The sequence below is a fragment of the bacterium genome (assembly GCA_028821235.1).
Classification (GTDB): domain Bacteria; phylum Actinomycetota; class Acidimicrobiia; order Spongiisociales; family Spongiisociaceae; genus Spongiisocius.
This window is the reverse complement of the sequence record JAPPGV010000017.1, coordinates 1-56,428: the sequence shown is the minus strand read 5'-3', so window position 1 is coordinate 56,428 and position 56,428 is coordinate 1. Positions and strand designations below refer to the sequence as shown.

The 56,428-nt window shown below is 66.6% G+C and carries 61 protein-coding genes and 2 tRNA genes (1 of these 63 cut by a window edge); 18 read left to right on the top strand and 45 right to left on the bottom strand.

Annotation, left to right across the window (positions count from 1 at the left end):
• Both OXK16_01825 and OXK16_01820 read right to left on the bottom strand, forming a co-directional pair.
• Positions 1-199, bottom strand: the 5' portion of a protein-coding gene (locus OXK16_01825; protein ID MDE0374685.1) for a hypothetical protein. It extends 1,118 nt beyond the left edge of the window; the window shows 199 of its 1,317 coding nt (coding positions 1-199); it begins with the start codon at positions 197-199; its stop codon lies off the left edge, out of view.
• Positions 200-233: 34 nt separating this feature from the next.
• Positions 234-491, bottom strand: coding sequence for a WhiB family transcriptional regulator (locus OXK16_01820; GenBank protein ID MDE0374684.1), 258 nt, complete (start codon positions 489-491; stop codon positions 234-236).
• A gap of 172 nt (positions 492-663) precedes the next feature.
• Between OXK16_01820 and OXK16_01815 the strand changes: the two genes are divergently transcribed.
• From OXK16_01815 to OXK16_01800, 4 genes are read left to right on the top strand one after another with little or no spacing between them, the layout of a single operon-like run.
• On the top strand, positions 664-1,407 hold the full coding sequence (locus OXK16_01815) for a succinate dehydrogenase cytochrome b subunit (protein ID MDE0374683.1): 744 nt from the start codon (positions 664-666) through the stop codon (positions 1,405-1,407).
• A gap of 20 nt (positions 1,408-1,427) precedes the next feature.
• Positions 1,428-3,338 (top strand): fumarate reductase/succinate dehydrogenase flavoprotein subunit, encoded by a 1,911-nt coding sequence (locus tag OXK16_01810; protein MDE0374682.1) that lies wholly within the window; start codon positions 1,428-1,430, stop codon positions 3,336-3,338.
• Between the two features lie 10 nt (positions 3,339-3,348).
• Positions 3,349-4,110: a succinate dehydrogenase/fumarate reductase iron-sulfur subunit gene (locus OXK16_01805; GenBank protein MDE0374681.1), complete on the top strand. Its 762-nt coding sequence runs from the start codon at positions 3,349-3,351 to the stop codon at positions 4,108-4,110.
• A gap of 24 nt (positions 4,111-4,134) precedes the next feature.
• Positions 4,135-4,524: an SCP2 sterol-binding domain-containing protein gene (locus OXK16_01800; GenBank protein MDE0374680.1), complete on the top strand. Its 390-nt coding sequence runs from the start codon at positions 4,135-4,137 to the stop codon at positions 4,522-4,524.
• A 44-nt stretch (positions 4,525-4,568) separates the two neighbouring features.
• On the opposite strand, the gene OXK16_01795 is transcribed toward OXK16_01800, so the two are convergent.
• The 3 genes from OXK16_01795 to icd all read right to left on the bottom strand — a co-directional run bounded on the left by OXK16_01795 (position 4,569) and on the right by icd (position 7,210).
• Complete coding sequence (locus OXK16_01795) at positions 4,569-4,844, bottom strand: HU family DNA-binding protein (GenBank protein ID MDE0374679.1); 276 nt, start codon at positions 4,842-4,844, stop codon at positions 4,569-4,571.
• A 123-nt stretch (positions 4,845-4,967) separates the two neighbouring features.
• Positions 4,968-5,915, bottom strand: a complete 948-nt coding sequence (mdh, locus tag OXK16_01790) for a malate dehydrogenase (GenBank protein MDE0374678.1) — start codon at positions 5,913-5,915, stop codon at positions 4,968-4,970.
• Positions 5,916-5,938: 23 nt separating this feature from the next.
• Positions 5,939-7,210: an NADP-dependent isocitrate dehydrogenase gene (icd, locus tag OXK16_01785; protein ID MDE0374677.1), complete on the bottom strand. Its 1,272-nt coding sequence runs from the start codon at positions 7,208-7,210 to the stop codon at positions 5,939-5,941.
• A gap of 87 nt (positions 7,211-7,297) precedes the next feature.
• Here icd and OXK16_01780 point away from each other — a divergent pair, with 87 nt between their 5' ends.
• The gene (locus OXK16_01780) at positions 7,298-8,347 is read left to right on the top strand and encodes a hypothetical protein (GenBank protein MDE0374676.1); all 1,050 of its coding nucleotides are present in this window, start codon (positions 7,298-7,300) and stop codon (positions 8,345-8,347) included.
• Here OXK16_01780 and folD read toward each other — a convergent pair.
• The 8 genes from folD to pcrA form a co-directional block, all read right to left on the bottom strand.
• On the bottom strand, positions 8,344-9,204 hold the full coding sequence (folD, locus tag OXK16_01775; protein ID MDE0374675.1) for a bifunctional methylenetetrahydrofolate dehydrogenase/methenyltetrahydrofolate cyclohydrolase FolD: 861 nt from the start codon (positions 9,202-9,204) through the stop codon (positions 8,344-8,346). The two genes, OXK16_01780 and folD, sit on opposite strands and share 4 nt — an antisense overlap.
• 13 nt (positions 9,205-9,217) lie before the next feature.
• On the bottom strand, positions 9,218-10,747 hold the full coding sequence (purH, locus tag OXK16_01770; GenBank protein MDE0374674.1) for a bifunctional phosphoribosylaminoimidazolecarboxamide formyltransferase/IMP cyclohydrolase: 1,530 nt from the start codon (positions 10,745-10,747) through the stop codon (positions 9,218-9,220).
• 66 nt (positions 10,748-10,813) lie between these two features.
• Positions 10,814-11,698: a succinate--CoA ligase subunit alpha gene (gene sucD, locus OXK16_01765; protein ID MDE0374673.1), complete on the bottom strand. Its 885-nt coding sequence runs from the start codon at positions 11,696-11,698 to the stop codon at positions 10,814-10,816.
• Positions 11,695-12,840 carry an ADP-forming succinate--CoA ligase subunit beta gene (gene sucC / locus OXK16_01760; GenBank protein ID MDE0374672.1) on the bottom strand — a complete coding sequence of 382 codons (1,146 nt, stop codon included), beginning with the start codon at positions 12,838-12,840 and terminating at the stop codon, positions 11,695-11,697. The genes sucD and sucC overlap by 4 nt, the downstream gene beginning before the upstream one ends.
• Positions 12,841-12,851: 11 nt before the next feature.
• Positions 12,852-13,160: a type II toxin-antitoxin system prevent-host-death family antitoxin gene (locus OXK16_01755; GenBank protein ID MDE0374671.1), complete on the bottom strand. Its 309-nt coding sequence runs from the start codon at positions 13,158-13,160 to the stop codon at positions 12,852-12,854.
• A gap of 20 nt (positions 13,161-13,180) precedes the next feature.
• On the bottom strand, positions 13,181-13,573 hold the full coding sequence (locus tag OXK16_01750) for a cobalamin B12-binding domain-containing protein (protein ID MDE0374670.1): 393 nt from the start codon (positions 13,571-13,573) through the stop codon (positions 13,181-13,183).
• Between the two features lie 17 nt (positions 13,574-13,590).
• Entirely contained in the window at positions 13,591-14,751 is a 1,161-nt protein-coding gene (gene tal / locus OXK16_01745) for a transaldolase (protein ID MDE0374669.1), read from the bottom strand.
• Positions 14,752-14,885: 134 nt separating this feature from the next.
• A complete protein-coding gene (gene pcrA, locus OXK16_01740; GenBank protein ID MDE0374668.1) occupies positions 14,886-17,108 on the bottom strand; it encodes a DNA helicase PcrA in 2,223 nt (740 codons plus the stop codon).
• 123 nt (positions 17,109-17,231) lie between these two features.
• On the opposite strand from pcrA, the gene OXK16_01735 reads away from it, so the two are divergent.
• Complete coding sequence (locus OXK16_01735; GenBank protein MDE0374667.1) at positions 17,232-18,434, top strand: NADH:flavin oxidoreductase; 1,203 nt, start codon at positions 17,232-17,234, stop codon at positions 18,432-18,434.
• Between the two features lie 394 nt (positions 18,435-18,828).
• Positions 18,829-19,116: a DUF2283 domain-containing protein gene (locus OXK16_01730; GenBank protein MDE0374666.1), complete on the top strand. Its 288-nt coding sequence runs from the start codon at positions 18,829-18,831 to the stop codon at positions 19,114-19,116.
• Between the two features lie 72 nt (positions 19,117-19,188).
• Here the strand turns inward: OXK16_01730 and guaA are convergent, their stop codons facing one another.
• From guaA to OXK16_01710, 4 genes are all read right to left on the bottom strand, one after another.
• The gene (gene guaA / locus OXK16_01725; protein ID MDE0374665.1) at positions 19,189-20,751 is read right to left on the bottom strand and encodes a glutamine-hydrolyzing GMP synthase; all 1,563 of its coding nucleotides are present in this window, start codon (positions 20,749-20,751) and stop codon (positions 19,189-19,191) included.
• Positions 20,748-21,908, bottom strand: a complete 1,161-nt coding sequence (locus OXK16_01720) for a GuaB3 family IMP dehydrogenase-related protein (GenBank protein MDE0374664.1) — start codon at positions 21,906-21,908, stop codon at positions 20,748-20,750. The genes guaA and OXK16_01720 overlap by 4 nt, the downstream gene beginning before the upstream one ends.
• Before the next feature lie 106 nt (positions 21,909-22,014).
• Positions 22,015-22,689, bottom strand: a complete 675-nt coding sequence (locus tag OXK16_01715) for a hypothetical protein (protein ID MDE0374663.1) — start codon at positions 22,687-22,689, stop codon at positions 22,015-22,017.
• A gap of 23 nt (positions 22,690-22,712) precedes the next feature.
• On the bottom strand, positions 22,713-23,168 hold the full coding sequence (locus OXK16_01710) for a hypothetical protein (GenBank protein ID MDE0374662.1): 456 nt from the start codon (positions 23,166-23,168) through the stop codon (positions 22,713-22,715).
• Positions 23,169-23,283: 115 nt separating this feature from the next.
• Here OXK16_01710 and OXK16_01705 point away from each other — a divergent pair, with 115 nt between their 5' ends.
• Positions 23,284-24,012, top strand: coding sequence for a CPBP family intramembrane metalloprotease (locus OXK16_01705; GenBank protein MDE0374661.1), 729 nt, complete (start codon positions 23,284-23,286; stop codon positions 24,010-24,012).
• Positions 24,013-24,031: 19 nt separating this feature from the next.
• Here OXK16_01705 and trpS read toward each other — a convergent pair whose 3' ends face one another.
• On the bottom strand, positions 24,032-25,012 hold the full coding sequence (trpS, locus tag OXK16_01700) for a tryptophan--tRNA ligase (GenBank protein ID MDE0374660.1): 981 nt from the start codon (positions 25,010-25,012) through the stop codon (positions 24,032-24,034).
• A gap of 281 nt (positions 25,013-25,293) precedes the next feature.
• Here trpS and cimA point away from each other — a divergent pair, with 281 nt between their 5' ends.
• The gene (gene cimA / locus OXK16_01695) at positions 25,294-26,895 is read left to right on the top strand and encodes a citramalate synthase (GenBank protein MDE0374659.1); all 1,602 of its coding nucleotides are present in this window, start codon (positions 25,294-25,296) and stop codon (positions 26,893-26,895) included.
• Positions 26,892-27,686, top strand: a complete 795-nt coding sequence (locus tag OXK16_01690; protein ID MDE0374658.1) for a hypothetical protein — start codon at positions 26,892-26,894, stop codon at positions 27,684-27,686. Before cimA ends, OXK16_01690 begins: the two co-directional genes overlap by 4 nt.
• A gap of 13 nt (positions 27,687-27,699) precedes the next feature.
• Here the strand turns inward: OXK16_01690 and OXK16_01685 are convergent, their stop codons facing one another.
• Entirely contained in the window at positions 27,700-28,239 is a 540-nt protein-coding gene (locus OXK16_01685) for a CoA pyrophosphatase (GenBank protein ID MDE0374657.1), read from the bottom strand.
• Between the two features lie 90 nt (positions 28,240-28,329).
• Between OXK16_01685 and OXK16_01680 the strand changes: the two genes are divergently transcribed.
• A complete protein-coding gene (locus tag OXK16_01680; GenBank protein MDE0374656.1) occupies positions 28,330-28,965 on the top strand; it encodes a GNAT family protein in 636 nt (211 codons plus the stop codon).
• A 44-nt stretch (positions 28,966-29,009) separates the two neighbouring features.
• Here the strand turns inward: OXK16_01680 and OXK16_01675 are convergent, their stop codons facing one another.
• The gene (locus OXK16_01675; protein MDE0374655.1) at positions 29,010-29,207 is read right to left on the bottom strand and encodes a helix-turn-helix domain-containing protein; all 198 of its coding nucleotides are present in this window, start codon (positions 29,205-29,207) and stop codon (positions 29,010-29,012) included.
• Between the two features lie 186 nt (positions 29,208-29,393).
• Between OXK16_01675 and OXK16_01670 the strand changes: the two genes are divergently transcribed.
• Positions 29,394-30,824 (top strand): MFS transporter, encoded by a 1,431-nt coding sequence (locus OXK16_01670; protein ID MDE0374654.1) that lies wholly within the window; start codon positions 29,394-29,396, stop codon positions 30,822-30,824.
• A gap of 117 nt (positions 30,825-30,941) precedes the next feature.
• Entirely contained in the window at positions 30,942-31,163 is a 222-nt protein-coding gene (gene infA / locus OXK16_01665; GenBank protein MDE0374653.1) for a translation initiation factor IF-1, read from the top strand.
• Positions 31,164-31,196: 33 nt separating this feature from the next.
• Here infA and OXK16_01660 read toward each other — a convergent pair whose 3' ends face one another.
• The 3 genes from OXK16_01660 to OXK16_01650 all read right to left on the bottom strand — a co-directional run bounded on the left by OXK16_01660 (position 31,197) and on the right by OXK16_01650 (position 33,107).
• Complete coding sequence (locus tag OXK16_01660; protein MDE0374652.1) at positions 31,197-31,931, bottom strand: sulfite exporter TauE/SafE family protein; 735 nt, start codon at positions 31,929-31,931, stop codon at positions 31,197-31,199.
• A gap of 6 nt (positions 31,932-31,937) precedes the next feature.
• Positions 31,938-32,417 (bottom strand): DUF2587 domain-containing protein, encoded by a 480-nt coding sequence (locus OXK16_01655; protein ID MDE0374651.1) that lies wholly within the window; start codon positions 32,415-32,417, stop codon positions 31,938-31,940.
• Positions 32,418-32,525: 108 nt separating this feature from the next.
• Positions 32,526-33,107, bottom strand: coding sequence for a CDP-alcohol phosphatidyltransferase family protein (locus OXK16_01650; protein MDE0374650.1), 582 nt, complete (start codon positions 33,105-33,107; stop codon positions 32,526-32,528).
• 146 nt (positions 33,108-33,253) lie between these two features.
• On the opposite strand from OXK16_01650, the gene OXK16_01645 reads away from it, so the two are divergent.
• From OXK16_01645 to OXK16_01635, 3 genes are all read left to right on the top strand, one after another.
• A tRNA-Arg gene (locus tag OXK16_01645) sits at positions 33,254-33,326 on the top strand.
• Positions 33,327-33,410: 84 nt separating this feature from the next.
• A complete protein-coding gene (locus OXK16_01640; protein MDE0374649.1) occupies positions 33,411-34,208 on the top strand; it encodes a methyltransferase domain-containing protein in 798 nt (265 codons plus the stop codon).
• 278 nt (positions 34,209-34,486) lie between these two features.
• Positions 34,487-35,077: a class I SAM-dependent methyltransferase gene (locus OXK16_01635; GenBank protein ID MDE0374648.1), complete on the top strand. Its 591-nt coding sequence runs from the start codon at positions 34,487-34,489 to the stop codon at positions 35,075-35,077.
• A gap of 9 nt (positions 35,078-35,086) precedes the next feature.
• On the opposite strand, the gene OXK16_01630 is transcribed toward OXK16_01635, so the two are convergent.
• The 22 genes from OXK16_01630 to OXK16_01525 form a co-directional block, all read right to left on the bottom strand.
• Positions 35,087-36,316: a DUF222 domain-containing protein gene (locus OXK16_01630; GenBank protein MDE0374647.1), complete on the bottom strand. Its 1,230-nt coding sequence runs from the start codon at positions 36,314-36,316 to the stop codon at positions 35,087-35,089.
• Positions 36,317-36,488: 172 nt separating this feature from the next.
• Positions 36,489-36,911, bottom strand: a complete 423-nt coding sequence (locus tag OXK16_01625) for a hypothetical protein (protein MDE0374646.1) — start codon at positions 36,909-36,911, stop codon at positions 36,489-36,491.
• A complete protein-coding gene (locus OXK16_01620; GenBank protein MDE0374645.1) occupies positions 36,908-37,972 on the bottom strand; it encodes a CvpA family protein in 1,065 nt (354 codons plus the stop codon). The genes OXK16_01625 and OXK16_01620 overlap by 4 nt, the downstream gene beginning before the upstream one ends.
• A gap of 4 nt (positions 37,973-37,976) precedes the next feature.
• Positions 37,977-39,266: an AI-2E family transporter gene (locus tag OXK16_01615; GenBank protein ID MDE0374644.1), complete on the bottom strand. Its 1,290-nt coding sequence runs from the start codon at positions 39,264-39,266 to the stop codon at positions 37,977-37,979.
• Between the two features lie 61 nt (positions 39,267-39,327).
• Complete coding sequence (locus OXK16_01610; protein MDE0374643.1) at positions 39,328-40,254, bottom strand: hypothetical protein; 927 nt, start codon at positions 40,252-40,254, stop codon at positions 39,328-39,330.
• On the bottom strand, positions 40,251-40,829 hold the full coding sequence (locus OXK16_01605) for a LytR C-terminal domain-containing protein (protein ID MDE0374642.1): 579 nt from the start codon (positions 40,827-40,829) through the stop codon (positions 40,251-40,253). The genes OXK16_01610 and OXK16_01605 overlap by 4 nt, the downstream gene beginning before the upstream one ends.
• A 63-nt stretch (positions 40,830-40,892) precedes the next feature.
• Positions 40,893-41,135: a DUF3263 domain-containing protein gene (locus tag OXK16_01600; GenBank protein MDE0374641.1), complete on the bottom strand. Its 243-nt coding sequence runs from the start codon at positions 41,133-41,135 to the stop codon at positions 40,893-40,895.
• A 68-nt stretch (positions 41,136-41,203) separates the two neighbouring features.
• Positions 41,204-41,276: transfer RNA gene (locus tag OXK16_01595), tRNA-Thr, on the bottom strand.
• A gap of 19 nt (positions 41,277-41,295) precedes the next feature.
• On the bottom strand, positions 41,296-42,018 hold the full coding sequence (locus OXK16_01590; protein ID MDE0374640.1) for an ABC transporter ATP-binding protein: 723 nt from the start codon (positions 42,016-42,018) through the stop codon (positions 41,296-41,298).
• Complete coding sequence (locus OXK16_01585; GenBank protein MDE0374639.1) at positions 42,018-42,821, bottom strand: ABC transporter ATP-binding protein; 804 nt, start codon at positions 42,819-42,821, stop codon at positions 42,018-42,020. Before OXK16_01585 ends, OXK16_01590 begins: the two co-directional genes overlap by 1 nt.
• A complete protein-coding gene (locus OXK16_01580) occupies positions 42,799-44,556 on the bottom strand; it encodes a leucine/isoleucine/valine transporter permease subunit (protein ID MDE0374638.1) in 1,758 nt (585 codons plus the stop codon). The genes OXK16_01585 and OXK16_01580 overlap by 23 nt, the downstream gene beginning before the upstream one ends.
• A complete protein-coding gene (locus tag OXK16_01575) occupies positions 44,553-45,599 on the bottom strand; it encodes a branched-chain amino acid ABC transporter permease (GenBank protein MDE0374637.1) in 1,047 nt (348 codons plus the stop codon). The genes OXK16_01580 and OXK16_01575 overlap by 4 nt, the downstream gene beginning before the upstream one ends.
• A gap of 108 nt (positions 45,600-45,707) precedes the next feature.
• Positions 45,708-47,036 (bottom strand): branched-chain amino acid ABC transporter substrate-binding protein, encoded by a 1,329-nt coding sequence (locus OXK16_01570; GenBank protein ID MDE0374636.1) that lies wholly within the window; start codon positions 47,034-47,036, stop codon positions 45,708-45,710.
• A 52-nt stretch (positions 47,037-47,088) separates the two neighbouring features.
• A complete protein-coding gene (locus OXK16_01565; GenBank protein ID MDE0374635.1) occupies positions 47,089-48,375 on the bottom strand; it encodes a branched-chain amino acid ABC transporter substrate-binding protein in 1,287 nt (428 codons plus the stop codon).
• A gap of 36 nt (positions 48,376-48,411) precedes the next feature.
• A complete protein-coding gene (locus OXK16_01560) occupies positions 48,412-49,656 on the bottom strand; it encodes a branched-chain amino acid ABC transporter substrate-binding protein (protein ID MDE0374634.1) in 1,245 nt (414 codons plus the stop codon).
• Positions 49,657-49,746: 90 nt separating this feature from the next.
• Entirely contained in the window at positions 49,747-50,496 is a 750-nt protein-coding gene (locus OXK16_01555; GenBank protein MDE0374633.1) for an RNA methyltransferase, read from the bottom strand.
• A complete protein-coding gene (gene cysS / locus OXK16_01550) occupies positions 50,471-51,871 on the bottom strand; it encodes a cysteine--tRNA ligase (protein ID MDE0374632.1) in 1,401 nt (466 codons plus the stop codon). Before cysS ends, OXK16_01555 begins: the two co-directional genes overlap by 26 nt.
• A gap of 67 nt (positions 51,872-51,938) precedes the next feature.
• Entirely contained in the window at positions 51,939-52,448 is a 510-nt protein-coding gene (ispF, locus tag OXK16_01545; protein MDE0374631.1) for a 2-C-methyl-D-erythritol 2,4-cyclodiphosphate synthase, read from the bottom strand.
• Positions 52,445-53,104 carry a 2-C-methyl-D-erythritol 4-phosphate cytidylyltransferase gene (locus OXK16_01540; protein ID MDE0374630.1) on the bottom strand — a complete coding sequence of 220 codons (660 nt, stop codon included), beginning with the start codon at positions 53,102-53,104 and terminating at the stop codon, positions 52,445-52,447. Before OXK16_01540 ends, ispF begins: the two co-directional genes overlap by 4 nt.
• A gap of 65 nt (positions 53,105-53,169) precedes the next feature.
• Complete coding sequence (locus OXK16_01535; GenBank protein MDE0374629.1) at positions 53,170-54,030, bottom strand: hypothetical protein; 861 nt, start codon at positions 54,028-54,030, stop codon at positions 53,170-53,172.
• An 8-nt stretch (positions 54,031-54,038) separates the two neighbouring features.
• Positions 54,039-54,938 carry a DNA integrity scanning diadenylate cyclase DisA gene (gene disA, locus OXK16_01530; GenBank protein MDE0374628.1) on the bottom strand — a complete coding sequence of 300 codons (900 nt, stop codon included), beginning with the start codon at positions 54,936-54,938 and terminating at the stop codon, positions 54,039-54,041.
• A gap of 69 nt (positions 54,939-55,007) precedes the next feature.
• Positions 55,008-55,157, bottom strand: coding sequence for a hypothetical protein (locus OXK16_01525; GenBank protein ID MDE0374627.1), 150 nt, complete (start codon positions 55,155-55,157; stop codon positions 55,008-55,010).
• A gap of 38 nt (positions 55,158-55,195) precedes the next feature.
• Between OXK16_01525 and OXK16_01520 the strand changes: the two genes are divergently transcribed.
• Both OXK16_01520 and OXK16_01515 read left to right on the top strand, forming a co-directional pair.
• Complete coding sequence (locus tag OXK16_01520) at positions 55,196-56,107, top strand: zinc ribbon domain-containing protein (GenBank protein ID MDE0374626.1); 912 nt, start codon at positions 55,196-55,198, stop codon at positions 56,105-56,107.
• Positions 56,107-56,428: cytochrome P450 (locus OXK16_01515; GenBank protein MDE0374625.1), on the top strand; the 322-nt coding region annotated here is incomplete at its 3' end. The genes OXK16_01520 and OXK16_01515, both read left to right, overlap by 1 nt.

Sequence of the window (56,428 nt, the reverse complement as noted above, 5' to 3'; positions counted from 1 at the left end):
CGGTGGTATCCACCTGCGGTGCCGCGGCGGTCGTGGTCGTATCCAGGATTACCGCAGTCGTCGTATCCGGCGCCGTGGTGTCGGGAGCGACTTCCTCGGGATCGTCGGAACAGGCGGCCAGGGCGAGCGCGAAGGCACAGAGGAGCCAGAGCGCGCGGTTGCGGGCAAGGGAGGCAATCGGGGAAGGTGTCATCCTCATACTGTAACTGCGAGCCCGAGGAATTGGGAAATATTCACGAAACGGCGCGCTGCAGTGCCTCGGCTGCTCGCTGCTTGCGGATCTTCCTCCGCTCCCGCTCTGACAGACCACCCCAGATGCCGAACTTCTCCCCCCTGGTCACGGCATACTCGAGGCAGTCGACCCGGACCTGGCATTCGGCACAGATCTGCTTGGCAGCCCGAGTGGACGCGCCGCGGTCCGGGAAGAAGAGGTCGTGATGAGCCCCGAGACAGTTGGCGTATTCCTTCCATCCAACCTGCTCGACGGCCAGAGCGTCAATGAGTTCGCGCCGCAACCTCTACCTCGACTTACACACGCGCAATTACGACATTGTAATATAACCGGTGCCCGCGCCGGACGTCAAGCCCGGCCGCGGCTCACGAAGCTCGCGACGGCACGCCGAGCGCACATTGGAGGAGGCGGGGAGCCGGTAAGGTAGCGCCATGCTCAACCTGAGGCGAGCCGGACGCGAGCGGGCCCGGCGGGCACCCTGGATCGTGTCCATCTACCGCACCGACACCGGCAAGAAGTACGCCATGGCGATCAGCGGCGTGGTCCTCCTGTTGTTCGTGCTGGGCCACATGATCGGCAACCTCCACGTCTTCGAGGGCGCTCATGGAGGCACCTTCCGCATCGATGAGTACGGCGAGGGCCTGCGCGATCTGGGCGAACCCCTCTTCCCCCGCACCATGGTGCTGTGGGCGTTCCTGCGGATCCCCCTGGCAGCCGCCTTCCTGATCCACATCCACGCCGCCTTGGCGCTGACCCGTAGCAACCGGGACGCCAGGGAGACCAAGTACCAGTCACCGCGGGACTACCTGGCCGCCCGCTACGCCAGCCGGACGATGCGCTGGAGTGGAGTAATCGTGCTCCTCTTCCTGGCGTGGCATCTGGCGGACCTGACCCTGGGGGTCGAAGCTGTCAACCCGGAGTTCGTCCGCGGGTCCGTCTACCACAACCTGGTCGCGAGCCTGAGCCGCTGGCCGGTGTGGATCCTGTACGTGGCGGCTCAGGTGGCTCTGGCCTTCCACGTCTGGCACGGGGCGTGGAGCCTGTTCCAGAGCCTGGGCATCAGCAATCCCCGATTCAACCGTTTCCGCCGGACCTTCGCCCACGCCTTCGCCACGGTGGTGGTGGCCGGTTTCCTGGCCGTGCCGGTCGGCGTCGCCCTGGACATCGTCTCGTAGGACGGTCGGAGAGCTACCGCATGCTGGATGCCAGGATCCCGTCGGGGGCGATCAACGAGCACTGGGACAACCACCGGCACTCGATAAGCCTGGTCAGCCCGGCCAACAAGCGGCGCTTTACCATCATCGTGGTCGGCACCGGGCTGGCAGGAGCCTCAGCGGCCGCCACGCTGGGCGAACTCGGCTACCGGGTCAAGGCGTATACCTTCCACGACTCGGCCCGCCGGGCGCATTCCATCGCCGCCCAGGGAGGCATCAACGCCGCCAAGAACTACCCCAACGACGGCGATTCCATCCACCGCCTGTTCTATGACACCGTGAAGGGCGGCGACTACCGGTCGCGCGAGTCGAACGTCTACCGCCTCGCCCAGCTCTCGGTGGAGATCATCGACCAATGCACCGCACAGGGCGTTCCATTCGCCAGGGAGTACGGCGGACTCCTGGCTAACCGTTCCTTCGGCGGGGCTCAGGTCTCACGCACCTTCTACGCCCGCGGCCAGACCGGCCAGCAACTCCTGCTGGGGGCGTACCAGGCGATGATGCGCCAGGTCGACCGCGGCACGGTGGAGCTGCACACCCAGACCGAGATGCTGGACGTGGTGGTGAAGGACGGCCGAGCCGTTGGCATCGTCACCCGCGACCTGGTCAGCGGGGAGATCGCTTCCCATCCGGGGCATGCCGTGCTCCTGGCCACGGGCGGCTACAGCAACGTCTTCTACCTCTCCACCAACGCGATGAAGTCCAACGTGACCGCGGTGTGGCGCGCCCATCGCCAGGGCGCCCTGTTCGCCAACCCCTGCTACACGCAGATCCATCCCACGTGTATCCCCGCCTCGGACGAGTTCCAGTCCAAACTCACCCTGATGTCCGAGTCGTTGCGGAACGACGGACGGATCTGGGTTCCGGGCCGGGCGGGCGACACCCGGCCGCCCGGTGACATCGGGGAGTCGGACCGGGACTATTACCTCGAGCGGCGCTACCCGGCCTTCGGCAACCTGGTACCCCGCGATGTGGCCTCCCGGGCCGCCAAGGTCGAGGTGGACCGGGGGAAGGGGGTCGGGCCTCTCGCCAACGGGGTATACCTGGACTTCGAGGAAGCCCTGGGGCGGCTGGGACAGGACACCGTGCGGGAACGGTACGGCAACCTCTTCGACATGTACCACCGCATCACCGGCGAGAGCCCCTACGAGACGCCCATGCGCATCTATCCCGCCATGCACTACACGATGGGCGGGCTCTGGGTGGACTACAACCTCATGACGACCATCCCGGGGCTGTACGCGCTCGGAGAGGCCAACTTCTCCGACCACGGCGCCAACCGTCTGGGCGCGTCCGCGCTGATGCAGGGCTTGGCGGACGGCTACTTCGTCGTCCCTTACACGGTTGGCGACTACCTGGCGCCGCAGCTGGGAGAAGGCCTGGTCCCGAGCAACGATGCGTCGTTCGTCGAGACGGAGAGGCAGGTGGCCACCCGGACCGAGCGCTACCTGTCCATCGGGGGATCACGGTCGGTTGACTGGTTCCACCGGGAACTGGGGAAGGTGCTGTGGGAGTACTGCGGCATGGAGCGGACCGGGGACGGGCTGCGCCGGGCTATCTCCGACATCGACTCCCTCAAGGAGGACTTCGACCGGGACCTGCGGGTTCTGGGCACGAGCAGCACCCTCAACCAGTCCCTCGAGAAGGCAGGGCGGGTGGACGATTTCCTGCAGCTGGCTCGCCTGATGTGCGTGGACGCCCTGCACCGCGAGGAGTCCTGCGGCGGCCATTTCCGGGTAGAGCATCAGACAGATGACGGGGAGGCGAGGCGCGACGATGCCAACTTCTCCTACGTGGCGGCGTGGGGCTGGGCCAACGGCCACGAACCCATCCTGCACCGGGAGCCCCTGACCTTCGACCACGTCAAGCCGGCCCAGCGCAGCTACAGGTAGGAGGGACCGGATGCATCTGACGTTGCGGGTATGGCGGCAGGACGGTCCGGGAGTAGAGGGCCGGTTCGAGACGTACGAGGCCGCCGGCATCCACCAGGACATGTCGTTCCTGGAGATGCTCGACCTTGTCAACGAGCGGCTGGTAACCGCAGGTCATGAACCGATCGCCTTCGACCACGACTGCCGGGAGGGCATCTGCGGATCGTGCGGTCTGATGATCGACGGCCGGGCGCACGGACCGCAGGGGAGCACCGCCACCTGCCAGCTCCACATGCGGGAGTTCTCGGATGGTGACACCATCGTCATCGAGCCCTGGCGGGCCACCTCCTTCCCTATCGTCCGCGACCTGGTGGTGGACCGGGGGGCATTCGACCGGATCATCGAGGCCGGCGGCTATATCGGCGCCCCGACCGGATCAGCGCCCGAGGCGAACCTGACGCCGGTGCCGAAGGAGACATCCGACGCCGCCATGGACGCGGCGGCATGTATCGGATGCGGGGCCTGCGTGGCGGCCTGCCCCAACGGAGCGGGCCAACTTTTCACCGCCGCCAAGGTCGCCCACCTCAACCTGCTGCCGCAGGGCCAACCGGAGCGCTGGATGCGAGTCGAGCGTATGGTGGAGACCATGGAGGAGTACTTCGGCTCCTGTTCCAACCACGGCGAATGCGAGCCTGCCTGTCCCAAGGGGATCTCGCTGGATAACATCGCCCTGATGAACCGTGACTACCTGCTGTCCAAGATACGCAACCGAAAGCTGGGAGGGCAGCGGTGATGGCGAATCCCGGAGGTAGCCCCCGTGGCAGTTAGGTTCCTGAGCGCCGAGTGGGCCGAGCAAGTGACGGAGGCCGTGCGCGGCCATCCCGGCTTCGGTGGCGCCGTTGAGGACATCGAGTTCTCGGTCCAGTTCGAGATCGACCAGGTCCCCGATGGGGCTGCCGGCCGTTACTACCTCGACGTGGCCGACGATGACGCCTCCCTGGCGATCGGAACCCTGGGGCAGGCGGATCTCACCGTTAGGACGGACTACGCCACGGCTGCTGCCATATCCCAAGGTACGCTGAAGATCCAGAGCGCCTTCTTCAGCGGGAAGCTGGCCATCTCGGGCAACGTGGCCAAGCTGCTACTGAACCAGCGAGCGCTGGATCATCTCGCGGATGCCGTCTCCGGACTCGAAGTGGAGTATTAGTTTCCAGTTCGTACCCACTAGTAACTAGGGACTACCAACTATAACTAGTTATTGATACGGTCCTTGAGGGCTTTCGAAGGCTTGAAGGCGGGGGATCTGGTGGCTGGGATCTCGACTGCCTCACCGGTCCGAGGATTGCGACCGGTCCGAGCCTTGCGCTGCCGCACCGCGAAGGTGCCGAACCCCGTGATCCGGACGTCCGCTCCCTCCCGGAGCGCCCCGGCGATCGTCTCGAACACCACGTTGACGCTCGCCATAGCCCGGCTCCGGGACGTTCCGGTCTCGTAGGCAACCACATCTGCCAGATCGCGTTTGTTCATCTTGCTTCCCTCATCGCCGGACAGTACGGGTCGGACACCAAGGCCGACCGTGACTATAGGAGGATGCTGAGGACGGAGTCGGCATGGGCGGCCACGGCTCGATCCGGGAGTTCCGTCGCACCCTCAGGCGCCCAGGATCGCTTCCATCTCCTCGATCTTGTCGCGCACCGCCTCAGCTGCGGCGTGGAGACCGGCTCGTTCGGTAGCGGTCAGGTTGAGTTCGACCACTTCTTCCACACCCGCGGCGCCCAGACGGGCCGGTACGCCCAGGTAGATGTCCGACAGCCCGTATTCCCCCGTGAGCCAGGCACACACCGGCGTCACCCTGCCCTCGTCGTTGAGGATCGCCCGGGCCATGAGCGCCGCCGCAGACGAAGGGGCATAGAACGCGCTTCCGGTCTTCAGGTAGCCGACGATCTCCGCGCCGCCACCCCGGGTTCGCTCCACCAGTGCATCGATCTCCTCCTGGGCAAGTATCTCCGGGAGGGGCTGGCCGTCCACGAAGCACCGGGACGGCACGGGGACCATGGTGGCGCCGTGGCTACCGAGGGTCAGGGCCTCGACCGAGAGGATGTCCACCTCGAGGCGCTCGGCGATGAAATGGGCGAAGCGGGACGAGTCCAGCACGCCGGCCTGTCCCATCACCCGGTGGCGAGGGAGGCCGCTCACGTCGGCGGCCAGGACGGTCATCTGATCCAGCGGGTTGGTCACCACGATGATGGTCACATCCGGGGACCGATCGACCAGCTCCCTGGTGACCTGCCGGACGATCTTGGCGTTGACCGCCAGCAGGTCCATGCGGGACATTCCCGGCTTGCGAGCCAGCCCGGCCGTGATGATCCCGACATCGCTCCCCGCCGTCTCTTCGTATCCGTTGGAGCCGATCACCCGGGTGCGGTACCCCTCGACCGGACGCGACTGGTTCATGTCCAGCGCCAGACCCTGGGGCAGCCCCTCGACGATGTCGGTCATCACCACCTCGTGGGCGATGTCCATGGCCGCCAGCCGTTGCGCAGTGGTGGAGCCGTACTTCCCAGCGCCTACGACTGTGATCTTCTTCGATCGGGTCACGTCCGGTTCTCCCTCATCGGATCCTACATGTAGGCCCGGATATGGCTGGGCGCCCGGCGGGTACCGCTCATGGCGGCGTAGCGTTCGATGATCGGCATCCGCTCCACCAGGGCGGCAGCGAACTCGGAGGTCCGCACCTCGGTGGAGTACTTCATCAGCCGGGCCAGGTCGTAGGTGACGACCCGATCCCCTATCACCGCCTCCAGGCTGGCCTCGATCAGATCGGCTGCACCCCTCCACCCCATGTAGCGGAGCATGTTGGCGCCTGACAGGATCACCGAGCCCGGATTGACCTTGTCCAGACCGGCGTACTTGGGGGCGGTGCCGTGGGTGGCCTCGAACACGGCATGGCCGGTGGCGTAGTTGATGTTCCCGCCCGGCGCCAGGCCGATGCCCCCCACCTGGGCGGCCAGCGCGTCCGACAGGTAGTCGCCGTTCAGGTTGGTGGTGGCGATGACGTCGTAGTTGGCGGGACGGGTCAGCACCTGCTGCAGCATGGCGTCGGCGATCACGTCCTGGACCAGGATCTTGTCACCCGGCTCTCCCCCGCACTCGTCCCAGGTGATGGTCTCCGCGGGGAACTCCTCCCTGGCCACCTCGTATCCCCAGTTACGGAAGGCGCCCTCGGTGAACTTCATGATGTTGCCCTTGTGGACGAGGGTGACGGACCGCCGCCCGAACGTCACGGCGTACTGGATCGCGGCGCGCACCAGGCGTTTCGAGCCACCGTCCGAGATGGGCTTGATGCCAACGCCGGAATCGGGCTTGATCTTCCAGCCGAACTCATCGGCCAGGAACCCGATCAGCCTTCCGGCCTCGGCGCTGGCCTCCTCCACCTCCATACCGGCGTACACGTCCTCCGTGTTCTCGCGGAAGATGACCATGTCCACGAGGTGCGGGGTACGGATCGGAGAGGGAATACCCCGGTACCAGCGAACCGGTCGGAGGCAGGCATACAGGTCGAGGGTCTGGCGGATCGTGACGTTCAAGGACCGGATACCGCCTCCGACCGGGGTGGTGAGGGGGCCCTTGATACCCACGAGGTATTCCTGGAAGGTCTCGATCGTCTCGTCCGGGAGCCACTCGCCGCTCCTCTTGAAAGATGTCTCTCCGGCGTAGACCTCGTGCCAGGCTATCCGGCGGCCTCCACCGTAGACATGCTCGACCGCGGCATCGAACACCTGCCTGGCGGCTCGCCAGATGTCCGGTCCGATCCCGTCGCCCTCGATGAAGGGAACGATCGGCTCATCTGGAACCTCCAGCCCCGCTTCTCCCATAGTGATGCGGTCCGGCATGGCAACTCCTGTCTGTGCTCAGTCCCCTATTCCCAACCGCCGCGAGCCTAGTGACTCGGGAGGGAAGGTCGCCGGTATCCTGCCCGCATGTCCCGCCTACTGCATCTGGTCGAGTTGGGCATCCCCCTCCACCACCGGTTCTCCAACTCCCAGGCGGCCATCTCGGAACGCCGGGTCGTCCTGGTGGGGATCACAGAGGACGGGATCACCGGCTGGGGGGAGGCGGCGCCTTATCCCGGCTACACGCCCGAGACCGTAGAGGATGTCTGGGAAGCGCTGACCGCCACGGGCGGAGGCGTGTTCGACGGTGACCGCACCGAGATCCCCGCTACCGCCTCCGCCGCTCTCGGGCAGGCTCGGACAGACCTGGCCGCCCGGCGGGATGGTATCCCGCTGTGGTCCTATCTCGGTGGGTCGGGCCGGCCCTCGATGGCTTGCGCAGCGATCGGTGTCCAGGAGTCACCCCACCTGCTGGTGGCCCGGGTCGAAAGGATGGTCGAAGCAGGCGCGAGGCAGGTGAAGATCAAGATCGAGCCCGGGAGGGATGTAGATCACCTGCGGGCGGTTCGCGAACGGTTCTCCGGCTTGACGGTCGCCGCGGACGCCAACGGCAGTTACCGGCCGAACGACCCGTCACTGGCAGAGCTCGACGATCTGGGACTGGCCTACCTGGAGCAACCGCTGCCGGCGTGCGACCTGGACGGCCATGCCGGGTTGCGCCGGCGCATGGGGACGCCGATCTGCCTGGACGAGCCGGCCACGACCGCGGAGGCCGTGGAGCGGATCATCGGGCACGACGCGGCCGACCTGGTGAGCCTCAAGCCGGGCATCCTGGGCCCGGTACCCACGCTGAGGGCCATCGAGGTGCTCTCCTCGGCCGGTGTGGGCGTCAAGATCGGTGGCCTGGTGGAGACCTCGGTGGGACGGGCCCACGCCCTGGCCCTGGCCTCCCGTCCTTCGGTCTCCTACACCGACATGGTCCCCCCGCTATGGCTGCTCGCAGCGGACCCGTCCCCTCACGAATGGGGGGTCGTGAATGGGCTCCTGTTCCCGCTCGACGAACCTGGCCTGGAGGTGCGTACCGGCGAGGCGCCGGTGTCCGCTTGTGTCAGCCGAACGGCCGACTTCGCCCTCTAACTACGCGCGCGCATCCCGGAGGCTACGGCGGTGTTATGCATCAGCATGGCCACGGTCATGGGACCGACCCCGCCCGGTACCGGGGTGATGGCAGCCGCCACCTCCGCCACCTCGTCGAACTTGACGTCACCCACCAGAGTGCCCGACTCGGTGCGGTTGATGCCGACGTCGATGACCACGGCTCCCTCGCGCACGTGGGCGCCGGTAACCATCTCCGGCCTGCCCACCGCCACCACCAGGATGTCGGCCCGGCGGGTAACACCGGCCAGGTCCTTCGTGCGGGAGTGGGCGATCGTCACCGTGGCGTCAGCGCCGCGCGCCGCCATGAGCAGGGCCAGGGGCCGGCCCACCAGGAAGGACCGTCCCACCACCACCACGTTCGCTCCCCGGAGCGGGATGTCGTAGTGCTCGAGGATGCGAAGGCATCCGCTCGGCGTGCAGGGGGCGAACACGGGACGGTCCAGAACGATCATCCCCAGGTTGGTCGGATGGAGGCCGTCCACATCCTTGGCCGGATCGATCTCGATCGTGGCGCTCTGGTCGTCCAACCCCGCCGGGAGCGGGAGCTGGAGCAGGATGCCGTCTACGGACGGGTCCTCGTTCAGGCCCCGGAGGAGGGTGACCACCCGGTCCTGGGACACATCATCGGAAAGCTCGTGGTGGACGGAGCGGATGCCGACCTCCGCTGCGCGCCTGCGCTTGGAACGAACGTAGGCGGCAGAGGCCGGGTCGTCCCCCACCAGGACAGTCGCCAGGGTGGTCTCCTTGCCCCCGTTGCCCAGGGCGCCCACCCGTTCGGCGGTCTCGTCCAGCACCGCTCGCGCCACTGCTTTGCCATCGAGGATCTGTGCGCTCATCTCGTTCCCCTCATCAGTGCCGGAATCGTCGCTTGCCGGTGAAGATCATCGACAACCCGAGGCGGTCGGCCGCCTCCACGACCGCCCGGTCGTTGACCGAGCCGCCGGGCTGGATGACCAACTCTACGCCCCCGGCCGCGGCCGCCTCTATCCCGTCGGGGAACGGGAAGAACCCGTCCGAGGCGCACACTCCGCCCGCGGCGCGTCCGCCCGCCCTGGCGACTGCCATCTCGACCGCTCCCACCCGGTCCTGCTGGCCTCCGCCGATCCCCCAGGCGGTGCCGTTGCTTGCCAGGACGGCGGCGTTGGAGGCGACGTGGGCGGCCACCTGCCACGCGAATGCGGCATCCTCCACCAGATGGCCCGGATCGCGGCGGCTCACCACCCGCCATGCCGACCTGTCCGATGAATCGGGCGATGCAGCCTGCACCAGCCAGCCCCCTTCGATCTGCCGCAGCGTCCGGCCGGCACGCCGCGGAGTCGGAGCTGCGAGGACCCGCGTGCCGGCTCGCCGGGCCCGGATGCGCTCGACCACCCCCTCGGCGTAAGCGGGGGCGATGATGACATCCGCTTGCGGCGCCCCGTCCATCAGCGCCGCCGTCTCGAGATCCACCGGCCGGTTCAGAGCCACCACTCCGCCGAAAGCAGCCCGCTCATCGCATGCCAGCGCCCTCCGGTAGGCGCCCGCCGGATCCTCCCCGACGGCGGCGCCGCACGGCCCGGCGTGCTTGATGACCGCGGCCGCCGGCCGATCGCCGAGGTCGTGGACCAGGGCCCAGGCCGCTCCGGCATCCAGCAGGTTGAGGTAGCTCAGCGCCACGCCACCGTGCTGGACCACGGCGTTCCACCAATCCTCGGCATCATCCGGTGAGGCGTGTCTTCCGATGCGCCGGTAGCTCGCGGCCGGTTGATCGGGGTTCTCTCCGTAGCGGAGCACCCCGGCCCGCTCCAACGAGAGGTGAAGCGTCGGCGGGAGGAGAGCTTCGTCGTCGAGTTCGTCTAACCAGCTCACGATCGTTCCGTCATAGGCGGCGGTGCGGGCGAAGGCCTTCCTGGCAAGCGTCTCGCGCGTCGGTCCAGACAGCCACTCCCCGGAGCGGATCTCGTCGAGAACGGCCGGGTAGTCCGACGGATCGCACACCACCCCGACATGGCGATGGTTCTTGGCCGCCGCCCGGATCAGGGCCGGACCGCCGATGTCGATGTTCTCCACGCCCGGCTCGGCCTCGAACGGGTAGAGGTTGACCACCACCAGGTCGATCGGCTCGATCCCGTACCGTTCCATATCGGCCCTGTGGTCCGGGTCCGATCGGTCGGCCAGGATGCCTCCGTGAACCTTCGGGTGGAGCGTGACCACCCGGTGGCCCAGCATGACCGGCGAGCCGGTGTGGTCGGCCAGGTCGATGACATCGAGACCCTCCCCGGCCAGGACAGCAGCGGTGCCGCCGCTCGCCAGCAACTCCCATCCCGCATCGACCAGGCCGGTAGCGAATTCGGCCAGGCCGGACTTGTCGAACACCGACAGGAGCGCTCGGCGTTTCAAGCTCGCCACCCGCCGGGCCGGAAGGGTGGTCGGGAGATCGGCCTCAGCAAGCCGGCGTCCGGACCATCAGAGACCGGCGACCACTTCCACCATGAGGCGACCGGCCTCCGAAGGGCTCTCCCCCACCCGCACACCGGCTCCGCTCAGGGTCTCGATCTTGGCGGCGGCGGTCCCCTTCCCGCCCGAGACGATGGCGCCGGCATGGCCCATCTTCTTGCCGGGAGGAGCAGTGATCCCGGCGATGTAGGCAACCACCGGCTTGGCCATGTGCTCGGCGATGAAGGCGGCCGCCTCCTCCTCCGCCGAGCCGCCGATCTCCCCGATCATCATCACCGCCCCAGTCTCGGGATCGTCCTCGAAGGCGGCCAGGCAGTCGGTGAAGGAGGTTCCGGGTACCGGATCACCGCCGATCCCCACGCAGGTGGTAACCCCGATCCCGGCCTGCTTCAGCTCGTAGAGGGCCTGGTAGGTGAGGGTGCCGGAGCGGCTGACCAGCCCTACCGGGCCGCCGGGCAGGGCGATGTCGCCGGCGGTGATTCCGACGTTGGCCTTGCCGGGGCTGATCAGACCGGGGCAGTTGGGACCGATCATCCGGACCTCGGGGTGGTCGCGTCGGAGCTTGCCGTAGAGCCAGGCCTCGTCCTTGGCGGGCACACCCTCGGTTATCACCACCACGAGGGTCACCCCTCCCTCGGCTGCCTCCACCACGGCGCCCCTCACATGCGGGGCGGGAACGAACACGCAGGAAACATCGGCGCCCGTGGCCTCGACGGCGGCGCCGACCGTGGCGAACACCGGGATGCCCTCCACCGAAGTCCCTGCCTTGGACGGGTTCGTGCCGGCCACCACCCGGGTGCCGTAGGCGCGGTTCCGGAGGGCATGGAAGCGGCCGGCCCGGCCGGTCAGCCCCTGGTAGACCACCCGGCTGCGCTCGTTCAGCCAGATGCTCATGCGCTCCCCGCTATCTCCACTGCCCGGGCGGCGCCGCCGGACATCGATCCGGCCATCATCAGCATCTCCGAGAGGCGCGGAGCCACCATCGCCCGGCCCTGGTCGGCGTTGGTGCCGTCCAGCCGCAGAACAATGGGCGCTCGCAACTCGACCCGATCCAGCGCGTCGAGGATGCCCTGGGCCACCACCTCTCCCTGCACGATCCCGCCGAAGATGTTGATGAATATCGCCTTGACCGCCGGGTCGTTGTTGATGACCCGGAGTGCGGCGGCCATGGTCTCGACATCGGCTCCGCCGCCTATGTCGAGGAAGTTGGCGGCCGCGCCGCCGGCCTGGGCCACCACGTCCACCGTGCTCATCGCCAGCCCGGCGCCGTTGGCGATCACGCCCACCGTTCCGTCGAGCCCCACGTATTGGAGACCCCGGGCATGGGCAGCCGCCTCGCGCTCATCCCTGGGTTGGGTGGCGTCGTAAGCGCGGTACTCGGGATGACGGAACACCGAGTTGTCGTCCAGGGTCACCTTCGCATCAAGGACCCTTACGTGTCCCTCCGGCGTCAGGATCAGGGGATTGATCTCGACCAGGTCGGCGTCTCCCTCCACGAAGGCCTCGTAGAGCCTGAGCAGCACCTCCACCAGCTCGTCGGCGGCGGACTCGTCAAGCCGGGCGTCTCGGACCCACGTCCGGGCGGCTGCTTCCCCGAGACCATCGAGAGGATCCACCCATATCCTGGCGATGCTGCCGGGATCCGATTCGGCCACCGCCTCGATGTCCACGCCACCCCGCGATGACAGCATGCCCAGATAGCTGCGGGCGGAACGGTCCAGGGTGAAGCTGGCGTAGTACTCGGCGGCGATCCGGGCAGCCTCCTCGACGAGCACACAGCCCACCGTATGGCCCCCGATGTCCATGCCGAGGATGGAGTCGGCGGCGCTGGCCACTTCCTCCCCGTCCCCGGCGAACTTGATCCCGCCGGCCTTGCCCCGACCTCCGATATGTACCTGGGCCTTCACCACGACCGGAAATCCGAGCCGGTCCACGATCTCACGCGCCTCAGGCGCTCGTCGAGCTACGAGACCAGGCGATATCGGAAGCCCGTAGCGACCGAAGAATTCTTTTCCCTGGTACTCGAGGAGATCCACGAAGCGTGATTCTAGGTTGGTGCCACACGGCCTCCATCAGTGGAGACGGTCGCCGTCACGCCTACCCAACCTGCTCCCGGTCTCTGTGGCTTCTCGCTCGTCAGGAGCCGGATATCCTCAGCCAGGCAGGGATCGGCTTGGTAAGGCAAGACTTCGCGGAGGAACCGATCACGCGACATCCATGCCGGTCGACTGGCAACCGGTACCAACTCGGCGACCGGACGTCCCCGAACGGTGACCGTGATTCGTTTGCCCTCGGCCACGCTCTCCAAAAGCGCTCCAGTGCGATTGCGTAACTCCCTGGAGGCAACTTCTCTCATGCGTGTCCCGGCTTCCAGTCCTAACGGGAACGGACGTTGGACTCCACCCATCCGGTCACATCGGCAAGCGGGGTTCCTGGTGTGAAGATCGCCGCGATCCCCTGTTCCTTGAGCAGTTCGGCATCGCGTTCGGGAACTATTCCACCGCCGAATACCACGATGTCGCCCGCATCCCGCTCCCGGAGCAACTCCACGACCGCCGGGAAGAGCGTCATGTGAGCGCCGGAGAGGGCGGAAAGGCCGATTGCGTTCACATCCTCCTGGATGGCGGCCTCCACTATCTGGGCCGGGGTCTGGTGGAGTCCCGAATAGATGACCTCGTTCCCCGCGTCTCGAAGCGCCCTGGCCACCACCTTGGCGCCCCGGTCATGGCCGTCCAGGCCGGGCTTGGCAACCAGGATGCGTAGGGGCATGCGATACTCGGCGCCCGTCACTTACCGGAGGCGGCGGACAGGGCTCGTTTCCGCTCGATGTCGTCGACCATCTCACGGAAGGAAGCCGCGAAACTGCTCACGCCGTCCCGCTCCAGCTTGGCCGCCACGTCGTGGTAATCGACCCCCACCGTCTCGAGGTCCTCCAGCACCATCACACCGTCCGCCATCTGGTTGATGCCGAGCACTTCCGGGCTGTCCGGACCATGGTCCTGGTAGGCGGCGATAGCCGTTTCCGGCAGCGTGTTGACCGTCTCGGGCGCCACCAGGGTGTCGATGTACAGGGTGTCGGAGTAGGCCGGGTTCTTGGTGGAGGTGGACGCCCAGAGCGGCTTCTGCACGTTGGCCCCGTGCCGGCGGAGCCGCAACCACCGGTCGGACGAGAATGCCCGCAGGAACTCCAGGTAGGCGACACGGGCGTTGGCAACCGCGCTCCGGCCGGCCAGCGCGCCCGCCCGCGGCGTGCCGATAGCACCGAGGCGCTTGTCCACCTCGGTGTCGAAGCGGGAGACGAAGAACGAGGCCACCGAGTTGACGGCTGCCGGGTTGCCTCCCGCCTCCCGGAACCGCTCCAGGCCGCTCATGTAGGCGTCGATCACGGCCAGGTAACGCTCCAGCGAGAAGATCAGGGTGACGTTCACCGATATGCCTTCCGCGATGGCCGCCTCGATGGCCGAAAGGCCTGCCCGGGTCGCGGGAATCTTGATGAGTAGGTTGGGCCGGTCGACCCTCTTGACCCAGTCGCGAGCCTCCGCGACCGTGGCCTCCGCCTCGTGAGCCAACTCAGGTGACACCTCGACCGACACGAACCCGTCCAGACCACCGGACCGGCGATGGGTGGGCGCCATCACGTCGCAGGCCCGGCGGATGTCGCGGGTGACGACCGCCGTATAGATCTCGTCGACATCGGCGTCGTGGGCAACCAACTCGTCGATCTGGGCGTCGTAGGAGTCGCCGGACAGGATCGCCTTGGCAAAGATCGTGGGGTTGGAGGTGACCCCGCTGATCCCCGCTTCTACGTACCGCTCCAACTCGCCGGACCGCAGCATCTCCCTGGAGATGGAGTCGAGCCATACCGACTGCCCCAGCACCCCGAGGGCTGCCAGCCTCGAGTCATTCCCGCCGAACACGTCCTGCCTCCCCGATCTCGTGTGGGTCACCCCCAGGTGACTCCCTCACCATGCCCACCCAACGGTAATACGATCGCCGCGGTCAGTGGTCAGAGGCCCGTGGCCCGTGCTCAGTCCATTCCAATACAAACTAGCAACTACTAACAATAAACTAGCAACCAGATCTAGACCTTCTCCAGCGGGGCCCAGTGAACGAGGAGCCGCTTGGTGCCCTTGGTCGGGAAGTCCACCTCGACCTGGGCGCCGCCACCGGTGCCCTCCACGCTGACCACCCGGCCGATTCCCCAGACGTCATGTCGCACCCGATCGTCCACTGCCAGGTCGGTACCGAGCCGCGCCCGGCGGCGCCCGCCGATCGACTCCCGGCGGTGGTCCCTCAGGCGCCTGCCCAGCTTGTTGACCAGGCCGACCGGTATCTCTCGCAGGAACCGGGAGGGTGGGTTGTAGGTGGACATCCCGTACAGCAGGCGGGACCGGGAGGCTGACAGGTAGAGGCGCTCCTGCGCCCGGGTGAGACCCACGTAGCAGAGCCGGCGCTCCTCCTCGAGCTCGTCGTGGTCGGTAAGGGCCCGGGCGTAGGGGAAGATCCCGTCCTCCATGCCCACGATGAACACCACCGGGAACTCGAGGCCCTTGGCGTTGTGCAGGGTCATGAGGGTCACCGCGCCGCCTTTGTCATCCAACTCGTCGGTATCGCTCACCAGGCTGACCGACTCGAGGAACTGCTCCACCAGGCGCATCCCGTCCGGTTCTTCCCCCTCATCCGGCAGGGCGGCCAGTTCGAACTCCTCCGCGCCGGAGAGAAGCTCGCGCAGGTTCTCGGCCCTCCCCTGAGCCTCGACGGTGCCCTCGGCCTCGACCACCTCGAGGTAGCCGACCTCCTCCAGCACCGCCCTGACGGCTGCCGCCGGACCGGACGCGGCATGGCCGGCGACCTTTTCCAGATCGAAGAGAAAGGAGTCGATGGCACTGTGGGCCCGCTTCGCCAGCGAGTCGTTCTCCGCGTGGCGCCGGGCCGCCTCGAAGAAGGTGGTCTCCTCCGCCTCGGCGAACCGGGCCAGCCAGCCGATCGTCACATCGCCGATGCCCCGCCGGGGCAGGTTGATGATCCGGCGCACCGACACTTCGTCGGCCGGGTTGACCAGCACCCGCAGATAGGCCAGCACATCCTTGATCTCGCGCCGCTCGTAGAAACGCACCGTGCCGATCACGCGGTAGGACACACCGAAGCGGGCAAAGCTCTCCTCCACGGCCCGGCTCTGGGCGTTGACCCGGTAGAACACCGCCATTCGCGACAGGTCGAAGCCCTCTCTCGACAACTTGCGGATCTCCTCGGCCACGAACCCACCCTCGTCGGCCTCGTCCTCTGCGGTGTAGAGCGCGATTGGAGCACCCTGGCCGAGGTCGCTCCACAGCCGCTTGGGCTGGCGGCGACCGTTGTGGGAGATCACCGCGTTGGCGGCTTCCAGGATGGTCTGGGTGGAGCGATAGTTCTGGTCGAGCACCACCACCCGAGCCTGGGGATAGTCCCGCTCGAAATTGAGGATGTTGCGGATATCGGCCCCACGGAACGCGTAGATCGACTGATCGGAGTCGCCGACCGCGCAGACATTCGCCCTCTCCCCGGCCAGCTGACGGACCAGCACGTACTGGGCGCGGTTGGTGTCCTGGAACTCGTCGACATGCAGGTACCGGAACCGCTCGCGGTAGGACTCGAGCACGTCCGGGAAGGCGTCGAACACCTCCGTGGCGACCATGAGGAGATCGTCGAAGTCTATAGCCGAGTTCTTCAACAGCTGCTCCTGATAGAGCCGGTAGATGTCGGCCTCGATCTCGTGACGGAAGTTCCCGCCCTGCTCGGAAAAGCTCTCGTAGTCCACCAACTCGTTCTTGGCGTTGGAGATCTTGGCCCGCATCGCCCGGGGCTGGAAGCTCTTCGGGTCCAGGCGCAGATCCCGGATCACACGGGTGATGGCCCGGAGCGAGTCCTGGGCGTCGTAGATCGTGAACCGTGACGAATAACCCAGCCGGGGCGCCTCCCTACGGAGGATCCTCACGCACGCGGAGTGGAAGGTGGATATCCACATCCCCTTGGCCCTCGGACCCACCAGACTCCTAACCCGCTCCTTCATCTCGCCGGCCGCCTTGTTGGTGAAGGTGATGGCCAGGACCTCCCACGGCGCCACCCCGAGGTCGCGTATCAGGTGGGCAACCCGGTAGGTGAGCACCCTGGTCTTGCCCGAGCCGGCACCGGCCACCACCAGCACAGGACCCTCGGTGGCGGCCACCGCCTCCCGCTGGGTCGGGTTGAGATCGGCGAACAGCGGAGAGTCCGATGGGTCGTTCGGAGCAGCATCGGTTTCGATCAACTGGACCATCCCGGTCATGTTAACCAGGCCCCATGTCACGTAATCACAGTGTTGTGATTAGATGACATGGTGGATGCGCCCCCCTCACGGCGCGTGCCAGAATGGCGCACCCGACCCCGCCGAACGCGTCAGGAGATCGCGATGAGCAACCTGCCTCTCTACCTCCGGCCGGGGCGGATCGGGACGGTCACCATCGCCAACCGGATCGTGCGCGCCGCCACGTCCGAGACCATGGCCGCGCCCGGTGGGGAGGTACTGGACTCGTACGTGGACCTGTACCGTCGCCTGGCCACCGGAGGCGCGGGCCTGATCCTCACCGGCCACATGTACGTCGATCCGCGCGGGCAGGCCAGCCGCCACCAGACCGGGATACACCGCGATGGTGTGATCCCGTACCTCCGGCGAGCCACCCACGCCGTTCACGAGGCCGGCGGGACGGTATTCGCCCAACTCGGCCATTGCGGAAGCCAGACCATGATGTCGTCCATCACCCCTGTGGCTCCCTCGCCGGTGCCGAACGCCATGTACGCCCACCAGCCCGAGGAGTTGTCCGAGGCCGGGATCGAGGCGCTGGTCCGGGCGTTCGGTGAGGCTGCCGGGCGAGCCAGAGAGGCGGGTTTCGACGGTGTCCACATTCACGGCGGCAACGGTTACCTGATCTCGGAGTTCTGCTCGCCCCATGCCAACACCAGAGAGGATGGCTGGGGTGGTGACGCCGAGCGCCGCGGCCGGTTTTTCATGGAGGTCTACGAGGCCGTGCGCGCGGCCGTCGGGGCAGGGTTCCCGGTAACCGCGCGGCTCAGCGTGGAGGACTCGGTTCCGGGCGGCCTGCAGCGGGAGGAGTCACTGCAGCGGGCCAGGTTGCTGGCGGAGCGGGGTATCGACGGATTCGAGACCACCTTCGGCGTGATGCGCAGCTACGCCGAGAACATCCGCCCGTACGTGGCGGTCGGCCGTCGTCAGGCCTGGAGGCAGTTGCTGGCGCAGCGGTGCTGGACCCCCGAGGGTCCTGAGGCCTATTACCGGCCCTTCGCCCGGGAGGTCCGCCGGGCTGCCGGCGTACCCACGATCCTGGTGGGCGGCGTGCGGACCACCAGGACGATGACCGATGTCCTGGCCTCCGGCGACGCCGACTTCGTGGCCATGGCCCGCCCGTTCATCCGCGAACCCGACCTGGTGCGGAAGCTCGAGGCCGGGCGTACGGGCGGGGTCGAGTGCGTGTCGTGCAACATGTGCCTGGCCCACGACGGCTGGGATCCCCTCCAGTGCTGGCGCGACACCCCGGCAAACGTCATCCGCCACCTCCGCAAGCGCTACTGGACCAACCGCCGCAACCCGCAATAAGGATTGATCTCACTCGCGTCCCTCTTTCCTTCACACACTACAGCATGTATATATACACGATTGTGCTAAACGTCAGTCATCGTAAGACGAACCCATTCATAGTCCATCCGCTGCCCCGGTCGGTTTCCGATCACTCGGGGACGGTATAGATCCCTGTGGAGGTCTCCTACACGCGCCACGCGCGTGCCCGGATGAAACGGCGCGGAGTCACACCTCTAGATGTGGAAACAGCCCTCAAGCGCCAATTCGGAGACCCGGAGCCTGGAACACCAGGTACGATCTGGATCAGTGGATTGGCCGCCGGTGGGCGTATCCTCCGGGTGTGCGCAAGTGTTGAGAACCGATACCATGTGATCACAGCCGCGTGGCCCGATGAGCAAGGAGGTTTCATCGGATGATCTTCTCCTACGACAACGATGCCGATGCCCTCTATATAGAGATCAAGGATTCTCCTGTCGCGGGTACCCGGCAATTCGACGAGGGCACCATGGTCGACCTGGACGCATCCGGCGAAGTCGTCGGCATAGAAATACTCCAACCCGCACGTGACTGGCCTCTAGAGGAGATAAAGGCCTCCTTCGGACTTGGGGAAGACAACACAGCGATTCTCGAGTCCATGTGGGGAACCACGCCCGAGGGACAACCCTATCCCTTCACCAAGCCCCTGCGCCTAGTCGGCTAGGCCGCGCACATCAAGGGTGGATGCGGCAGCCGCCGAACACCACGTCTGACCACCACTCCAGATGCCGATCCCCTACTCCCACTCGATGGTGGCGGGTGGCTTGGAGGAAATGTCGTAGGCCACCCGGTTGATTCCCGGAACCTCGTTCATCATCCGGCGGGAGATCCGCTCGAGGACCGGATACGGGATCCGGGCGAAGTCCGCCGTCATGGCGTCCTCGGAGGTGACCGCTCGCACCACCAGAGCGTGGGCGTAGGTCCGTCCATCGCCCTGAACCCCCACCGTCCTGACGTCGGGCAGCACCGCGAACGATTGCCATATCTCCCGGTAGAGCCCGGCGCGGTGGATCTCCGCGGTGACGATGGCGTCGGCTGCCCGGAGGAGTTCCAGCCGTTCCCGGGTGATTCCTCCGATCACGCGCACCGCCAGGCCGGGGCCGGGGAAGGGTTGGCGCCAGACGACCTCCTCGGGAAGCCCCAACTCCTCCCCCACCGCCCGGACCTCGTCCTTGAACAGGTCTCGAAGCGGCTCGATGAGCTCGAAATCGAGGTTGTCGGGGAGCCCGCCCACGTTGTGGTGGGTCTTTATGGTGGCGGCGGAGGCGCCGCCGGACTCGATGACATCCGGATAGAGGGTGCCCTGGACCAGGAACCGGGCATCAGGGATGCCGGTGGTGGCCTCCTCGAAGGTGCGGATGAAGAGCTCGCCGATGATCCGGCGCTTACGCTCGGGATCGGCCACTCCTGCCAGCGCGTCCAGGAACCGATCGGCGGCATCGACCCGTATCAGGTCGACCTCGAAGTTCCGGCGGAACGTCTCGTCGACCTGCTCCGCCTCCCCGGCTCGCAGCAGCCCGTGATCCACGAACACGCAGGTGAGGCGGTCCCCCACCGCCCGATGGACCAGGGCGGCGGCCACCGCCGAGTCGACCCCTCCGGAGAGGCCGCAGACAACGCGCGCATCGCCCACCCTGGCCCGGATGGCGCTGACCTGCTCCGTGATGATCGACCCTCCGGTCCAGTCTTGCGCTGCCCCGCACGCGTCCCTCACGAACCGCTCCATGATGTCGAACCCGTGGTCTGTGTGGATCACCTCGGGGTGGAACTGGACGCCGTAGAAACCGCGCTCCGGCTTCTCCATGGCCGCCACCGGCGAGCCCGGCGTAGTGGCTACGCCGGCAAACCCGTGCGGCGGTTCCGTGACGGCATCCATGTGGCTCATCCAGACATCCTGGCGCGCCGGGGTTCCGGCCAGCAGCAGCGAGTCGCCGGTCACGTCGAGCGAGGTACGTCCGTACTCGGCCTCGCCGGTCCGCTCCACCGTGCCGCCCAGCAGGCGCGCCAGCAGCTGGTGGCCGTAGCAGATGCCGAGCACGGGGACACCCATCTCCAGGAGGCCGGGGTCGATCAGGTAGGCGTCATCGGAGTAGACGGACAGCGGGCCGCCGGACAGCACGAGACCGAGCGGGTGGTGGCGCCGGACCGCCTCCACGCTGATATCGCGGGACACGATCAGGGAGAATACGCCGGCCTGGCGGATCCGGCGGGCGATCAGTTGGGCGTACTGGGCGCCCAGATCGACCACGAGCACCGGGCGATGGCGGGCCTCCCCGCCGGCAGGCGGAACAGGATTCAAAAACCCATCCCGACTCGCTGGCTCCGCTGGAGGGCCTTTCCCTCGGTCCGGACCGACGGCGCCACCACCAACTCCGCCTTGTGGAACTCCTTGAGGTCGGCGTACCCCGTGCTCGCCATGGCCAGCCGCAGCGCGCCGAACAGGTTCTGGCGGCCGTCGTTCTCGCGAGCCGGGCCCACCAGGATCTGCTCGAGGGTGCCCAGTTGTCCGGTCATCACCCTCGTGCCCCGGGGCACCGACGGGTGGAAGGTAGCCATTCCCCAGTGGGCGCCTCGACCCGGCGCCTCGATCGCCGAGGCCAGCGGCGAGCCGATCATCACCGCGTCCGCCCCGCAGGCGATCGCCTTGGCGATGTCACCACCGGTGCTCATACCGCCGTCCGCTATGACGTGGACGTACCGTCCCGCCTCGGCCAGGTACCGGATCCGCGCGCCGGCGGCGTCGGCGATGGCGGTGGCTTGCGGCACCCCCATCCCCAGCACCCGGCGGGTGGTACAGGCCGCGCCGGGGCCCACCCCAACCAGGATTCCGGCGGCGCCGGTGCGCATCAGGTGGATCGCTCCGGCGTAGGAAGCGCACCCACCCACGATCACGGGGAGGTCCAGGCCGGCGATGAAGGATGAAAGGTCGAGAGGATCGTCGCGGCTGGAGACGTGCTCGGCCGACACCACCGTGCCCTGGATCACCAGGACGTCGAGCCCGGCCTCCACCACCCCGTCGATGTAACGCTCCACGCTCTGCGGGGTGAGGGACGCCGCGGCGACCACCCCCGCCGACTTGATGTCGGAGATGCGCTGTCGCATGAGATCCGGCTCGATGGGCGCCCGGTACAACTCCTGAAGGCGGGCGGTGGCGCGGTCGGCCGGCAGCGTCGCCACCTCCTCGAACACCGGTTCGGGATCCTGGTAGCGCGCCCACAAACCCTCCAGGTTGAGCACGCCGAGGCCTCCCAGCCGGCCGATGGCGACCGCGGTCGCTGGGGACACAGCCGAGTCCATCGCCGACCCGAGCATCGGTAGCTCGAACCGGTAGCCGTCCAACTCCCAGGAGAGGTTGACGTCGTCAGGATCGCGGGTGCGGCGGCTGGGGACGACTGATATGTCGTCGAAGCCGAAACCGCGCCGACCCGACTTACCGATGCCGATCGAAATGTCCACCTAGCAAACCTCCCAGTGCGCTCCAAGAAAATACCAGACCCTCCACGGGCGTCCGGCTCTTGAGCTTCCGCTCGAAATGGCGCGGCCGACCGGCAACGGCGCGCTTCTATCCCTGTTGGAAGGCTTCGAAGTAGAGGTCGTTCCACCGTCTTGACTCGTCGTCGCTGAAGCAGGAGTGAAGCCGGTATCCGTCTTTCAGGTACTCGGCGCGGGTCTCCGCGTCGAGCGCCAGTTTGTCCTCATACGGCGTGAAGAACAGGTAGTCGATGTAGTGCTCGTGCTCGCTCGCGAAGTCGATCATGCAGCTCGCCGACCCTTCTGACAAGTCCTCGCCGAGCAGGATCCCGACATAGGCGGCGTACAGGCGCCCGGGGGTGTCCGGCGTGAAGCACGCCTCATGCAATTCGTGATCAGACATAGCACCGGCACCTCTGAGCGGGGAGTCCAGGATCGCTTCGAACTCGTCGGTGCCGATGCGCTCGCGGAAGCAGTCCAGCTCGGCGTCCGTGAACGCGCCGATTACGTCCGCCAACTCTATGTCAACCATCTCGACCAGTTGCTGGTAGACGCGGAACTGCAACGCCGCCACCTCTTCGTCGGAGAAGCACTCCAGGATCCGGGAGTTGATCTCGGCCAGTTCCTTGGCGGGAACGCGCTCCCCTTCCCACTCCAGACCGGCCTGCTGGTGGTAGCTCTCCGGGATCCGCAGGGCGAGGGGCACGCGGCACCGGCGGGCCTCCTCGTCCATCCGGCCCGCGGTAGCGTCTCTCAACACGATCATGGCCAGCACCACGTTGTCCTGGGTCAGGCACGAGAACAGCCTGGTGACGAGTGAGGGTCCCGGCCTGCGTCCTCTCCATCTTCGCTCAGAACCGGCCTGGACACGAAGATGTTGTACACCATCTCCCCGAGAGCCGCCTTGATGCACTCCCTCTCGTCCCCGGAGATCCTGTCCATCACGTCCTGGTAGGTGGTGGAGGCGTCCACGAAGAAATCCGCCCGGGTGCCGCGTGGCTGCGCGGCCGGCTCCGTCTCTCCGGGCGCGGTGGTCGTAGTAGTCGCAGGCGCCGCGGTAGTCGTAGTAGTCGCAAGCGCAGTGGTGGTAGTAGTCGCAGGCGCAGTCGTGGTAGTAGTCGCAGGCGCCGCGGTGGTCGTGGTCGGGTCGGACTCCGAGTCGCCCGAACAGGCCCCGGCTAGCAGCGCCACGGCCAGAACCGCGGCCGCGGTGAACATCCGCCGGAGCCCGCGGGATTCGCGCATGGGTCGGACTCTACCCCTCCCGCTACTGAAACTCCATGATTTCGGCAAGCGGAGGCAGGTCCGCCGGGAGAACGGCGGCAGGATTCCCGCAGCACGGCACTAGCCTGGCGGGTCAGTGCTGGAAGCTCGCTGGCGTTGGTACGACGCCCTTACGGTCCTCGGAGCAGGAGTCCTTGGGGCGGTGGTCGCAGGACTGATCGCCGGCGCGCTCGGCGCGGATACCGCCGACCCCCACTTCTACTTCTGGGTCCTGATTCCCCTCCAGAACCTCGGCCACATCGGCGCGCTCGCCCTGCTAGGCAGGGTTCGAGGGTTCCCCGACCTGGCCGAGGCCCTCTCGTTCGAGGTCGAGCCGCGCCACGCCCGCTGGGTACTGGCGGGTGCGGCCATGTCGATAGCGCTCGCCTGGCTCGCGGCCGGCCTCCGCTTCCTGCTGGGCGTCGAGGATGCGACCCCCCAGGCGATCGTGGAAGCGGTTGCCGAGACTCGTGGAACGAGCACGATGGCGGCCGTAGTGGTGGGCGTGGCGGTGCTGGGCCCGGTCGTGGAGGAGATGATCCACCGCGGGCTGGTCTTCCGGATGCTCCTGGGAAACAACCGCAAGCCGATCACGGCCGTCATCGTCAGCTCTGTCCTATTCAGCGCCATCCACCTGGTGGATCCGTCGCTGTACAGCGCCGCCGGCGCTGTCACCCTCCTGGTCCTCTTCGCGTTCGGGTTGTTCCTGGGAACGCTGAGGGCGCGGACCGGCACCCTCGGTCCCACGATCTTCGCCCACAGCGGCTTCAACCTGACGACGCTGGTGGTGCTGTTCTTCTTCCCGACCCCTCCATCTGGTTTGTAGTTGTGCTGTCAACCAGGAACTAACAACTGATCCCGATGAGGTGGCGCACGCCGGTCATGGTCTCCTCGGCCCTGGTGCGGGCCGCTTCGGCGCCCTCTGACATGATCCGTTCCACGTCGGGGTCGTCCAGGTCGAGATAGGCTCGGCGCACCGGCGCCAGGCCCGAGATCACCGCCTCGGCAACGGTTTGCTTGAACCGTCCGTAGCCGACGGAACGGTACTCCTCCGCCAGTTGGTGGACGTTACGGCCCGTGAACGCGGACAGGATGTCAAGTAGGTTGCTGATCCCGGGCTTGCGCTCCACGTCGTAGGCGACCAGGTTGCCCGAGTCCGTAACCGCCCGCCGAACCTTGGTCACGATGGTGTCGGCGTCGTCGGTCACGATTATCCGCGAGCCCGGATCCGGATCGGACTTGGACATCTTGGAGGTGGGATCCTTCAGGGACATCACCCGTGCTCCCACCGGCGGGGTTATCTGCTCGGGCACCGGGAAGAAGTCTCCATAGCGTGAGTTGAACCGGTCAACGAGATCACGGGTGAACTCGAGATGCTGGGTCTGGTCGTTACCGACCGGTACGGCATGCACGCGGTGGACCAGGATGTCGGCTGCCATCAGCACCGGATAGGAGAACAGGCCCAGGTTCTGCCCGCCCTTGTCCTCCTTCTCCTTGTACTGGGTCATCCGGCCCAACTGGCCCATCGAGGCGAAGGTGCCCATGATCCAGGACAGCTCGGCGTGCTGCGGCACCTGGCTCTGGTAGTACACCATGGAGCGGCGCGGGTCGATCCCCGCCGCCAGCAGGATCTTGGCGGTCCGTACCCGGGCCCGCGCCAATTCGGCGGGATCCTGAGGGAGGGTGAGGGCATGGAGATCGACCACGCAGTAGACCGTGGCGTACTCGTCCTGCATGGCCACCCAGTTGCGGAGCGCCCCCATGTAATTGCCGATGTGGATGTCACCGCTGGGCTGGATCCCCGAAAAGACCCTTCTGGTGGTCACCTCATCACCTCCGCTCAAGTCATCCAGAGGTTACGCCGACCGCCCGATGACCGCTAAACGGTGCGTCCGCGCAGCACCGGTCCACCGGCCCGTCCTGAAATGGATGTTGACATACCGGAGCGGATCAGCGACACTCGGTCCGGAGATGAGCAACCACACCGGGATCATTATCGAATAGGGCATAGGGAACCGACCCCTGTGTCCGCAACCCTGCGCCCCGGCGCAGGGTTCTTTATTTGGCGACCACCGTCCGCCGGCCTCACAAAGGGAGGGAGCCTCGCATGGCACATCCCCGACTCGAGATCTACGACACCACCCTGCGCGACGGGGCGCAGCAGGAAGGCATCTCGCTGACCGTCTCCGACAAGCTGCGGATAGCCGCTCTGCTGGACGACCTCGGGGTCGGCTACATCGAGGGCGGATGGCCCGGGGCCAACCCGAAGGACAGCGAGTTCTTCAAGCGGGCTCGTTCCGAGCTCAGCCTCCGTACCGCGTCGCTGACCGCTTTCGGCGCCACGCGCCGGCCCCGCCGGTCTGTCGAGGGCGATCCACAGATGCTCAACCTGCTCGAGGCAGAGACAGACGTGGTCTGCATCGTCGGGAAGGCGTGGGACTACCACGTGCGCGAGGCCCTCCTGACGGACCTGGACGACGGCGTCGCCATGGTGGCCGAGTCGGTGGCCTACCTGAGGCGCCACAACCGACGGGTCTTCTTCGATGCGGAGCACTTCTTCGACGGGTACCTGTCGAACCCCGACTTTTCCATCAGAGTGCTCCGCGCCGCATTCGAGGAGGGCGCCGAACGCCTGGTCCTGTGCGATACCAACGGAGGACGCCTGCTGCCGGACATCGCAGGCGCCATCGACCGGGTCCAGGAGGCTCTTCCCGACGCACAACTGGGCGTGCACTTCCACAACGACGCCGGTTGTGCGGTGGCCTCGTCGCTGACCGCTGTCGAGATGGGGATCCGGCAGGTTCAGGGGTGCATCAACGGCTACGGAGAGAGAACCGGCAACGCCGACCTCTCCACCATCCTGCCTGACCTGGTGCTGAAGATGGGAGTCCCCGTACTTGATCCGGTCCGGCTCGAGATACTGTCGCCCATCGCCCACCACATCGCAGAGATCGTGAACGTCAGCCTCGACCCTCACAGTCCGTTCGTGGGCGCGTCGGCCTTCACCCACAAGGCCGGCCTGCACACCTCGGCGCTGGCCCGGCGCCCCGACGCCTACGAGCACCAGAACCCGGCTCACGTTGGCAACCGGACCCGTACCGTGGTCTCGGAGCTGTCGGGCCGCTCGACCATACTCGCCAAGGCCCGGGACCTGGGCATCGCGTTAACCGGAGCACAGGCCACCGAGGTGCTGGACGAGATCAAGCACATGGAGAACCGGGGTTACCACTTCGAGGCCGCTGACGGCTCGTTCGAGCTGATGCTGCGGCAGGCCGGAGGATGGTCGCACGACTTTTTCGAGCTGGAGTCGTTCCGGGTCTCGACCGAGCACCGCTCCGACGCGCTGGTCATGGCGGAGGCCACGGTCAAGATCGTGATCCGGGGCGAGCGGGTGATAAGAACCGGCGAGGGCAACGGGCCGGTCAACGCCCTGGACCATGCCCTCCGGGAAGCGCTCAAGCACCACTATCCCCAACTCGACACCCTGCGCCTCACCAACTACAACGTACGAGTCCTGGACGCCACCGCTTCAACGGCCGCGGTCGTGAGGGTCTTCATCGAGATGAGCGACGGCCCCTCGACCTGGGGGTCCATCGGGGTGCACGAGAACGTCATAGAAGCCACCTGGGAGGCGATGGCCGACGGGATCGTCATCGGCCTGCTACGCGCTGGAGCGGAGCCGGCCGGAGCGGCCGGCAGCCCATCATGATCCGCCCCGGCGTACCTCCGGTCGAGGAGTCGCTGCTCAGCCAGGCCGTCCACCTGGCCCGCCAGGCGGGACAGTTCACCCTGCGCTGGTATGACGGAACCACGGAGGTGATGGTGAAGGGGGACGGGAGCCCGGTCACGGAGGCGGACCGGGCGGCGGAGCAGTTCCTCCGCACCGAACTCTCCCAGCGCTTCCCCGAAGACGGCATCGTGGGGGAAGAGTTCGACGACACCGCCGGGTCATCCGGACGCACCTGGTTCATCGACCCCATCGACGGCACCCAGTCCTTCATCCGGCGCGTGCCGCTCTTCGCGACGCTGCTCGCACTCGAGGACGAGCACGGCGCCGCGGTGGGCGTCATAGACCTCCCCGCGCTCGGCGAGACCGTCGCGGCCGGCCGGGGCCGGGGCTGTTACCTGAACGAACGCGCCGTATCGGTGCGCCGCCGATCCGATCTGGATGGCGCCGTGATGTGCACCAGCGGCTTCGACCTCCTTCCCCAGGACATGGCCGAACGCCTCCACGCGGGGCCGATGATCCTGCGGGGATGGGGCGACGCCTACGGTTACAGCCTGGTGGCTTCGGGCCGGGTGGACGCCATGCTCGACCCGATCGTGAATCCTTGGGACGTGGCGCCGATGGCGGTGATCCTCCCGGAGGCCGGTGGCAGGTTCACAGACCTGTCCGGACAACCATCGTTCCGATCCGGAACCGGCCTGGCGACCAACGGCGATCTCCACGATGCCGTCCTCGAACTCGTTACCGGTCGACCAGCTGCCGGTCGCGCCTAACCGAGCAGCACCTCTACGAGTACGGCTCCAGGCCGATGAGCCGCCGCACCATCCGAGCGGTCGCTCCCCACAGGGTGTCGCCATCCAGGTCGAACACGAACACCTGGTGGCCCTTCCACGACTTGCTGCGCCAGCGGGTCTCGTCGAGAAGGGAGTCCACGGTCGGAGTGTGTATCCGATCCACCTCGTTCGCGTCGGGACACAGCCTGGGGACTCCGGAAAGCCATCCGACCACGGGCACGACCAGGAGCGGGTAGCTCACGGTGTGGATGGCGGGCAGGTAGCCGAGCACCTCCACCGTGGCGGGCTCGATACCGACCTCCTCACGAGCTTCGCGAAGGGCGGTGTCGAGCGGCCTCTCCCCCGGTTGCGGCTTGCCCCCCGGGAAGGCAATGTCACCGCCGTGCGTGGGCATGTGGAGCGGACGACGTATCAGGACCAGTCTGAGATCGTCGCCGTCCTCGTACAGAGGGGCCAGCACCGCCGCCTGCTGGGCTCCGTTACCGGTCGGGGGCTCGGGCAGCAGGCGGGCGGGATTCCAGGGATGGTCCATCAGGAGATGCTAGAAGGGCGACCAGAAGCCCGGGCGAAGGGATTGGAGTGGTGGCCGGGGCCCCCTATACCGGATAGGCTCGCGATTGCCATGCGAATCCCTTCCCGAGACGTGTTACCCCCGCTCGAGCACTACACGCAGCGTTTGATGCTCCGGCCATTCAGGCGGCGTGACATCGAAGCCCTGTACGCCGCAGTACGCGACTCCCAGACGGAGTTGGCCGAATTCCTACCCTGGGCTACCAGGACCTTTACGAGGGCTGGAGCGGCCGGCTTCGTCCGGGAAAGCATGCGCTCGTGGCGCGAAGGCAAGGCCTACGACTTCTCGATCCGGCTCCACGACAGGCCCGATCGCCACGTAGGCAACATCAGCATCTGGCATGTCTCCCGCAGCTCGCGATCCGGCGAGATCGGTTACTGGATCAGAACGGAGGACACGGGACGAGGCATCGCCACCGAAGCCACCCGCGCGGCCCTCCGGATCGGGTTCGAAGAGCTGTCCATGCACCGTATGGTGCTCCGCGTAGCGGTGGGCAACAAGGCGAGCGAGAGAGTAGCTACGAAACTCGGGTTCGTGCGCGAAGGAGTGCTGCGAGAGGAGATCCAAGTGGGCGGTCGCTGGATGGACCACTCGGTCTGGGGCCTCCTCGACCACGAGTACCGGCGCCTGATCCGGACGGACCCCCGCATGGAGGACCCGGACTCCGGCGACCAGAATGGTCGATAGGCCAGGACACGATCACTGCCTGGCCTATCCACTAACGAGCGTTATCAGCTGCCTTCGGTGCTCGCCGGATGAGCCCGGACGAAGTCCAGCACCTCGCTACGGAAGAACTTGAAGGTCCTACCTCCCGGAAGGCGATAAGCGGGAAGGCGGCCTTCCCTCGCGTACTTCCGGATCATCTGGACGTCCATGCCCAGAAGGTCGGCCACCTCGTTGGCGCCGAGAATCTTGTCTTCGCTTTGCATCAGCCCGCTTCCTTGGTCGGATACCATGACGGTTACCTGTGGCTACCCGGAGAAGCGTCTGACCCTTCGGCCAAAGCCCGCCTCTCTCGTGGGTAACTAGGATAGTTTAGCGTAATTCTATGACTATTGCCAACAATAGGCTCGAAGAGGCACGCCAAGGAGCGCGACCATACCGGAAATGTACGAATGACCAGGCTCTTTAAGGCTCACGACAAGGCTCGTGTGGTCTACACGATAACGATCTTCGTGGTCCTGGCGTCACTGGACAACGCTGCAATCGCGCTCTATCCGGTACTCACGAACGTAATAGCCGCCGACCTCGGAGAGAGCCAGGCCGGCGTGGCGGCGGTCACCGCCTTGATCATCCTCGTAACCGCTCTGAGCGCGGTGGGCTGGGGATACATAGGCGATCGGTCACGACGCAAGCCCCTACTCTTCTGGGCCACGCTGGCATGGAGCGGTGGCCTGCTGCTGGCGGCGAGATCGGGATCCCTCACCGAACTGGCGCTGTGGTCGGTCCTGGTCGGTGCCGGCCTGGGCGCCATAGCCTCCGTGGGATTCTCGGTGATCTCCGACTTCATCCCCCCACGGCGTCGAGGTCTGGCGATGAGCTTCTGGGGGCTCTCCCAGGGTGCGGGCGGCTTCCTGGGCATCCTGGTGGGCGGCGTCCTGGGCGCGTCCGACTGGAGGCGCCCGTTTATCGGCTTGGCACTGGTCGGCGCCGCGGTGGCCCTTTTGTACCTGACCACGGCCGAAGCACACCGGGGCCGGGCGGAGCCGGAGCTGGCCGAGGCGCTGGCCGCCGGAGGAACCTACGACTACCGCATCGAGCGATCCGACATGAGGAAGCTCTGGAAGATCCGCACCAACCCGTGGCTGGTTCTCCAGGGCCTGACCGCCCAATTGGCGTACGGATCGTTGGTCTGGGTGCCCCTCCTGTACCAGGGCAAGGTCGAGGCTGACGGGTACGACCTTGCCACCGCTACGGCGGTAGGAGCTGTCTTCGGCGCCATGTTCCAGCTGGGTGGGATTGCCTCCATCCTGGCGGGGCATCTGGGCGACCGCCTCCAGCGCAGGACCGCCCGGGCCCGAGCCGCCATCTCAGCAGCCGGCATCCTGGGCGCCATCCCCTTCTTCGTGGCGTTCTTCTTCATCCCGTTGCGCGGCCTCGAAATCCCCACGGACCAGGGAAGTATGGCAATCGTCCTGGCCACTCTCCGCAGCGTTGTCACCAACCCGTACGCGGCGAGCGCCTTCCTGCTGATCCTGGTGGCGGTCGTCCTCAGTTCGGCCGACTCCCCCAACTGGTTCGCCCTGATCTCCGACGTGAACCTGCCCGAGCATCGGGGGACCATGTTCGGGATCGCCAACCTTTCCAACGGGGTGTCGCGGGCAGCAGGGAACGGACTCACGGTTCCGGTGGCCGCGGCGCTCGCCGCCAGCTTCGCGGCGCCATTGAACTACGCCATCGGCCTGGCCCTCTTCCAGGTCTTCTTCATACCGACGGGCCTGTGCTACTGGATGGCGTCCCGAACTTGTCCGGGCGACATCGCCCGGGCCCGGGCCGTGCTGGCCGAGCGGGGCCGCCGGGCTCGGCCGGATTCCGGACCCGGTTGATGAAACATCCGGCTAACCAGGCCCTCCGGCAGCGCCCGCCATGCATTAGCCTTGGTCGGTCAGGGCCTCAGCATCGCCCGGAGCCCGGCCACATTTCCGATACAGAGAGGACCCTTCTTGCCCAAGGATGACGTGCTGCGGGTTCAGGGCAGCGTTGTCGAGACCCTGCCCAACGCCATGTTCAACGTGAAGATCGACGGTGGCCTCGAGGTGCTTGCCCGAGCCTCCGGCAAGATGAGACGGGGGCGGTTCATCCGTATCCTCCCGGGCGACCGAGTCGACGTCGAGCTATCCGCCTACGACCCCAGCCGCGGACGCATCGTCTGGCGATACAAGTAGCAACCGGTCTTTGCGGTGGCCCGGACGTTCCGGTCACCAGAACATCATCCTGATAGCCGCCCCCACCGCCGCGACCACCAGCACCCACCTCGCCCAGGCCGACCCCTTGTGCACCGCCAGCCTCGCCGCCAGGTAGGCGCCCGACGAGAAGCCGAAGGCCAGGATCACCCCTAGCCACAGGTTCACGTGTCCGGCCCAGAAGTAGAACGGCAGGGTGATCAGCGAATAGGCGGCGATTATGACGACCTTGGCGCCGTTGCCCCTGAGCATGCTGAACCCGGAGCCGAGCACCAGAGCCGTCAGCAGGAGTATCCCCACCCCGATCTGGACGAACCCGCCGTAGAAGCCGATGAAGAAGAAGGCCACGGTCCGGCCGACGGGGCCCAGCCGGGACGGCGCCTCCTCCAGCCACTGCTTGGTGTTGACCACCGCAGAGACGGCCACCAGCAGCAATACCACCGCGAAGACCCGCTGCATCCCGTCCGGCGGGATCAGAGTGGCGATCCAGGCTCCCAGGCCGGCGCCGGCCAGCACCGGCGGTATCAGCACCGATATCCGGCTCCAGGGGACCGAGTCGCCCCGCTGGTACGCGGCGATGCCGGCCAGGTTGGCGAACAGGACCGGCACCCGGTTGGTGCCGTTGGCGATGTTGGCGTCGGACATGAGCGTGAGCAGCGGGATGGTCAGGGCCGATCCCCCACCGGCCACCGCGTTGATGAAGCCGGTGGCGAACCCTGCCACCAGGAGTAGGACCAGCTCCAGGGTCACGTACGGCTACAGATAGAGGCCGCCTCCGCCGTGGTCCTCGTCGGGTGGGGGGCCGCCCCTGATCTGCTTTAGTTGGGCGCGAGCGGCCATCTGCTGGGTCATGATGGCCGCCTGGATACCGTTGAACAGGCCCTCCAACCAGCCGATCAGCTGGGCCTGGGCCACCCGGATCTCTGCCTGGGTCGGAACTCCCTCGTCGAGAGGGACGAACACCTCGGACAATTCCTCCCGTAGATCATCGGTCAGCACCGTGTGGAGCTGCTCCAGAGTGGCGTCGAAGACCGCCTTCAACCGCGCTCGCCCTTCTTCATCGAGCGTGGCGGTCCTGACCTCCTCCAGCATGGAGCGGGTCATGGACGCGATCCGGAGTAGCTTGGCGGGCTCCTCGATCCGGTCCGGAATGTCTTCCTCTTCGGTGGAGGTCTCCACCACCATGAGGCCGCCGGCCGATGCCGGAGCGTCGGTTTCCTTGCGGTCGTCGGTCATGGGGTCTCCTCCATATCGGTCGGTAAATGGCACGGAGCGGGAGCTCCTGGGGAGAGCGGATTCGAGACTATCACGATTCCCGGCCTTCCCTCCGCTCGCCGGGGATCCTCACTCCGCCCAGTCGTCAAGGACCAAGCGACGATGCCGGCGGCGCCCCGTCACCAAGCCGGCGAGGCCCGCCCAGAAAGCCCGCCACACCACATCCCAGAACCTCCTCCAGCCCGCCAACAGGAAGACGATCACATGCAGGACGACCAACCACCAAAGGTCGGCCCAGAGGTACAACGCCATGATGAACATCCCGTACTGCGCGGCGACGCCCACCATGACCGCGGCGGGATTGGACACCAGGACCGACATGACCAGAACCACTGCGGCGAGGGGCACGGCCGCCCACCACGAGAAGTAGCCTGCCAATCCCAGACCCAGGCCCGCCGCGCTGGCCAACCAGGCATCAGCGCGCAGGTCCCAGTCCTTCAAGCGGGTCTCACGATGAGCTCTGCGGGCCAGGCGGCCGTCCAGGAAGTCCGTCCACCAGGCAATAACAACCACCAGAACCGCGGCGTCCATGCTGCGATTCGACACCAGCCAGAGCATGATCGGGGCGCTCAACAGGCGCGCCAGCGTGAGCAGGTCGGCGACATCGGCCTGATCGAGTCCGGTCCCGACCCCGGATGCGTCGCGGTCCATGGTTACTTCCATCCGCTAACGGTGTCACTGAATCATATAAGCGAGGACTGCGGTACGGGATCCGGACGCGATGCATCGCCCCTCCCCGATCTGGTCCATGCGCGCCGCTACCATTTGCGGTCCCCATCCGGCCCGTCACCGATCCCGCCCGCGTAGCTCAGGGGATAGAGCAACCGCCTCCTAAGCGGTAGGTCGCAGGTTCGAATCCTGCCGCGGGCGCACTACTGCCGCCGGAGCACAACAACCGCGATACGCTGGTGTGCGAACGCATCGAATAGGAACCGTGGGGAACAGAGGCGAACCGTGTCGGGTGACGTCAGCTTCGATGGGATCGCGAACGAGTTCGAGTCCGGTATCTACGGCTCCACCAAGGGCGCCGTAAGACTTGCCGTCCTCTGGAGCGTCCTGAACGACGATGTGCCGGCATTGATTGGTAAGCCGATGCGCATCCTTGATGCCGGTGGCGGATCAGGGCATATGGCAGTACGGCTGGCCGGCCTGGGCCATTCGGTGGTCCTGTGCGACGTCTCTGAGGAGATGCTTGCCAAGGCGGCCATGAGAGCCGCAGAAACCGGAGTCGCCGACGTGATCGACATCCGCCATGCATCGATTCAGGGGTACGCGAGTATCGCAGACGAGAGGTTCGACCTCGTTCTGTGTCACGCAGTCCTCGAGTGGCTGGACGATCCGAAGTCTGTCGTTGGAGACCTGGCGCGGCTGATGAAGCGAGGAGGTCACCTGTCTGTGATGTTCTACAACCGCTTCGCTTCGCTCCTCAAGCGAGCCCTCGCCGGTGACTTCGAAGCCGCCCTCGAGGACTACCGGACCGGCCCGATCAGGCGGGGGTGGGGGGAAGGCGCGACCGCCCTGGACAACGAGGTGGTGGTTTCGTGGCTCGAAGACCACGACCTGGAGGTGACTGCTAAGGCGGGCATCCGTATCTTCCACGATCATGTGGTCGATGAACTAGTCGGACCGCATCGGCTCGCTCAGCTCATCGAGATGGAGAAGGCGGTTTGTCGGTCCGAACCCTTCGCGTCACTCGGCCAACACACCCACCTGACCTGTCGCTGGGTTGGACTACCTGTAGTGGGCGCGTAGGCCACTCAGACAGATCGATCACTCGGCGGTGGTTTGGAAGTCGCCCTTGCTTTGCGGGCGCATGACCTACGATCAAGGAAGCTATGTCCAATGGGAGCTGCATCCAGAGCGGGGCATCTTCGTGCGATTGGTATCACGGCACCTGGAAGCATCTTCGGCTGCTCGACCTCGTTTCCACCCCGTCGTGGCATGCTCCCTTCTTTCGCAGGTCGATGGCCGAAGTGGGCGCCAGACGAGGCGACCCCCGAGTCCTCATTAGTGGCTGTGCGGATCACGCGATGTACGAGTTGGTCTACAGCCAACTGGCTGATTCTGCCAAGGTCACCGCGATCGACCTCTGTCCGACACCACTATTGGGCACCGCCGAGTACGCAGAGCACATCGAGGCGCCAGTCCCGGAGTTGTTGGTAGGAGACGCCATCGACCACCTGAGGCCGGGCTTCTATGACATCATCGTGAGCGACTCGTTCTTGCCCCGGTTTCCCACCGACGAGCTGAGGAAGCTCCTGGCCGCATGGTGTGCGTCGCTGTCGCCCAAGGGGATCGCCCACACCACGGTCCGCCTACCCGGGACGAAACGCGACTCGAGGTCCGACAGAACCGGCAGACTGGACCGCTGGATCCAGATAGCCAACGATGCTCGTCCGTGGTGGCCCGACTTGTGCGACTTGCCGTTCGAGGAGTTGCTCCGCCGCATCTCCGTGTTCGTAGGAAGCAAGAAAGAAACACGGCGCTCAACCTGTCGAGACTCCGATCTCTCTTCGTCGAGGCCGGATTCCACCGGCCCACCATTGCCACGCGCAGTTATCGCGACAGGGAGTTCGCCCTTGTCGAAGCGCGCAAAGTACCGGCTTAGATCTGCTGGATAAAACCTATGGCTATCCGCCGGGGTGGGGTTGTTGGGGGTGGTACTTATCGAGGAAGGCCTGGTAAGCGCGCTGTTGCTGTTGGTGGGGGCTGAAGTATTCGACGTTGGTGGGGTGCCGGTAGTGGACCCAGGTTCGGGGTGGTAGAAGGCGGCGGCGGTGTGGTGGTGTTTGGGGGTCGATGCGGTGTCCCCTTCGGTGAATGGCGATGTGGTGGTGGTACCAGCACAGCGTCGCCAGGTTGTCGGCCGTGTCGGGACCGCCGTTGCGTCTGGGGATGACGTGGTGGGTCTGGAGCCGGTAGCCGCTTTGGCATGAGTCGATGACGCATTTGCGGTCCCGTGCGAGCACGGCCCGGCGGAGCCGTTTGGGAGTCTGACGCTGGGGTGGACCGGTGTCCACCACTTGGTCGTCTTGGATGATGACGGGTTCGACCCGTCCTTCGCACTCGACCGTCTCCACTGCCTGAGGACCGACGCGGGGTCCGTTGAACACCTCAACGCCTTGGGTGTTGGCGGACTGGTCGGCGAGGGTTTGGTCTTTGATCAGCATGATGACGGGTTCCCGGCCGGCGGGGTCGCCTGGTTGGAGGTGTTGGTCCAGGTCGTCTTGGGCCATGGTGGTCAGGCCTATGGCCTGTTTCTGAGCGGGTGTCAACTCAGTATCCGGTTGAGAGGTGATGGGTGGTATGTGGTCGGCGCGGCGGTCCAGGGCTTGGCGCACGATCTGTCCGTCGGTGGCGGAAAGCCGCCCGGACAGGTGCCATACCGCGCCGTCGTCGGACACGCTGAGGGTGACGTACTGTCGGTCGAAGGCGCTCCGTTCGTCGCCTCGGCTGAGTTTCCGGAACCTGGTCGCCAGCTTCGTGACCCCCGCTAGGTCCAGGTCCTCTGACGCGGCTACGTCGGCGGGGGTTGCTCCGGCTTGGAGGAGGCGTTGTTGGGAGACGGTGCGGTCGAACGGCAGGTGGCCGCGTCCTATGAGGTCGATGGTGTCGTCGTCTAGGCGGCGGGCCAGGTAGGCGACGTCACGGGCGACAGTGTGGGGTATGTCCAGCCTCGATGCTGTCCAGTCGATGAGGGAGCGGTACCCGTCCCGTACGATCCCCCGATGGCGAATCACCATCTTGAGCCAGGAGAGTTGGCGACCACGGAGCCGGTCGATCTCCCGCTGGGCGTCTTTGAGGTTGTTCTCGGCGACCAGTATGGAGTCGGCGTCATGAAACGCTGGTGCTTCGTACATAACAATCAACATAACGCACCCCTGTGACAAAACACCGCCCAAACATTCACCAAATAGACAAATACGGCCAAATGGGTCCCGGCCGATTCAGCGAACCCCGAAACTCGACCGTTGAATCCCCGACCACGTCCGCCCTTCGGGCTTCGCTGGGAAGACCCTGCGATCGGGCGCGTCACTCCGGTCTCGTCATTGCGGCCGCCTTGGACGCACCCCAGGCCAGGTGGGACTTCCAGGCTGCTTCCCCAAGGTCGTTCGATGATGCGGGTGCCAGGTCGAACAGGTCTCCGGGCAAGGCGTTGGTAACCAACTCGTCGCGGGGCACGGGCTGGTGTCCGGCCCGCTCCAGAGCCGCGGTCGGGAACCTGAGGGCCTCCTGGAACAGCTCCAGAGGGCCTCGATCCTGGCTCGCGAAGGGTCGTCCGAGCAGGTCGGGGAGAGCCGTCTCCAGCCATCGACGGCCTTCCTCGATGGCGCCGTCCATACCGGGCGGAACATCCAGGCCGAGGCGGGCGACCCTGTCCCGGACGTATGGCGCGTAGGCGGTCACGAGGACAGAGGCCAGTTCGGCGGCGATGGGGGTCAGCCCGCCGGTCATCCCGTGAACACCTGCACCACCATCAGCCCGAGCGGACCGTCATGCACCGAGATCCCCACGCGGGTGAATCGTGTCTCCAGCATGGTCGCTCGATGACTGGGCGATGCGGCCAGGCCGCCGTGGACACCGTCGACGGTCGGGTTCAGGGCCAGGTTCTCCCCGGCGATCCGGAACGGTATCCCTTGCGCGACAAGACGATCCGCCACCGACCCGGTACCCGGCGAGACGTGGGAGAAATAGCCTTCCTCGTACATCTCTACGCCGTGCCCGGCGGCGATCTCCGCCAGGGCCGCCGACCATGCCAGCGGTTCTTCGCCGGCTTCGACCCGGAACAGGTTCAGCCGGTCCAACAACTCGGTGGCCAGATCGGGACGAGCCTGCACCGGCTCCTCAGCCGGCGTTATCTCCACCCGCTCATCGCCCTCGATTACCACCAACCTGTCCAGCAGCTGGATGACCGGGACGGCGATGTCCTCCACCGCATCTCCAACCGCAGAGACATCCGCACCGCCGTCGCCAACGCCATCGAGCAGTACCGGACTCTCCTCCGACAACCTCCTGAGGTTCAGGTAGGACTCGAGGACCCGGTCGCCCAGAAGCCGGCTGATGCCCGGGGTGAAGCGCGGTCCCTCGGATGTGACCAGGGCGACAGCCCTCGACTGATCGAGCGCCTGGACCACCGCCGACGGAAGGTAGGGCGCGCTAGCGACAGCCAGGATCAGCAGACCGGCCACCACCACGAACGCCGCCGCCGCAACGAGCGCTCCACCGAACTGATCCACCAACCGCACCGGTCCGGACAGGACCAGAATCCGGCGGATCAGCAGGCGGCCTACCAGGAAGACGACCAGGAACACCACTGCTGACGCGATGAACCGCGACGTCAGGGGGCTGGCGCCGGTCCACGACTCGACCACGCCTTGCCCGACGGGTCCGACGCGGTATCCCACCACGATCCCGACCGACAGAAACACCAGACCGGCGGCCGCGCTCAGCAATCCCCGCCGGTACCCGAGAACGACAGCCAAGCCCAGGCCGGACAGCACGAGGATGTCCAGCATGGGGTCAGCTATCCGTCAAAGAATCGGTATCGCCGGATCCTGTCCGGTCCGGGTCGGCGATGTCACCATCAGCGGCGGCCGGTCCTCCCCCATCCTCCTCATCAGCCCTGCTCGCCTCCGCCCCACCACGACGGAAACGCTCCCGCAAGGGCTCCACCTCGTACTCCACCACCACGGCCGAGGCGGCCTGCTCCCAGGACTCTCCGAGCACCCGGGTGCGCCAGAGATGGCCGATGATGATCTTGAAGACCGCGGTGGTCGGTACGGCGATGAGCACGCCCAGCAGTCCCCCGATGGACCCACCGGCCAGCAACGCCAGGATGATGGTGACGGGGCTCAGATGGACGGCCACCCGTAGCACCATGGGGCTCACGAGATGATTGTCGAACTGCTGGATGATGAGAAAGGCGATGACGACCCAGACCGCCCGGATCGGATCTCCCACGATCAGCGCGGTCGCCACGCCGAGCGCACCTCCCACCCACGGACCGATGAAGGGCACGACGTTGAGCAACCCGGCCAGCAGGCCGACTATCAACCAGAACGGCAGGTCGAGGATCCACAGCACCGTGCTGGACAGGACTCCGACGATGGCCGCCACCACCAGCTGGCCCCGGACGAAACCTCCCAGGGCCTTGCCCACCTGCCGGGCCAGATGGATCACCTCGGCCCGATCGGCCGCCGGAACCAGGCGCTCCGCCGCCCTCCGGAGATTGTGCGCATCCACGACCATGTAGAAGGCCAGAACAGGAGCGAGCAGCACGACCACCACCCCCTCGACGAGCCCCCTGGCGAGCTCTCCAGCCCGGGAGAGGCCCTCCAGGATCACCTCGCGGTTGGACGGATCCGAGAACCAGCCCACCAACTCGTCGGATAACGAGTCGACGCCGGCCAACTCGACCGGGAGGTTGAGAGACGCGGCCAGATCGGCCACCACGTTGAAGGTGCTGTCGATCACGTCGGGGACTCGGTCCACCAGCTCGACGGTCTGCCGGCTGATGATCGGCACGATCAACACTCCGATCAGCACGAGTATGCCGCCGAGCACCAGGTAGACGAGGCACCCCCCGCCCACCCTCGGGATCCTGTAGCGCTCCAGGATGTCGATCAGTGGTTTGACCAGGTAAACGAGGAGTACCGCGAATATCAGCGGCGCCCAGATGATCCGCACCTGGTAGACGGCCCAGGCCACTAGTGCGATCACAACGAAGATGCCCACGATGCTCCAGGCCGCCACGCCTACGCCCCGTAGCCAGTCGTGCCTGGTAAGCCTTTCGCGATCCTGCTGGTTCACTTCTCGCCTGACCCTTCGCCGCCGGTCAGGTTACCGGCCCGCGGCCGGTGCCCGGGGTTCCTCATGCCTGGTTCACCACCACATCCGAATCCGGGGAGACCTCGATCAGGTAACGCCCCGCTCCGTCACCTCGGTAATTCGCTCCCTCGCCGGTCGCCTCCCAGCCCGACCCGACCGTGACCGGTCCGGAGACTTCCACGGACACCCCGGCGGGGACTTCGACGACCAGGGCGCCGGCCAGCAACGCCGGTACGTCGCCCCGGGCCGGGCCGAGTCGGATCGCACCGTCCGCCTCCACTCGAAGCGACCTGAGCGACAGGCCCCTGAGATCCGCCTGGACCTCGGCCGCCGAAACCGTCACAGCCCAGTCGCGGCCCGGGTTGAGCGCCAGGTTCCAGCCGGCGGATCCGAACCACCCTGCCTCCGGCCCTTCCCGGAGCCGCACCTCCAGATCTTCCCCGGTGAGAAGCTCCTCGCCCCGGGGAGGCGCCACCGCGCCTGCGGAAGCCAGGCTGGACACCTCGTAGAGAAGATCAGCACCCGCCTCAACCATCACCGCGCCTTCAAGCCGGACATCCATGGAGACCGTGGCGATCCGATCGGTGACGGCCGGACCCTCCAGCCGGTCGGCCGACGACGGCAGCATCTCCCAACCGGCCATGTGAAGGACCAACACGGCAACCAGCCATCCCGCCAGCGAGTACGGCAACACCGGCCCGAGTCCGTAGCCGGGAAAACGCTGGCGGACTCCCGATGCCCGCCGGTGGATGAGGAACACGCCCGCTGTGAAGATCCAGCCCGGCCAGAACGAGACCAGGTCCAGGACCACCGAGCGCCTCAGCAGTCCCCCGGCGGCAACTACGGCCCCTAGCAGCGCGACGGAGCCTGCCAGGACGAGCCATGCGATCCGCGCCCGCCGCCTCCGGGCTCGAGTATGAGGACCCCGCATCGACGGGTGGAAGCCCGGCGCTCCCCCGCCGGCGCTCACTCTCGGTAGCTCGCGCCCAGCACTACGGTGATCGGCGCCCGCGGGGCGTCGCCCGGGAACAGCACGAGTTCGGCATCCGGTGCCTGTTCGGCCAGGACTGCCGCCTCCCGGTCGTATCCCTCCACGTACCAGATCAGGGAGGAGTCGAGATTCTCGGAATGGTTGTCCGGAGGAACGGTCCGGTAGCCCAAGCCGGCCAGTTCATCGGTGAAGCGACCAGCCAGTCCGGCTACCGAGGTGGCGTTGAGAACGAGCACTCCCACTTGCGAGGGTGGCCGGACGGGCGGGCGAGGAGCCTCGGTGGTCGTGGTGGTCGGAACGGCTGTCGTCGTGGTCGTCGGGGCGGTGGTGGTCGGAGGGTCGGTGGCGGGAGGGGCGCTGGTCGTAGCCACGGTCTGGGCCGCCGCGGCGGTACCGTCCTCCGCAGGATCGCCGTCCGCGGAACCTCCGATCAGCGTCCGAGCCGCGAAGCCGACGCCGATCAGGACCACCAGAACGCCTAGGGCGAACAGGCCGAAGCGGCGCAGATCGCGCTGGAGGCGGCGCCTATCGTCGGAAGCGTGGCGGCCTGGCATCAATCCGTCCAGCCGGTCCCTGCCCGGGGACGCGGGGGTACATCCGAGGGGCTCTAAGACCGGTCACACCGTACCCACCCGGTATCCGGTCGCGTCCATGGCGCGGGCCCGGATGCGGCGGAGCCGGTGCACCGTCAGCGGGTCGTACGCCAGCGCAGCCGGATCGTCCATGAGAGCCTTCAGCAATCGGTAGTAACGGGCCGGACCGAACCCGAAGGCGACCCGAATGTCGCGGTCCTTGGGACCGGGCAGTTGCCACCAGCAACGCTCGAAGTCGAGGATGTTCCTCTCGAGGGACGTGAGCATTTCGCGCCCAGCGTATCGACCAAGCGGTACATAACGGTGGATTTGATGCAGCCACCGCCGAGGGGCGGAGCCGGGTACCGGAATCGAACCGGTGACATCTTCTTTACAAGAGAAGTGCTCTACCGACTGAGCTAACCCGGCCGAGATATGCCCTGGAAGCCTACCCGACTTCACCCAGGTAGGCCTGTCGCATCTCAGGGTTGGCCAGCAGGTTGCGAGCGGTGTCGGCCAGGACGATCTTTCCCGTCTGGAGCACGTAGCCGTAGTCGGCGATCGACAGCGCCATGTTGGCGTTCTGCTCCACCACGAACACCGTGGTACCTGCCTCGTTTATCTGACGGATGATGTCGAAGTTCTGGGCCACGAGCACCGGAGCCAGACCCATCGACGGCTCGTCCATCAGCAGGACCCTGGGGCGGGCCATCAGCGCCCGGCCCACGGCCACCATCTGCTGCTCACCGCCTGAAAGAGTGCCGGCTCTCTGACCCAGCCGTTCCTTGAGCCTCGGGAACATGTCGAGTATCCGCTGGTAGTCGGCCGAAGTGTCGTCCGTGCGGAGGTAGGCGCCGATCTCTAGGTTCTCCCTGACCGTCATGCGTTTGAAGAGCCGGCGATTCTCGGGGACCATCGACACGCCCCGCGCCACGATCCGGGCTGTGGGCCATCCGTTGACCACCTCCCCTTCGACCAGCACCTCTCCCGCCGTCGGCGCGACCATGCCGAGGACGGTCTTGAGGGTTGTCGTCTTGCCGGAGGCGTTGCCTCCCAACAGGCAGACGACCTGTCCCTCGTAGATCGACAGGCTGACGCCCTTCAGGATGTGGACCGGCCCGTAGTGGGTGTGGACGTTGCGAAACTCGAGCACAGGCCGGCCGGGCGCCATCAGCCAACCTCTGCCGGGCGCCCGAGATATGCCTCGATGACCGCCTCGTTGGAGGACACCTCGTCATAGGAACCCTCGGCGATCTTGGTGCCGTGGTCGAGCACGATCACCCGGTCGCTCACGTCCCGCACCACCCGCATGTCATGCTCGATCACGACCACGGTGAGGCCCCTCTCGTCACGGAGCGTGCGGATCAACCCTGTCAGCTCGGCGGTCTCGCGCGGGTTCATCCCGGCCACCGGCTCGTCAAGCAGCAGGAGCTTGGGTCGGGTCGCCATCGCGCGCGCTATCTCCAGACGCCTCCGGTTGGCGTAGGACAGCGACAGGGCGGGCTGGTCGAACCGGTACCCCACCAACCTGGTCCCGAAGAACGCGAGGGTCTCCTTGGCGCGGGTCTCGATCTCCGCCTCCTCCCTCCGCAGGAACGGGGTGCGCAACACCGCGCGGAAGGCGCCCGCCCGGGTCCGGCAATGCTGGGCCACCATGACGTTCTCCAGCACCGTCATGTTGAGGAACAGCCGGACGTTCTGGAAGGTCCGGGCGATGCCTGCCTCGGTGATCTCGCTCGACTCGAGGCCGACGATGCTCCTCCCCTCAAACATGATGTCTCCTCCGTCGGGCGGGTAGAGACCGGTCACGACGTTGAAGAACGAGGTCTTGCCCGCACCGTTCGGCCCGATCACCGACACGATCTCCCCCTCATCAACCCGCAGATCAACGCCGGCCAGGGCGTGCACCCCGCCGAACGACTTGTGCAAGCCCCCGATCTCCAGCATGGCCTCAGCCCCCCGCCAGCCGGGCATCGACCTCAACGTCCCCGCTCGGGCGGTCAAGCCAGGCGTCCTGGGACAGTTCCTCGCCGCGGAGTTCCCGGGACCGCCGGACGCTGGGCAGGAGCCCCTCGGGTTTGCGGAGCATCATGAAGACCAGCAGGGCCCCGTAGATGAGGAGCTTGAACTCGGCGAACTCCGCCAGCAATCCGGGCTGGGTGGGACCTCCCAGGACCCCTATCAGCAGGACTGCTCCCACCGCCACGCCGGGAATGTTGCCCATGCCTCCGACGATCACCACCACGAGGACGATGATCGAGACCAGCAACTCGAACGAACTCGGGAATATCGACCCCACCTTGGCGGCGAACAGCGCACCACCCAGGCCGGCCAGGATGGCGCCGACGATGAAGGCGTTCAGCTTGGCCCTCACCACGTTGATACCCATCGCCGCAGCAACGGTCTCGTCTTCCCGTATCGCAGTCCAGGCCCGGCCGAGGCGCGACTCCTGGAGTGCCCACGAGACCCACGCCGCCACCAGCACGAGCCCGAACGCGAAGTAGAGCACCCCCACCGGCTGGCTGCCCCGGACCTCAACCACGCCCACGGGTATACCGGGCACGTTGCGGACCCCCTGGGCGCCGCCGAAGACGGGCGCCAGCCAATCGGACAGGAACAGGATGCGGACGATCTCCCCGAAGCCGAGCGTGACGATGGCCAGATAGTCGCCTCGCATGCGGATGACCGGCGTGCCGACCAGGACCCCGGCCACCACCGACATGAGGATGGCGACCGGCAGGGCCGCCCACCAGGACCACTCCAGGTCGAATCGGGGCGAGATGGGCGACGTGAGCACGCCGACCGTGTAGGCGCCCACCGCGAAAAAAGCCACGTAACCCAGGTCCAGCATCCCGGCCAGACCCACCACGATGTTCAGACCGAGGCCCATCAGCAGGAACAAGCCCACGTTGGCCAGCAGCTCCGACAGCAGGCTGCCCAGCAGCTGCGGGAGGATGACGAGGAAAGCCAGGACAGCCAGAGCCGACCAGATCGAGTTGCGGGTACGCCGCACCGCGTCGGCCGCGAACAGGTACCCCCTGAGCCTTCCCACCCCTCCGCGGGCTCGCTCGGCCAGGAAGGCAACCAGCACCGCGATCGCCAGCGCCGCCCACCATTCGAGCGCCCGGCGGGTGAAGATGATGTTCCCGACCGCACCCAACCGGAGCTGCCTGAGGACCTGAGAGAACACCTGCTCGAGAAGAGCCACCACCAGCGCCCATTCGAGCGCCAGGATCATCCGGCGCCGGACCGACGCGGACACGAGGTGCAACATTCCCCCCGCCATCCCCAGCAGGGCTGGCACCCCCACAATCAACACCAAGCCTCCGGGAACGCCCCATCCGTGGGTGAGAAGGTCGACCAGGCGAACCGACAGGCGGACGAACACGTCGCGCACGTCGAAGGCATCTACCACGACGGTGAACACCCCCATCAAGACCCCGCCCGCTAGCCCGGCCGCCAGCCCGGCCATCACGTTGTGGAGGCCCTTCGACGGCGCCTCCATACCCTCGAGCACGGGCTCGTTCGTGGCCTGGTACCCGGCCAGAGGGAGGAACCAGAGCAGCAGGACGTGACCGAGGCTGAGGAACGGGTATACGAGCAGGCGATCCTCGAACGCCTCGAACAATCCGACCGCGCAGGTGAACACCATGACGGCCCCGGCTAGCGAACCCCACCGCAACGTCCGGCGAAGGTCCACCGGGGTCACACCCGATCCTCGGCCGAGAGACGCTCACCGAACAGTCCCGTCGGCTTGAAGATCAAGACCAGCACCAGGGCCGTGAAGGCCACCACGTCCTTGAGTTGCGACACACCCGGGATGCCGAAGCCGGCCAGCACCAGCTGCGGGCCCACTCCTTCGAACAGACCCAACAGGACGCCGCCCGCCATCGCCCCCGGGAGGTTGCCGATCCCACCGAGCACCGCGGCGGTGAAAGCCTTTATGCCTGGGAGAAACCCGGTGATGAAGGACACCCCGCGGAACAGGAGTGCCCACAACGTGCCCGCCACACCCGCCATCGCTCCCCCGACGGCGAACGTGGCCACGATGGTGCGGTTCACGTCGATTCCCATCAAGGCCGCGATCTCCTTGTCCTCGGCCACCGCCCGGATCGAGCGTCCGGTCCGGGTCTTCTCCACGAACAGGTACAGGCCGACCATGGTCGCGACCGCCACCACGATGACCAGCAGCTTGGAACCCTCGATCTCGAGGCCGAGCAGGCTGATCCGGGACCGGAGGGAATCGGGGGGCGGCGGATAGTTCTTGACGGCGACACCGAACAGTCCCGCGAACGTGTACTGGAGGAAGAAGGAGATCCCGATGGATGTGATCAGCGGGATCAGGCGGGGCGAGGCGCGCAGCGGCCGGTAGGCGATCCGCTCCACTATCACCGCCACCAGGGTCGAGGTGAGGATGGAGGACAGGAGCACCAGCAGGATCGCCAGGACGAAGTTGGTCTCCCAGAGCCCGACCTCCCACAGGTAGTTGGCCACGAAGAAACCCACCATTCCCCCCGACATGAACACCTCGCCGTGGGCGAAGTTGATGAACCCCAGCACGCCGTAGACCATGGAGTATCCGAGGGCAATCAGACCGTACATGGCGCCCTGGGCGATCCCGGCCACCACCAGGTCGCGCCACGCCTCGCCGGTCGGGCCCCGTCCGCTCAGGCCCTGAACGACGGTCCCCGCCACCCCCCAGATGAGCAGGATGATGGCGCCGACCCGGACAATCCATAGAAAGGTGTCCACCCATCCCGGCCGCCGTCTTCGCGAAGAGGGAGCAGAGGACGCCGCGGAAGTCACGGTTTCCGACTCTAGCTGTTCGTCACGCATCCCAGCGCAAGGACACTTCTCAGTTCACGGCGCGTATTCGAAGACGACGTTGTCCTTGCCCGCCTCGACGTCCTGGGGGTCGGTGTGCTCGACCACCGCAATCCTCTGAGCCCCGCAGTCACCGTATTCGTCGCACTTGATAGAACCGGTGATACCGTCGAAGCTGGTCCTGTGGAGTTCCTCGCGCAAGGCCTGACGATCGACGTACAGCGTCCCTTCGACATCGATCGCCACCCGATCGATGGCCCGAAGCAACATGATGGTGGCGTCGTACGCATGCGCCCAGAAGCCCGTGGAGGGCGCTTCCCCGTACGCCGCATCGTACGCCGCCCGGAAGTCATCCGCCGACGCGCCCGTAATGCTGTTCCGGTTGGATCCGTATCGCAGATCAGGACCGGACAGGAACACACCCTCCGACTCCGGCAATTCCATGAAATTGTCCACCAACAGGGGCGCGGCGCCCACCAGGGTGACCCTCTCGAGGCCCGACACACCACCGATCTGCTGAGCGATGAAACCGCCCTCCGGCATGAAGACGGGCAAGAACACCGCCTGGGGCGATCCTGGTCCCACTCCGGTCAGCACCCCGATCATGTCCGTGTCGCTCTTGTTCACCGCCGCTATCGCAGTTGACACGCCTCCCAACTCCTCGAACGCATCCGCGAACGACTGCGCCAGACCCTGGGTGAACGCATCGCCGTCATGGATCGTCGCCGCCCGGTCGAAGCCGAGATAGTCACGGACGAAGGAAGCCACCGCCCTCCCCTGCACCAGGCCGTTGTAGCAAGTGCGGTAGTAGCCCGGCAGGTAGGCGCTCCCCACATTTCCCGCCAAATCCGAGGTCAACCACGGGGACGCATTCGACGGCGAGATCATCACCATCCCCGCGGCCGAGATCAACGGCATCGCTGCTGCCGCCGAGGAGGAGCATGTGGTCCCGATCACCCCCACCACGCTCGGGTCGGCCACGATCGTCTGCGCAGCCGCCTGACCCCCGTCGGGCGAGCAGAAGTCATCGAGCGGCGTACCCAACGACACCGAACGACCCGCAATCGGCCCGTAGTCGGCGATCGCCAACTCCACACCACGCTGATTCGGGATGCCCGCGAAGGCCGTTACACCGGTGATCGTGTTGAGTGAGCGGATCTGGATCTCCGCGCCGGGAGCTACCTCGACCGCCCCCAGCGGCCCCGGCACGAACTCGACAGCCTCCGGTACGGTCGTAGCGGTGTCGAGCCCATCCGTCGGCGAGGTCGCCGGCGGAGGTTCCTCCGACCCGGACCGCGTTGCCTCCCCTCCGCAACCGAGGGCAAGCAGAGACAGGCACAACGAGACGACACCGATCCTATGCATCCCAATCACCGAAGACCAAATAGCTGTACTGACTAGGAACTAACGACCAAACCTAGGGCGCGTATTCGAACACGACATTGTTCTTACCGGTCTCGATGTTGCTCGGGTCGGTGTTGTAGAGCACGGTCAGCCGCTGGGTGCCGCAGTCGCCGAACCGGTCGCAATCGATCGGGCCGATTATCCCGTCCATACTCGTCCGGGTCAGCTCGTCACGGACCTGCCCGCGGTCGATGTGGAGCGTCCCGTCTATGTCCACGGCCACCCGGTCGATCGCCCTGAGCAGCATGGTCGTGGCGTCGTACGCATGCGCCAGATAACCTCCCGACGGCGCCTCCCCGTAGGCGGCCTCGTAAGAGTCCAGGAGTTCGACCGCCGAACGGCCCGTGATGCTGTTGCGGTTGTCCCCGAACCGTAGATCCGGTCCGGAGATGTAGACACCCTCGGACTCGGGCAACTCCATGAAGTTGTCCACCAGCAGCGCCGCCGAGACGATCAGGGTGACGTCCTCGAGACCGACTACGCCGTCCACCTGCTGGACGATGAACGCCCCCTCTGGCATGAAGACCGGGAAGAACAAGGCCTGGGGGCGGCCGGCCGCTACCTCGGTCAGCACCGCGATCATGTCGGTGTCGCCCTTGTTCACCGCCGTGAAGGCCGTGACCATGCCACCCAGTTCCTCGAACGCATCCTTGAAGGCCTCCGCTAGGCCCTGCGTGTACGGGTCGCCGTCATGGATAGCGGCCGCCGTGTCGAACCCGAGATGGTCGCGCACGAACAGGGCTACCGCCTTGCCTTGGAAAAGGTCGTTGTGCGCCGTCCGGTAGTAGCCGGGATGGTACGAAGGACTGGGATTCCCGGCCAGGTCCGACGTCAACGCCGGCGAAGTGTTGGAAGGGGCGATCATCACCATCCCGGCGTCGGAGATCAGCGGTGACGCGGCGGTCGCGGCGGACGAGCAGGTGGTCCCGATCACTCCGATCACGCTCGGGTCGGCCACCGTCGCCTGCGCGGCCGACTGACCGCCGTCCGGCGAGCACAGATCGTCCAGAGGCGTACCCATCGACACCTCCCGCCCGGCGACCGGGCCGTAGTCTGCGATCGCCATCTCCACCCCGCGCTGGTTCGGAATACCTAGGAACGCGATGTCGCCGGAGATGGAGTTCAGTGATCGGATCTGGATCAACTCGCCGGGCGCAACCACTACGGCGCCCAGCGGACCCGGCTCGAACTCGACCGCATCGGTCTCGCCCGAGTCTGTCGACGACGCGGACCCGCCACAGGCCGCCACCAGCAGGACCGAGACCGCGAGCAGCCGTCCTGCCCGCAAAAGCCCCTTCATACTGTCACCGGTGACCGCGGTCAGCGGCGATCACGCTCAAGGCGCGAAGCTGAACACTACGTTGCTCTTGCCGGACTCGATGTCCGAGGAGTCGGTGTGGTGCACCAGCGTCACCAACCCCGGACTGCAGTCACCGAACTCGTCGCATCCGACGGAACCTATGAGCCCGTCGAACTCGAGGGCGTTCAGGTCATCCCGGAGGGCTTGACGGTCGATGTACATCGTGTCACCGTCCACGACGGCCACGTTCGCGATCGCCTGCAGCAACATGGCCGTGGCGTCGTAGGCGTGGGCCCAGAAAGCGGCTGACGGCTCCTCCCCGTACCTCTGGCTGTAGGCGGCCAGAACGTCGCTGGCCGACCGGCCGGTCACCGAGTTCGTGTTGTCTCCGTACCGTACGTCCGGGCCTGACAGGTATATCCCCTCCGACTCCGGCAACTCCATGAAGTTGTCCACCAACAGGGCGTCGGCCGAGAGCAGGACGACGTCCTCCAACCCGGCGATGCCACCGATCTGCTGGACCACGAATCCTCCCTCCGGCATGAAGATCGGGAAGAAGATCGCCTGCGGGTTGCCGGCCGCTACCTCGGTCAGCACCGCCGACATATCCGTGTCACCCTTGTTGACCGCGGTGAAGACCGGCACGGTACCCCCGAGTTCCTCGAAGGCGTCCTTGAAGGCCGTGGCAAGTCCGTTCGTGTAGGGGTCGCCATCATGGATGGCCGCTGCCACGTCCAAGCCCAGTTCGTTGCGAACGAACAAGGCCACCGCCCTGCCCTGGATGAGGTCGTTGTGGGCCGTCCGGTAGTAGCCCACGTGGTAGTCGGTGCCCGCGGTGCCGGCCATGTCCGAAGTGAGAGCAGGCGAGGTGTTGGACGGGGAGATCATCACCATGCCGGCGTCGGAGATGAGCGGGGAAGCCGCCACCGCCTCACCGGAACAGGCCGTACCGATCACGCCAACCACCTGCGGGTCGGCCACGATGGCTTGTCCGGCCGCCTGACCACCGTCAGGTGAGCACAAGCCGTCCGCGGGCGTACCGATGCTGACAGTCCAGCCCTCGATGGCTCCGTAGTCGGCGACCGCCAACTCGACCCCCCGCAGGTTGGGTACGCCGAGGAACGCCACATCACCGGTGATCGGGCCGATCGAACGTATCTGTATCTCCTCGTCCTCCGCGACTTCCACGGCGCCCAACTCGCCCGCATCGAAGGATTCGCCACATGCCGCCACCAGCGTCAACATTGCTGCGAGGAGCGCTGCAGTACCTGCTCTACGCATTGATGCCCCCTCTCTCTTCTCTATCGTCATGATACGGGACAGGGCCGGCGCGACCCGGCTGTCCCTCTCGCCGCCTGGCCCGGCGACCCATCACTGCAGACTACCACCGGAGGCCCGCAGGCGACTTGTCTCGAAGCAGGCCAAGGCTGATGCCGTGGCGGCGCTCAGGCTGTCGGCCCGGCCGTCCATGGGGATGAACGCCGTGACATCCAGGCGCGCCCTGACCAGGCGAGACAGACCTGACCTCTCGGAACCCACGAACAGGGCCACCGGCTCGGCGAGTAGTTCCAGGCCGAAGATCGGCCGCTCCCCTTGTGCCTCCAAGCCCACCGACCACACACCAGCCCGGGCCGCCCGGGCGGCACAGTCAGCTATCGAGGACACGGAAGCCACGGGGAGGTGCTCGAGCGCACCGGCGGCCGCCTTGAAGGCAAGAGCCGACAGCGGGGCGGCGCGGCGGCGCGGGACGACCATCCCCGTCATCCCGGCGGCCAGGGCGGAACGAGCGATAGCACCCACGTTGCGAGGATCCTCGAGATGGTCGAGCACCATCAGCGCAGGTGTCAGTAGATCTTCCGGAGGCTCTAGGAGACCCTCCAAGGGTGCGAGAGGAATGGGACGGGCCCTCGCCACCACGCCCTGCGGCGACTCGGTCTGCGCCAGGGGCCGGACATCGTCCACCGTCTCCACCAAGGCGCCCGCCGCCCGAGCCTCCGACACCAGTTCATCGAGATCGCGGCGGGAACGCTCGACGGTGACAACCCTGACACGGCCCGCGGCCAGGGCGGCCCGAACCGGATGGAGGCCCTCGACCCTACCGCCGATACCAGCGGACGCCATCGGCCGAGTCCTCGATCACGATTCCCGCTCCCGCCAGGTCATCCCGGATGGCATCGGCCCGGGACCAATCGCGGGACTCGCGAGCCCCGGCGCGGGCGTCCACGAGCCGGCGGACCATGTCCTCGGCGCTCCCGGCCTCCACCTCGTAACGGGTCGCCAACCCGGTGAGCGGGTCCACCAGGCCTTCCAGCCCGGCGCTTTCCAGGTCGATTCCGAGCACGCCGGCGACTTCCCGCACGGCCGTGATGAGCGGGCCGGCATCCTCGCCGCGATCCAGTCTGGCGTTGCCCTGGCGGACTGTCTCGAATACCGCCGCCAGAGCCTCCGCCGTGTTGAAGTCGTCCTCCATGGAGGCAACGAAGCGCTCGATGGTGGCCACGTCCGGCCGGCCGGCCGACGGAGCTCGCCTGACGAAGGAGCGCAACCGATCAAGGCTCGCCCGCGCGTCATGGAGGGAGTCCTCCGAGTACTCGATCGGAGACCGGTAAGAAGCCCTGAGAAGGAAGAGGCGGATTACCGGGCCACCGTAGGTCTCGATCGCCTCGGCCAGGTCGACAATGTGCCCGGTGGACTTCGAGAGCTTCTCCCCGCCCAGGTTCACCATGCCGTTGTGGAGCCAGTACCGTGCGAACAGCCCGTCCGTAGCACCCTCGGATTGCGCGATCTCGTTCTCATGGTGGGGGAAGATCAGGTCGGCGCCCCCTGCGTGGATGTCGAACGGCAGGCCCAGATACTTGGCGGACATGGCGGAGCATTCGATATGCCACCCGGGCCTTCCATCTCCCCATGGGGACGGCCACGATGGCTCCCCGGGCTTGGCGCCCTTCCACAGCGCGAAGTCGAGCGGGTCCTCCTTGTCGATCCCCGGCTCCACCCTGGCGCCGATCCGCAGCTCGTCCACGTCGCGGCCCGACAGCTTGCCGTAGCCCTCCAGTGCTCGCACCCTGAAGTAGACGTCGCCCCCGCTCGGGTATGCCAGACCGCGGCTCACCAGGCGGGCGATCAGCTCGATCATCTCCGGGATGTGGCGGGTGGCGGCCGGGGTTCTGTCCGGATCGAGCACCCCGAGCCCGCGGTACGAGGTGAGGAACCGCTCCGTCATCTCCGCCACCAGGGCCTCGGTGGTCACGCCCAACTCGGCTGCCCGGTTGATGATCTTGTCGTCCACATCGGTGATGTTCTGAACGAAGAGGACCTCCCACCCTCTCCACATCAGGTAGCGGCGGATCACATCGAAGGCGACCGCGCACCTTCCGTGCCCTATATGGGGCGCCGACTGCACCGTCGGTCCGCACACGTACATGCGGACGCGGCCCTCTTCCAGCGGCTCGAAGCTCTGGCGCACCCTGCCGAGCGTGTTGTAGACCGTTAACACCGGAGACTCCTACCCGACAGCGTTCTGTATCCCGGCCGGACCGGGAACCGCGGGCAAGAGTACCCCGTCAGCCCGATCCACCGGAAGACGCAGGCTCGACCAGGAGCACCGACGCCCAAGCCGCCACGCCTTCGTCCCGACCGGTGAAGCCCATCCCGTCAGTGGTGGTGGCCTTGACGGACACCCGGTCGCGGCCGAGCCCCAGCGCCGCCGCGAGCCGGGTTCGCATCTCGGCACGATAGGGACCGATCCGCACCGTCTCCGCCACGATGGTGATGTCCAGGTTCGATGCGGCCAGGCCGTCCGATACCACCGATCGCACCACCGAGCGCAGCATCTCCATGCTGTCGGCATCCTGCCAGCGCGGATCCGAGGATGGGAAATGAGTACCGATGTCGCCCTTCCCCGCCGCTCCGAGCATGGCGTCGATGACCGCGTGCGCAGCCACATCCCCGTCCGACGTGGCGATGAGCCCGCGACCGGAGTCGACCACCACACCGGCCAGCCTCAGGGGAGGGCTACCGCCGAAGCGGTGGGCGTCGAAGCCGAGACCGGTACGGAACGGGCCGGCGGTCATGGCCCTCCGGGACGCGACCCATGACGGAGAAGTGCCTCCGCGAGCACCAGATCCTCGGGATACGTGATCTTCATGGCGGATCGTTCCCCGGTAACGGCCAGTACCCGACCTCCCAGCGCCTCCACCATGCCGGCATCGTCGTGAGGGGCATCCCCCGAGGCATGGTGGGCGTGAGCCCGGCGCAGCACCTCGGCCCGGAACACCTGGGGAGTCTGGGCGCAGGCGACATCCCTGCGGTCGATCGAGTCCAGGATGCGGACCCGACCGGAGTCGACCCGCTTCAGGGAATCGGCGATGGGAACCACCGGCACCACCCCGTCGGCGCCGCTCTCCGCCAGCAAACGGTACATCCGCTTCATCAGGGCCGCCGAGGCCAGGGGGCGGGCAGCATCGTGAACCGCGATCACAGAGGCCTCCGCGTCCACCTCCGCGATCCCTCGGGCCACCGACAGGTGGCGCTCCGTCCCTCCTGTAACACCGCCGGGCACATCCCCGACAACCACCACTTCGCGAGCGCCGCTCTCGAGAAGCGCGTCCCGTGCCCATTGCCAGAGGGGCTTGCCGGCAAGTCGCGTGGCATGCTTGCGGGCCCCGAAACGAACACCTTGCCCCGCCGCGACCACTACGCCCCAGATCTCCATCCGGTTCGGGGCCAAGGCTCAGGCACCGGTGCCGGGAGAGCGCCAGGATCGGCGATAGGCCCCGGCGAGGCTGCGTCCGCTCACTCCTCCGGCGTCTCCGGCTTGGGAAGGGCCAGGTCGATCCGTTCGAGGGCCTGATCCGGGGTGATGCGAAGCGCGAACGCCAACTCGCTGGACAGCGTGGTACGGGCCTTGGAGAGCATCCGTTTCAGCGCCGGAGAAATGCCCTTGGCCTGCTGGGCGTGGGTCAGATCACGAACCACCTCCGCGACCTGGAAAATGTCGCCGGAGGTCATCTTCTCGTTGAGCACCTTGTACCACCGGCTCCAGTTGGCGCCGGAGTCCTGGGGATCCTCCTTGAACTTGAGCAGCACCTTCGCGGCTGCCGTCTTCGTGATCACCGGACGGATGGTCTCGTCAATGGTGTCCACCGGAATCAGAACCTTGAGCGAAGACTCCGTAGCGATCTCGAGCTCGAAGTAGTAGCGAGGTTCGCCTGCCAGGTCCAGCTTGGAACGCTTGACGATCTCAGCCGCGCCGTGATGGGGATGGACCACCTTGTCCCCGACCCGGAAGGAAGTCTGCTTCTTCTTCCCCGCCGCGGACTTGGCGGCACCGGCGCGCCTGCGCGCCCGCACCCGCTTGGCGGGAACCTTCCGGCTCCGCGCCTTGGCCGGGGCCTTCTTGGCGGGAACCTTCTTCGGCTTGACCTCGACCTTCGGCGCGCCCGGATCAGTCCCGCTCGGGGCGGAGTCGTCCGCGGAGACGGACGCCGTCGGCTCCTCGGGCCCCGTCCCCTTGCCGGCGGGCGTCTTGCCGGACCCGGCCTCCTCCTTCGCGGGCGACGGGTCGGTCCGCGCTTCGGAAGCCGCAGAGCTGTCTCCCGTGCTGTCCGTCAGCGATGCCGCCTCGGAGAGGGTGCCGGATTCGGTCTCGGTCATCTGCGCAATCAACCGGCCAGCCGCTGCCCGGCCGGGTTGACCCTCGTGTCCGCGGGACCCACGCCGAGGATGAGGCACAACCGCTCGGTGTCGTAGAGATCCTGCAGGGGCCGGTCCTGGAGCACTTCCATCCCTTCGGAGGCGAGATCACCCCGGTCCCAGAAGTACTCGCGGCCGACCTTCGCACCGAGCTCCTGAACCCCTTCCATGATGTCGGAGAGCTGTAGCTCCACCATGTGCCGTTCATCACCCAGCCCGACTGCGAGGTTCTCCACCCTCATGCCGATCCGTCGCAGCAACTCGGCTCGCTGCAGCACCGTGAGCGCGGCCCCGAGGGTGACCTGACCCGAAGCCTCCAGCTTGTCCAGATACTCCTCCGCCTCGGCGAGGCGGCCCCTGAAGCGCTCGAGCGTCTGGAGCTCCTGGTTGATGCGCACCATGAGTTCGGTGGCGCTCCGTAGTGGTTGCTTCCGGTGCCCGTAGAAGACGAAACCCTGGCGCCGCTCCTCGCTGATGGCGATCACGGGGCACCCTGTGGACCGGGCCAGGCGCTCGGCCGTGCGGAACCGGGCACCCGTCTCTTCGGTCGCGATGGCGGGATCGGGCAGCATGTGGACGTTGGCTCGCAGTATCTTCCGCACGTCAGTGTCCACGATGATCGCCCCGTCCATCTTGGCGAGCTCGGCGAGCATCGCCGGCGTGAAGTCGGCGTCTCGGAGATCGATTCCTCCGGCGGCGATCTTCTCGATATGGGGACCCGATCCGACCACGACCAGCGCTCCGTTGCCTTGCTGGATGATCCGTTCTACCGCGGTGCGGATGCCGGTGCCGGGCGCCATCCGCGACAGCACCTCGAGGAATTCCTGATCCTCGGTCTCCCACCTCCTGGGGGATCGGCGGTCAAGCATGGAAACCATCTACCCGCAGGTTACAGGGATACGACACGCTGTGGCACGTCCAGGGAAGGAGGCTCGCGATCACCGGCGATCTCCGGTACGGAAGATCCTCCAGAGTCCGATCACGACCAGACCCGCCAGCACTGATCCGGCCAGTTCCGAACCGATCGTCCATGGCTCGACCTCGCGGATGGCAAACTGGACCAGGATCCCGCGCGCGGCAACTATCATCGTGCGGGAGTGTAGTTACATAACCAGAAAGGTCCGTGTTGAGCGACCGCGATCGGAGCGGATCCCGGGGTTTTCCTCCGGACGAGGGCGATCCGCTCGGCAATATCAGCTTTGAGGAGTTCCAACTCAGAGAGCCATCGAGTTGGGAGGAGGCCGAGCACCAGCCGAGCATCGAACCCGAGGCGCACTTGACGTGCCCCTCCTGCTTCTCCCAGCAGTCCCCGGCCAACCGTCATTGCCAGGAGTGCGGCGCTCGCCTCGGAAGGCGTCGGATCGCGGTGGCGCCCATGCCGATACGGTCGGTGACAGCCGGTAACCGGGCGGTCCGGGTGATCATCACCGGCGTGGCATTCGTCGTGATCTTCGCCCTGATCATTCAGGCGATGAGGGGTGGCGATGAACCGGACACCTCGGTCGACGGGACCACAACCTCCACCGAGGCCACCGAGCCCACCATGGTCCTGGGCCCGCTGGAGGAGATAACCCCGATCTCCATCACCTGTTCGAGCGAGTACAACGCCGGCCTGGCATGCGAGAACCTGATCGACGGCGACGAGGCCTACTGGAACGATGCGAGCCGGAGGGGTGAGGACGCCCGCATAACGGTGACCTTCGTGAACCCCGTGGCGCTGGAGCAGGTCCAGATCATCAACGTCGACAACCTCGAGAAGTTCCGGCGCAACTACCGGGTCCGAGGCGTGGAGATCTTCGCCGATGACTTCCCCGGGGTGCCGTTCGTGGACGAGATACCGGACGCCAACGACCGGCCCCACGGCATCCCCACGACCACCAACCACACCACCGTTCTGGAGATACGGGTCACGTCCACCTGGCCTTCGGAGGCCCTGGGCGGCGAAGCCTTCGACGAACTGGCCATCCAGGAGATCAAGTTCTGGGGCCGGGTACAGGACACCAGTGCCACGGAGCTTGTCGGCGCCTCATCCGGGTGATGTCCCGGTTCTTCGACCCCGCCGATCCCGACTTCATCGCTGACCCCTACCCGACCCTGAACGCACTGCGGGAGCGAGGACCCCTGCACTACGACGACGGGTTCGACATCTGGCTGGTCACCCGGCACCAGGATGTCCGGACGGTCCAGCTCGACCGCCGGTTGGGCCGGGTGAAGGACGGCCATGCCGGCCCGCTCGACCTTCGCCCCATCCGGGAGTTGGGGCTCGAAGGTTGGGAGCCTTACTACCAGACGGAACGCCACTCGTTGCTGATGCTGGAGCCTCCCGAGCACACGCGTATCCGCGTCCTGATCAACCGCG

Excerpts from the sequence above, each read along its gene's own strand:
- OXK16_01655 (MDE0374651.1), bottom strand. The coding sequence starts at position 32,417 with ATGACCGACGACCGCAAGGAAACCGACGCTCCGGCATCGGCCGGCGGC.
- OXK16_01715 (MDE0374663.1), bottom strand. The coding sequence starts at position 22,689 with ATGATCGTGTTGAGAGACGCTACCGCGGGCCGGATGGACGAGGAGGCC.
- OXK16_01630 (MDE0374647.1), bottom strand. The coding sequence starts at position 36,316 with ATGTACGAAGCACCAGCGTTTCATGACGCCGACTCCATACTGGTCGCC.
- OXK16_01680 (MDE0374656.1), top strand. The coding sequence starts at position 28,330 with ATGCGAATCCCTTCCCGAGACGTGTTACCCCCGCTCGAGCACTACACG.
- OXK16_01525 (MDE0374627.1), bottom strand. The coding sequence starts at position 55,157 with ATGATAGTTGCCGCGCGCGGGATCCTGGTCCAGTTTGCCATCCGCGAG.
- OXK16_01635 (MDE0374648.1), top strand. The coding sequence starts at position 34,487 with ATGTACGAGTTGGTCTACAGCCAACTGGCTGATTCTGCCAAGGTCACC.
- OXK16_01670 (MDE0374654.1), top strand. The coding sequence starts at position 29,394 with ATGACCAGGCTCTTTAAGGCTCACGACAAGGCTCGTGTGGTCTACACG.
- OXK16_01685 (MDE0374657.1), bottom strand. The coding sequence starts at position 28,239 with ATGGACCATCCCTGGAATCCCGCCCGCCTGCTGCCCGAGCCCCCGACC.
- OXK16_01590 (MDE0374640.1), bottom strand. The coding sequence starts at position 42,018 with ATGGCGCCCGGCCGGCCTGTGCTCGAGTTTCGCAACGTCCACACCCAC.
- OXK16_01555 (MDE0374633.1), bottom strand. The coding sequence starts at position 50,496 with ATGGCGTCCGCTGGTATCGGCGGTAGGGTCGAGGGCCTCCATCCGGTT.
- OXK16_01795 (MDE0374679.1), bottom strand. The coding sequence starts at position 4,844 with ATGAACAAACGCGATCTGGCAGATGTGGTTGCCTACGAGACCGGAACG.
- disA (MDE0374628.1), bottom strand. The coding sequence starts at position 54,938 with ATGCTTGACCGCCGATCCCCCAGGAGGTGGGAGACCGAGGATCAGGAA.
- OXK16_01560 (MDE0374634.1), bottom strand. The coding sequence starts at position 49,656 with ATGCGTAGAGCAGGTACTGCAGCGCTCCTCGCAGCAATGTTGACGCTG.
- OXK16_01600 (MDE0374641.1), bottom strand. The coding sequence starts at position 41,135 with ATGCTCACGTCCCTCGAGAGGAACATCCTCGACTTCGAGCGTTGCTGG.
- cimA (MDE0374659.1), top strand. The coding sequence starts at position 25,294 with ATGGCACATCCCCGACTCGAGATCTACGACACCACCCTGCGCGACGGG.
- OXK16_01815 (MDE0374683.1), top strand. The coding sequence starts at position 664 with ATGCTCAACCTGAGGCGAGCCGGACGCGAGCGGGCCCGGCGGGCACCC.
- OXK16_01780 (MDE0374676.1), top strand. The coding sequence starts at position 7,298 with ATGTCCCGCCTACTGCATCTGGTCGAGTTGGGCATCCCCCTCCACCAC.
- OXK16_01650 (MDE0374650.1), bottom strand. The coding sequence starts at position 33,107 with ATGGACCGCGACGCATCCGGGGTCGGGACCGGACTCGATCAGGCCGAT.
- OXK16_01810 (MDE0374682.1), top strand. The coding sequence starts at position 1,428 with ATGCTGGATGCCAGGATCCCGTCGGGGGCGATCAACGAGCACTGGGAC.
- OXK16_01755 (MDE0374671.1), bottom strand. The coding sequence starts at position 13,160 with ATGAGAGAAGTTGCCTCCAGGGAGTTACGCAATCGCACTGGAGCGCTT.
- sucD (MDE0374673.1), bottom strand. The coding sequence starts at position 11,698 with ATGAGCATCTGGCTGAACGAGCGCAGCCGGGTGGTCTACCAGGGGCTG.
- OXK16_01675 (MDE0374655.1), bottom strand. The coding sequence starts at position 29,207 with ATGCAAAGCGAAGACAAGATTCTCGGCGCCAACGAGGTGGCCGACCTT.
- icd (MDE0374677.1), bottom strand. The coding sequence starts at position 7,210 with ATGCCGGACCGCATCACTATGGGAGAAGCGGGGCTGGAGGTTCCAGAT.
- OXK16_01605 (MDE0374642.1), bottom strand. The coding sequence starts at position 40,829 with ATGCCAGGCCGCCACGCTTCCGACGATAGGCGCCGCCTCCAGCGCGAT.
- ispF (MDE0374631.1), bottom strand. The coding sequence starts at position 52,448 with ATGACCGCCGGCCCGTTCCGTACCGGTCTCGGCTTCGACGCCCACCGC.
- OXK16_01690 (MDE0374658.1), top strand. The coding sequence starts at position 26,892 with ATGATCCGCCCCGGCGTACCTCCGGTCGAGGAGTCGCTGCTCAGCCAG.
- OXK16_01620 (MDE0374645.1), bottom strand. The coding sequence starts at position 37,972 with ATGCTGGACATCCTCGTGCTGTCCGGCCTGGGCTTGGCTGTCGTTCTC.
- OXK16_01570 (MDE0374636.1), bottom strand. The coding sequence starts at position 47,036 with ATGCATAGGATCGGTGTCGTCTCGTTGTGCCTGTCTCTGCTTGCCCTC.
- OXK16_01750 (MDE0374670.1), bottom strand. The coding sequence starts at position 13,573 with ATGCCCCTACGCATCCTGGTTGCCAAGCCCGGCCTGGACGGCCATGAC.
- pcrA (MDE0374668.1), bottom strand. The coding sequence starts at position 17,108 with ATGACCGGGATGGTCCAGTTGATCGAAACCGATGCTGCTCCGAACGAC.
- OXK16_01730 (MDE0374666.1), top strand. The coding sequence starts at position 18,829 with ATGATCTTCTCCTACGACAACGATGCCGATGCCCTCTATATAGAGATC.
- OXK16_01735 (MDE0374667.1), top strand. The coding sequence starts at position 17,232 with ATGAGCAACCTGCCTCTCTACCTCCGGCCGGGGCGGATCGGGACGGTC.
- OXK16_01625 (MDE0374646.1), bottom strand. The coding sequence starts at position 36,911 with ATGACCGGCGGGCTGACCCCCATCGCCGCCGAACTGGCCTCTGTCCTC.
- folD (MDE0374675.1), bottom strand. The coding sequence starts at position 9,204 with ATGAGCGCACAGATCCTCGATGGCAAAGCAGTGGCGCGAGCGGTGCTG.
- OXK16_01585 (MDE0374639.1), bottom strand. The coding sequence starts at position 42,821 with ATGCCCGGCTGGCGGGGGGCTGAGGCCATGCTGGAGATCGGGGGCTTG.
- OXK16_01565 (MDE0374635.1), bottom strand. The coding sequence starts at position 48,375 with ATGAAGGGGCTTTTGCGGGCAGGACGGCTGCTCGCGGTCTCGGTCCTG.
- OXK16_01535 (MDE0374629.1), bottom strand. The coding sequence starts at position 54,030 with ATGACCGAGACCGAATCCGGCACCCTCTCCGAGGCGGCATCGCTGACG.
- OXK16_01710 (MDE0374662.1), bottom strand. The coding sequence starts at position 23,168 with ATGCGCGAATCCCGCGGGCTCCGGCGGATGTTCACCGCGGCCGCGGTT.
- OXK16_01805 (MDE0374681.1), top strand. The coding sequence starts at position 3,349 with ATGCATCTGACGTTGCGGGTATGGCGGCAGGACGGTCCGGGAGTAGAG.